The organism is Streptomyces sp. NTD91 (assembly GCF_059510455.1).
In genome coordinates this window covers 1-56,159 of record NZ_JCAJZW010000031.1, presented here as the reverse complement: position 1 = coordinate 56,159, position 56,159 = coordinate 1, and the positions used below count along the sequence as shown (strand labels likewise).

The 56,159-nt window shown below is 72.9% G+C and carries 52 protein-coding genes; 25 read left to right on the top strand and 27 right to left on the bottom strand.

Annotated features, from left to right (window positions below):
• Window positions 1-235: 235 nt before the first annotated feature.
• Window positions 236-490 (bottom strand): helix-turn-helix domain-containing protein, encoded by a 255-nt coding sequence (locus AC5WRT_RS27185; RefSeq protein WP_496100686.1) that lies wholly within the window; start codon window positions 488-490, stop codon window positions 236-238.
• A gap of 315 nt (window positions 491-805) precedes the next feature.
• Between AC5WRT_RS27185 and AC5WRT_RS27180 the strand changes: the two genes are divergently transcribed.
• From AC5WRT_RS27180 to AC5WRT_RS27170, 3 genes are all read left to right on the top strand, one after another.
• Window positions 806-1,771, top strand: a complete 966-nt coding sequence (locus tag AC5WRT_RS27180) for a ferritin family protein (RefSeq protein WP_496093659.1) — start codon at window positions 806-808, stop codon at window positions 1,769-1,771.
• A 206-nt stretch (window positions 1,772-1,977) separates the two neighbouring features.
• The gene (locus tag AC5WRT_RS27175; RefSeq protein ID WP_496093660.1) at window positions 1,978-2,751 is read left to right on the top strand and encodes a response regulator; all 774 of its coding nucleotides are present in this window, start codon (window positions 1,978-1,980) and stop codon (window positions 2,749-2,751) included.
• Window positions 2,752-3,064: 313 nt separating this feature from the next.
• Window positions 3,065-5,398 carry a heavy metal translocating P-type ATPase gene (locus AC5WRT_RS27170; protein ID WP_496093661.1) on the top strand — a complete coding sequence of 778 codons (2,334 nt, stop codon included), beginning with the start codon at window positions 3,065-3,067 and terminating at the stop codon, window positions 5,396-5,398.
• A gap of 351 nt (window positions 5,399-5,749) precedes the next feature.
• Here the strand turns inward: AC5WRT_RS27170 and AC5WRT_RS27165 are convergent, their stop codons facing one another.
• Window positions 5,750-6,625, bottom strand: a complete 876-nt coding sequence (locus AC5WRT_RS27165; RefSeq protein WP_496093785.1) for a universal stress protein — start codon at window positions 6,623-6,625, stop codon at window positions 5,750-5,752.
• A 181-nt stretch (window positions 6,626-6,806) separates the two neighbouring features.
• On the opposite strand from AC5WRT_RS27165, the gene AC5WRT_RS27160 reads away from it, so the two are divergent.
• Window positions 6,807-7,511, top strand: coding sequence for a CBS domain-containing protein (locus tag AC5WRT_RS27160; protein WP_496093662.1), 705 nt, complete (start codon window positions 6,807-6,809; stop codon window positions 7,509-7,511).
• Here AC5WRT_RS27160 and AC5WRT_RS27155 read toward each other — a convergent pair.
• Window positions 7,492-8,406, bottom strand: coding sequence for a pyridoxamine 5'-phosphate oxidase family protein (locus AC5WRT_RS27155; protein WP_496100685.1), 915 nt, complete (start codon window positions 8,404-8,406; stop codon window positions 7,492-7,494). The two genes, AC5WRT_RS27160 and AC5WRT_RS27155, sit on opposite strands and share 20 nt — an antisense overlap.
• 94 nt (window positions 8,407-8,500) lie before the next feature.
• Here AC5WRT_RS27155 and AC5WRT_RS27150 point away from each other — a divergent pair, with 94 nt between their 5' ends.
• Both AC5WRT_RS27150 and AC5WRT_RS27145 read left to right on the top strand, forming a co-directional pair.
• Window positions 8,501-9,175, top strand: a complete 675-nt coding sequence (locus tag AC5WRT_RS27150) for a CBS domain-containing protein (RefSeq protein ID WP_496093664.1) — start codon at window positions 8,501-8,503, stop codon at window positions 9,173-9,175.
• A gap of 167 nt (window positions 9,176-9,342) precedes the next feature.
• The gene (locus AC5WRT_RS27145) at window positions 9,343-10,371 is read left to right on the top strand and encodes an alcohol dehydrogenase catalytic domain-containing protein (protein WP_496093665.1); all 1,029 of its coding nucleotides are present in this window, start codon (window positions 9,343-9,345) and stop codon (window positions 10,369-10,371) included.
• Window positions 10,372-10,389: 18 nt separating this feature from the next.
• On the opposite strand, the gene AC5WRT_RS27140 is transcribed toward AC5WRT_RS27145, so the two are convergent.
• The 5 genes from AC5WRT_RS27140 to acsA all read right to left on the bottom strand — a co-directional run bounded on the left by AC5WRT_RS27140 (window position 10,390) and on the right by acsA (window position 16,123).
• The gene (locus AC5WRT_RS27140; protein WP_496093666.1) at window positions 10,390-10,650 is read right to left on the bottom strand and encodes an acyl carrier protein; all 261 of its coding nucleotides are present in this window, start codon (window positions 10,648-10,650) and stop codon (window positions 10,390-10,392) included.
• A gap of 5 nt (window positions 10,651-10,655) precedes the next feature.
• Window positions 10,656-12,191: a dihydrolipoamide acetyltransferase family protein gene (locus tag AC5WRT_RS27135; protein ID WP_496093667.1), complete on the bottom strand. Its 1,536-nt coding sequence runs from the start codon at window positions 12,189-12,191 to the stop codon at window positions 10,656-10,658.
• Window position 12,192: 1 nt separating this feature from the next.
• Window positions 12,193-13,272: an alpha-ketoacid dehydrogenase subunit beta gene (locus tag AC5WRT_RS27130; protein WP_496093668.1), complete on the bottom strand. Its 1,080-nt coding sequence runs from the start codon at window positions 13,270-13,272 to the stop codon at window positions 12,193-12,195.
• Window positions 13,269-14,207, bottom strand: coding sequence for a pyruvate dehydrogenase (acetyl-transferring) E1 component subunit alpha (gene pdhA / locus AC5WRT_RS27125; RefSeq protein ID WP_496093786.1), 939 nt, complete (start codon window positions 14,205-14,207; stop codon window positions 13,269-13,271). The genes AC5WRT_RS27130 and pdhA overlap by 4 nt, the downstream gene beginning before the upstream one ends.
• A gap of 83 nt (window positions 14,208-14,290) precedes the next feature.
• Window positions 14,291-16,123, bottom strand: a complete 1,833-nt coding sequence (gene acsA, locus AC5WRT_RS27120) for an acetate--CoA ligase (RefSeq protein WP_496100684.1) — start codon at window positions 16,121-16,123, stop codon at window positions 14,291-14,293.
• 353 nt (window positions 16,124-16,476) lie between these two features.
• Between acsA and AC5WRT_RS27115 the strand changes: the two genes are divergently transcribed.
• The 7 genes from AC5WRT_RS27115 (at window position 16,477) to AC5WRT_RS27085 (ending at window position 23,191) form a co-directional block, all read left to right on the top strand.
• A complete protein-coding gene (locus AC5WRT_RS27115) occupies window positions 16,477-17,661 on the top strand; it encodes a 4Fe-4S dicluster domain-containing protein (protein WP_496093670.1) in 1,185 nt (394 codons plus the stop codon).
• The gene (locus tag AC5WRT_RS27110) at window positions 17,658-18,476 is read left to right on the top strand and encodes an FAD/NAD(P)-binding protein (protein ID WP_496100683.1); all 819 of its coding nucleotides are present in this window, start codon (window positions 17,658-17,660) and stop codon (window positions 18,474-18,476) included. Before AC5WRT_RS27115 ends, AC5WRT_RS27110 begins: the two co-directional genes overlap by 4 nt.
• A gap of 169 nt (window positions 18,477-18,645) precedes the next feature.
• Entirely contained in the window at window positions 18,646-19,491 is an 846-nt protein-coding gene (locus AC5WRT_RS27105) for an NADH-quinone oxidoreductase subunit B family protein (RefSeq protein WP_496100694.1), read from the top strand.
• 39 nt (window positions 19,492-19,530) lie between these two features.
• Window positions 19,531-20,877 (top strand): Ni/Fe hydrogenase subunit alpha, encoded by a 1,347-nt coding sequence (locus tag AC5WRT_RS27100; RefSeq protein ID WP_496093673.1) that lies wholly within the window; start codon window positions 19,531-19,533, stop codon window positions 20,875-20,877.
• Entirely contained in the window at window positions 20,874-21,353 is a 480-nt protein-coding gene (locus tag AC5WRT_RS27095) for a hydrogenase maturation protease (RefSeq protein ID WP_496093674.1), read from the top strand. Before AC5WRT_RS27100 ends, AC5WRT_RS27095 begins: the two co-directional genes overlap by 4 nt.
• 118 nt (window positions 21,354-21,471) lie before the next feature.
• Entirely contained in the window at window positions 21,472-22,347 is an 876-nt protein-coding gene (locus AC5WRT_RS27090) for a universal stress protein (protein ID WP_496100682.1), read from the top strand.
• A gap of 400 nt (window positions 22,348-22,747) precedes the next feature.
• Window positions 22,748-23,191, top strand: a complete 444-nt coding sequence (locus AC5WRT_RS27085) for a universal stress protein (protein ID WP_496093676.1) — start codon at window positions 22,748-22,750, stop codon at window positions 23,189-23,191.
• A 183-nt stretch (window positions 23,192-23,374) separates the two neighbouring features.
• On the opposite strand, the gene AC5WRT_RS27080 is transcribed toward AC5WRT_RS27085, so the two are convergent.
• The 13 genes from AC5WRT_RS27080 to AC5WRT_RS27020 form a co-directional block, all read right to left on the bottom strand.
• The gene (locus AC5WRT_RS27080; protein ID WP_496093677.1) at window positions 23,375-23,821 is read right to left on the bottom strand and encodes a CBS domain-containing protein; all 447 of its coding nucleotides are present in this window, start codon (window positions 23,819-23,821) and stop codon (window positions 23,375-23,377) included.
• Between the two features lie 51 nt (window positions 23,822-23,872).
• On the bottom strand, window positions 23,873-24,862 hold the full coding sequence (locus tag AC5WRT_RS27075) for an Acg family FMN-binding oxidoreductase (RefSeq protein WP_496093678.1): 990 nt from the start codon (window positions 24,860-24,862) through the stop codon (window positions 23,873-23,875).
• Between the two features lie 16 nt (window positions 24,863-24,878).
• Window positions 24,879-25,769, bottom strand: coding sequence for a universal stress protein (locus tag AC5WRT_RS27070; protein WP_496093679.1), 891 nt, complete (start codon window positions 25,767-25,769; stop codon window positions 24,879-24,881).
• Between the two features lie 222 nt (window positions 25,770-25,991).
• Window positions 25,992-27,368: a nicotinate phosphoribosyltransferase gene (locus tag AC5WRT_RS27065; protein ID WP_496100681.1), complete on the bottom strand. Its 1,377-nt coding sequence runs from the start codon at window positions 27,366-27,368 to the stop codon at window positions 25,992-25,994.
• A 167-nt stretch (window positions 27,369-27,535) separates the two neighbouring features.
• Window positions 27,536-28,156, bottom strand: coding sequence for a V-type ATP synthase subunit D (locus AC5WRT_RS27060; protein WP_496093681.1), 621 nt, complete (start codon window positions 28,154-28,156; stop codon window positions 27,536-27,538).
• Window positions 28,153-29,544, bottom strand: a complete 1,392-nt coding sequence (locus tag AC5WRT_RS27055) for a V-type ATP synthase subunit B (RefSeq protein WP_496100680.1) — start codon at window positions 29,542-29,544, stop codon at window positions 28,153-28,155. The genes AC5WRT_RS27060 and AC5WRT_RS27055 overlap by 4 nt, the downstream gene beginning before the upstream one ends.
• Window positions 29,541-31,250 (bottom strand): V-type ATP synthase subunit A, encoded by a 1,710-nt coding sequence (locus AC5WRT_RS27050; protein WP_496093683.1) that lies wholly within the window; start codon window positions 31,248-31,250, stop codon window positions 29,541-29,543. Before AC5WRT_RS27050 ends, AC5WRT_RS27055 begins: the two co-directional genes overlap by 4 nt.
• A gap of 107 nt (window positions 31,251-31,357) precedes the next feature.
• Window positions 31,358-31,867 carry a hypothetical protein gene (locus tag AC5WRT_RS27045; RefSeq protein WP_496100679.1) on the bottom strand — a complete coding sequence of 170 codons (510 nt, stop codon included), beginning with the start codon at window positions 31,865-31,867 and terminating at the stop codon, window positions 31,358-31,360.
• Entirely contained in the window at window positions 31,864-32,091 is a 228-nt protein-coding gene (locus tag AC5WRT_RS27040; RefSeq protein WP_496100678.1) for a hypothetical protein, read from the bottom strand. Before AC5WRT_RS27040 ends, AC5WRT_RS27045 begins: the two co-directional genes overlap by 4 nt.
• A gap of 2 nt (window positions 32,092-32,093) precedes the next feature.
• Complete coding sequence (locus tag AC5WRT_RS27035; RefSeq protein ID WP_496093686.1) at window positions 32,094-32,507, bottom strand: ATP synthase subunit C; 414 nt, start codon at window positions 32,505-32,507, stop codon at window positions 32,094-32,096.
• Between the two features lie 10 nt (window positions 32,508-32,517).
• Entirely contained in the window at window positions 32,518-33,933 is a 1,416-nt protein-coding gene (locus AC5WRT_RS27030) for a V-type ATPase 116kDa subunit family protein (protein ID WP_496100677.1), read from the bottom strand.
• Window positions 33,920-34,834: a hypothetical protein gene (locus AC5WRT_RS27025; protein WP_496093688.1), complete on the bottom strand. Its 915-nt coding sequence runs from the start codon at window positions 34,832-34,834 to the stop codon at window positions 33,920-33,922. The genes AC5WRT_RS27030 and AC5WRT_RS27025 overlap by 14 nt, the downstream gene beginning before the upstream one ends.
• On the bottom strand, window positions 34,831-35,268 hold the full coding sequence (locus AC5WRT_RS27020) for a hypothetical protein (protein ID WP_496093689.1): 438 nt from the start codon (window positions 35,266-35,268) through the stop codon (window positions 34,831-34,833). The genes AC5WRT_RS27025 and AC5WRT_RS27020 overlap by 4 nt, the downstream gene beginning before the upstream one ends.
• Window positions 35,269-35,434: 166 nt before the next feature.
• Here AC5WRT_RS27020 and AC5WRT_RS27015 point away from each other — a divergent pair, with 166 nt between their 5' ends.
• The 3 genes from AC5WRT_RS27015 to AC5WRT_RS27005 all read left to right on the top strand — a co-directional run bounded on the left by AC5WRT_RS27015 (window position 35,435) and on the right by AC5WRT_RS27005 (window position 38,349).
• On the top strand, window positions 35,435-36,301 hold the full coding sequence (locus AC5WRT_RS27015) for a CBS domain-containing protein (RefSeq protein WP_496093690.1): 867 nt from the start codon (window positions 35,435-35,437) through the stop codon (window positions 36,299-36,301).
• 204 nt (window positions 36,302-36,505) lie between these two features.
• Window positions 36,506-37,411, top strand: a complete 906-nt coding sequence (locus AC5WRT_RS27010; protein ID WP_496093691.1) for a universal stress protein — start codon at window positions 36,506-36,508, stop codon at window positions 37,409-37,411.
• 23 nt (window positions 37,412-37,434) lie between these two features.
• Complete coding sequence (locus AC5WRT_RS27005) at window positions 37,435-38,349, top strand: universal stress protein (RefSeq protein WP_496100676.1); 915 nt, start codon at window positions 37,435-37,437, stop codon at window positions 38,347-38,349.
• 337 nt (window positions 38,350-38,686) lie between these two features.
• Here the strand turns inward: AC5WRT_RS27005 and AC5WRT_RS27000 are convergent, their stop codons facing one another.
• Window positions 38,687-39,259, bottom strand: a complete 573-nt coding sequence (locus tag AC5WRT_RS27000) for an Rv1733c family protein (protein WP_496093693.1) — start codon at window positions 39,257-39,259, stop codon at window positions 38,687-38,689.
• Between the two features lie 349 nt (window positions 39,260-39,608).
• Between AC5WRT_RS27000 and AC5WRT_RS26995 the strand changes: the two genes are divergently transcribed.
• Window positions 39,609-41,333: a sensor histidine kinase gene (locus tag AC5WRT_RS26995; protein ID WP_496100675.1), complete on the top strand. Its 1,725-nt coding sequence runs from the start codon at window positions 39,609-39,611 to the stop codon at window positions 41,331-41,333.
• A gap of 372 nt (window positions 41,334-41,705) precedes the next feature.
• The gene (locus AC5WRT_RS26990) at window positions 41,706-42,407 is read left to right on the top strand and encodes a CBS domain-containing protein (RefSeq protein WP_496093695.1); all 702 of its coding nucleotides are present in this window, start codon (window positions 41,706-41,708) and stop codon (window positions 42,405-42,407) included.
• Between the two features lie 466 nt (window positions 42,408-42,873).
• Here AC5WRT_RS26990 and AC5WRT_RS26985 read toward each other — a convergent pair whose 3' ends face one another.
• The 3 genes from AC5WRT_RS26985 to AC5WRT_RS26975 all read right to left on the bottom strand — a co-directional run bounded on the left by AC5WRT_RS26985 (window position 42,874) and on the right by AC5WRT_RS26975 (window position 45,464).
• On the bottom strand, window positions 42,874-43,332 hold the full coding sequence (locus tag AC5WRT_RS26985; protein WP_496093696.1) for a cyclic nucleotide-binding domain-containing protein: 459 nt from the start codon (window positions 43,330-43,332) through the stop codon (window positions 42,874-42,876).
• A 666-nt stretch (window positions 43,333-43,998) separates the two neighbouring features.
• Window positions 43,999-44,661 (bottom strand): CoA transferase subunit B, encoded by a 663-nt coding sequence (locus AC5WRT_RS26980; RefSeq protein WP_496093697.1) that lies wholly within the window; start codon window positions 44,659-44,661, stop codon window positions 43,999-44,001.
• Between the two features lie 2 nt (window positions 44,662-44,663).
• Window positions 44,664-45,464, bottom strand: coding sequence for a CoA transferase subunit A (locus tag AC5WRT_RS26975; RefSeq protein ID WP_496100674.1), 801 nt, complete (start codon window positions 45,462-45,464; stop codon window positions 44,664-44,666).
• Between the two features lie 294 nt (window positions 45,465-45,758).
• Between AC5WRT_RS26975 and AC5WRT_RS26970 the strand changes: the two genes are divergently transcribed.
• From AC5WRT_RS26970 to AC5WRT_RS26945, 6 genes are read left to right on the top strand one after another with little or no spacing between them, the layout of a single operon-like run.
• Window positions 45,759-46,994: a substrate-binding domain-containing protein gene (locus tag AC5WRT_RS26970; protein WP_496093699.1), complete on the top strand. Its 1,236-nt coding sequence runs from the start codon at window positions 45,759-45,761 to the stop codon at window positions 46,992-46,994.
• Between the two features lie 4 nt (window positions 46,995-46,998).
• Window positions 46,999-47,811 (top strand): ABC transporter ATP-binding protein, encoded by an 813-nt coding sequence (locus AC5WRT_RS26965; protein WP_496093700.1) that lies wholly within the window; start codon window positions 46,999-47,001, stop codon window positions 47,809-47,811.
• Window positions 47,808-48,608 (top strand): ABC transporter ATP-binding protein, encoded by an 801-nt coding sequence (locus AC5WRT_RS26960; protein WP_496093701.1) that lies wholly within the window; start codon window positions 47,808-47,810, stop codon window positions 48,606-48,608. Before AC5WRT_RS26965 ends, AC5WRT_RS26960 begins: the two co-directional genes overlap by 4 nt.
• Window positions 48,608-49,495: a branched-chain amino acid ABC transporter permease gene (locus AC5WRT_RS26955; RefSeq protein WP_496100673.1), complete on the top strand. Its 888-nt coding sequence runs from the start codon at window positions 48,608-48,610 to the stop codon at window positions 49,493-49,495. The genes AC5WRT_RS26960 and AC5WRT_RS26955 overlap by 1 nt, the downstream gene beginning before the upstream one ends.
• The gene (locus AC5WRT_RS26950; RefSeq protein ID WP_496093703.1) at window positions 49,492-50,625 is read left to right on the top strand and encodes a branched-chain amino acid ABC transporter permease; all 1,134 of its coding nucleotides are present in this window, start codon (window positions 49,492-49,494) and stop codon (window positions 50,623-50,625) included. Before AC5WRT_RS26955 ends, AC5WRT_RS26950 begins: the two co-directional genes overlap by 4 nt.
• A 41-nt stretch (window positions 50,626-50,666) precedes the next feature.
• Entirely contained in the window at window positions 50,667-51,593 is a 927-nt protein-coding gene (locus AC5WRT_RS26945) for an alpha/beta hydrolase (protein ID WP_496093704.1), read from the top strand.
• Between the two features lie 63 nt (window positions 51,594-51,656).
• Here the strand turns inward: AC5WRT_RS26945 and AC5WRT_RS26940 are convergent, their stop codons facing one another.
• Complete coding sequence (locus AC5WRT_RS26940) at window positions 51,657-53,609, bottom strand: helix-turn-helix domain-containing protein (RefSeq protein WP_496093705.1); 1,953 nt, start codon at window positions 53,607-53,609, stop codon at window positions 51,657-51,659.
• Between the two features lie 148 nt (window positions 53,610-53,757).
• On the bottom strand, window positions 53,758-55,140 hold the full coding sequence (locus AC5WRT_RS26935; protein WP_496100672.1) for an MFS transporter: 1,383 nt from the start codon (window positions 55,138-55,140) through the stop codon (window positions 53,758-53,760).
• A 351-nt stretch (window positions 55,141-55,491) separates the two neighbouring features.
• Between AC5WRT_RS26935 and AC5WRT_RS26930 the strand changes: the two genes are divergently transcribed.
• On the top strand, window positions 55,492-56,159 hold a 668-nt coding region (locus AC5WRT_RS26930; protein WP_496100671.1), incomplete at its 3' end, for a thiamine pyrophosphate-binding protein.

Genomic DNA, 56,159 nt, shown 5'->3' with positions numbered 1-56,159 from the left:
GCAGCGACGAGCGGCTCGATCCGGCGAGCGCCAGGCGTCCACGAGCGGCAGGGCCGTCGTGTCTCTCACCACGAGGAGAGCAAGGTGTGAGGTCGGCCGGGCTCGGGCGGGCACCGCTCACCGGCAGAGCGGCGACCAGGTGCTCCGCGCCCAGCGGTGCCATCGAGTCAGGTCGCGGCGTACTCCGGACGGACGCACCGGAGTGTGGTCGGGCCGACGGCGGAGACCTCCCGGATCAGGTGTTCGGGTCGGTGGTGCGGAAGCGGGCCCGGTACACCGTGGGGGACACATCCAGCATGTTCTGGAACAGGCGCCGCATGGCCTCCGAGGATCCGAAGCCGGCTTGTTGCGCGATCTGCTCCACCGAGGCGGTGCCCGAGGACAGCAGGGCCTTGACGGCTTCCAGACGAACGGCATCGACGTACTGCCCGGGGGGCATGCCTGTTTCCTGGCGGAACAGGCGTGTCAGGTGCCCGTCCCCACGGCTCACCGGCCGAATGCCGCTGCCACCGCGGACGCCGCCACAGGGCTGTCGACGCCGCCGCACCCGCCGAGTGCCGCCTCGTGGGCCGGGGTTTCGACGGTGCGCCCGACGGCCGTCCCAGGAACCCTTCGGTGCTGCCGTGCCACGCGCGGCCACGGGCCTGCCTCAGGCGCTGCCGTACCGGTCCCGAAGCAGTCACGCACCCGTCATCACGCTCCGTCATCACCCGGAAGGCTCAGCAGACAGGGCGTGGAGGCACCCGAACGGGTCGTATGAGGAAGGGGCGTTGTCACCCAAGAGGCCCCCTGGAGGAGGAAAGTCGTGTTCCGCCACTCAATACGTACGTTCCTAGCCGGTCTGTGCGTGCTGGCCGCGGCATCGCAGGCGGCCACCGCTCTGGCCGTCGCCGCCCCGGTGGGCCCCCACCCGCAGGCTCCTGCCGGCCGGACGCTTCGAGCGCAGACGATCTCGGACCTCACCACCGCCATGAAGGGCGAGGCGTTCGCTTTCGCCTCCTACAGCCTCTTCGGCACCCAAGCCGACCAGCAGGGCCACGCTGCCGTCGGACGGCTCTTCAGGACCACGGCGCAGACCGAACTGAACGAGCACCTGCACGAGGCGGCCACCCTGGCCGGCGTCGTCGGCACGAACGCGGCCAACCTGCGGCAGGCCATCAACGGGGAGACGTACGAGCACCAGGTCATGTACCGCGGCTTCGCGACCCAGGCCCGGCAGGACGGGGACACGAAGGCAGCCGAACTGTTCACGGAGATCGCCGCGGACGAAGGCCGCCACCGTGATGCCTTCCGTACGGCGCTCGCCGTCGTGACGTCCGGCCACGGCACCGTCCCGGCTCCGCCCACCGCCAAGACGGTGTCGGTACCCGCCGGGCTGCCCCAGGTGCGCGCCGCCCGTACGAAGACCAACCTCGACACCGCGATGCACGGCGAGGCTTTCGCCTACGCCAAGTACATGCTGTTCGCAGCACAGGCGAAGCAGACCGGGAACGCCGCGCTGGCCCGCCTGTGGGAGGGAACGGCCGCGGTGGAGCTGCACGAGCACTTCGCTGGCGAGGCCGTTCTGGCCGGACGGGTCGGCACCACGAAGGTGAACCTGAACAAGGCCATCACCGGTGAGCGTTCCGAGGCGACCAGCATCTACCCGGGCTTCGCCAAGCAGGCGACCGCCGTCGGTGACACCGCCGCCGCCGGCTACTTCCGCAACACCGCTGCGGACGAGGCGCGGCACGCCGCCGCCTTCCAGGCGGCACTGAACCAGCTGCGCTGAGCCCCTGCCCTCGCCGCACCCCGTATCGGCCCGGTGGCCCTGAGCCACCCGGCCGATACGGGCCTTGTGGGAGTTGCGTGACCGGCCTGAGCGCCGGTGGGCGGTGCTCCGGGCAGCGCGCCCCGGGGACGAACGGCCCCGCCATCGAATCCGGTGCGACGACAGGCTCGTTGTCGCGTACGCGCAGCTGTTCGCGCGGCCGGCAGGTGGCAGGCACGAACGCCGAGGCGGCGGACGCGGGCGAACGGACGCGGGCGCTGGTCGTGGAGGACGAGCGGGGCATCGCGGAGCCCCTGGTGCGCGGGTTCGGGCAGGCGGGACACGAGGGCGAGAGGGTACGGACCGAGCGGGCGGCGCTGTCGGTGCCGGGCCGGGATGTCGTACGGCTCGATCCGGGGGTGCCCGACATCGACGGTGCCGAGAGCGCGGACCGGGTGTCGGGCTTGGGCGAGGGCGCCGACGACTACTGGGCGAGCCGTCCGGGCCGGCCGAACCGCTCGCGCGAATCCGGGCGGTGCTCCGTCGCCCCGTCGCCCGGACCAGCCGGAGATCACGCGACACGGGCCGCCGGCGCTCGACCCGCGCACCCGGCCGGCGTCCTCGAGTGCCCGGCCGCCGGCCCGGGCCGCCCGGGGTCGCGTCCCGCGAATTGGTGTAGCGATGTGGAGTTCACGACTCCGCAGGTCACGCACGCCTGCAGGGCCGACGCCCAGGCAGAGGCCGCTCCGGTGGCCTGGAACAGCATCGACACCGACCGAGGAACCCCGACGGTGATCGCCCTGGAGGCGGTCGCCGGAGCGAGGCGGTCCGGATTCCTGACACCACTTGGCGGGACACCATCCCGCCCGGTGAGCGGAGGGCAGGTGCTCCGCGGCCGGTACGCCCCGCACCGCGGCCCAGGGCGAGGGGCCGGACAGGCTGGTGAGCGGGCGCTGACCGGGCACGGACCGCAGCCACCGGAGCGCGAGGCCGGCTGCTGACGGCGTGCCCCCGAAGACCCTGGCGGCGACCCGCACCCGAACCGTGCGCATCGACTCGTCGACCTCGACGCACGGGGCCACCCCGTCCTCGGGGACCGTGGCCGGTCATCGGCGTGCACAGGCCCACGAGCCCTGGCCGTCCGCCCTGTCCCGGCCCCCACACCGATCGGGGAGACCATGACGAGCCCGCGCCCGAACCGGACGTCCGGCCCCAAACAGGGCCGGACGTCCCCTGCCACCGGCACCGGGCCACGCGATGTGATGGAGAGGGACCGAACCAAGGGGCGCAGCACCGGACGGACCGAGGTGTCTCATGAACCACCGCTCCACGCACCCACCAGCGCTGCGTCGCACGGCTGCGGCGGTCGTCCCATCCCGGCTGGAACCCGTCCTCCTGACCGTCACAGCGGCGGCCCTGACCTCGGGCGGCATCGCCTGGCTCGTCGGTGCCGGCACTCTCGCCGATCTCCTGTGGGGGCTGGGCACCCTGTCGGCGGTCGTCCCTGCCGTCGGATGGGTGTACGTGGCTCTGCGGCACGGTCAGGCAGGTGTGGACGTCATCGCCGTCCTCGCGCTCGGCGGCACCCTGGCAGTCCACGAGTACCTGGCCGGTGCCCTGATCGCCCTGATGCTGGCCACAGGCCGCACCCTGGAGGCCGCGGCCCAGCGTCGTGCCTCCCACGACCTGCGCGCGCTGCTGGAACGCGCGCCACGTTCCGCGCGCCGCCGTACCGAGGGTGGGGTGGCCACGGTGCCCCTGGCCGAGATCACCGTGGGCGACCTGCTCGTCGTCGGTCCAGGGGAGGTGGTTCCCGTCGACGGCCGCGTGGAGAGCGTCGCCGCCGTTCTCGACGAGTCGGTGCTCACCGGTGAGCCGCTCCAGGTCCGACGCGGCCGGGACGAGACGGTGCGCAGCGGCGTGGTCAACGCAGGGGGCGCCTTCGAGCTGCGTGCGACCGCCGACGAGCAGGACAGCACCTACGCCGGCATCGTGCGGCTGGCCCAGCAGGCCGGCGCCGAGTCCGCTCCCGTCGTACGGCTGGCCGACCGGTACGCCGCATGGTTCCTCCCGCTGTCCCTGGGGGTGGCGGGGCTGGCATGGCTCATGAGCGGCTCCGCCGTACGCGCGGTCGCCGTCCTCGTGGTCGCCACGCCCTGCCCGCTGCTGCTGGCCGCGCCCGTGGCCATCGTCTCCGGCCTGTCCCGCGCCTCCCGCCTCGGCGTCGTCATCCGGGACGGCGGTGCACTGGAGAATCTCGGCCGCGCTCGCACGCTCCTGATGGACAAGACCGGCACGCTCACCCGGGGACGCCCCCGTGTCCTCGACGTGACCGCCGCCCCCGGCTCCACCCCCACAGAGGTCCTGCGCCTGGCGGCGTCGCTCGACCAGTACTCGCCGCACGTACTCGCCCGGGCCATCGTCGACACCGCCCGCGACCGCGGCCTCGCGCTCTCCACGCCCGTCGACGTCACCGAGGAACCCGGCCGGGGCGCCACCGGCACCGTGGACGCACACCGGGTCTCCATCGGCCGCATCAGCTCCGCGGACGAACGGCCGACCTGGGCCGGCGCGGTCGAGAACCGAGCCCTCCTCGACGGCGCGGCCGTGGCCTGGCTCACCGTCGACGGCCACCTGGCCGGCGCCGTCCTGCTGCGAGACCCCCTGCGCCACGACGCCCCGCGCACCCTGCGGCACCTGCGCGCGGCAGGCATCGACCGGCTGCTGATGCTCACCGGAGACCGCTCCGCGCCCGCCCACGAGGTGGCCGCCGTCCTGGGCCTCGACGGGGTACGTGCCGAACTCAGCCCGGCCGACAAGGTCGCCGCCGTACGAAACGAATGCGAGCGCGCGGTCACCGTGATGGTCGGCGACGGAGTCAACGACGCTCCCGCCCTCGCCGCCGCCGACATCGGCGTCGCCATGGGCGCCCGCGGCTCCACCGCCTCCTCCGAGGCCGCCGACGTCGTGCTGACCACCGACCGCGTCGACCGCCTCGCCGACGCCGTCACCATCGCCCAACGCGCCCGGCGCATCGCCGTGCAGAGCGCGCTCGGCGGCATGCTGATGTCGCTGGGCGCCATGGCGGCAGCCGCTGTGGGCCTGCTCCCGCCCGCCGCAGGCGCCCTGCTGCAGGAGGGCATCGACGTCGCGGTCATCCTCAACGCCCTGCGGGCGCTCGGCGTCGACCAGGCCGCGCGACCGGCCCTCACTCCCGCCGCCGAGGCCCTCGTCCACCGCTTCGCCGCCGAACACGACGACCTCCAGGACGTCCTCGACGCCGTACGCGACGCCGCCGACCGCCTCTCCGACACTCCGGGCCCTCAGGCCCTTGCGGCTGTCGAGGAGACGCACCGGCTGCTCGCCGAGCGTCTGCTGCCCCACGAGTACGCCGAGGAGCACGAGCTCTATCCCGCCCTCGCACCGACTCTCGGCGGTCCCGAGGCGACCGCGACCATGAGCCGCGCCCACACCGAGATCGAGCGCCTCTCCCGACGCATCGCCACCCACCTGCAACTGGCCCGAGCCGACGGTGGTCTGGCCCCCGAGCAGCTCGACGACCTGCGTTCCTGCCTCTACGGCCTCCACACCGTGCTGCGCCTGCACTTCACTCAGGAGGAAGAGAACTACTTCTCCCTCGCTCCTTGAACCACGGCACGAGGAGGACGGGCCACAGCGAGGGCCGTCCGGGGGACCGCCGTCGGCGCGGCTCCCCTTCGGGCCGCGGGCGTCAGTCCCCGCGGGGGCAAGAGGTGCCGAGCGGTCCAGCAGCAGGGCCGAAGAGCCCTTGGCGCCCGCGCCCCGGCGGGGGCCACCATGAGCACAAAGGCGCTGTGCCGGGGACCCCGAGCGCACCGGCCACCCCCGGCCACGGGCCACCCCCCGGCCACGCCGCTGACCCGCGGAGGACGCCCGGAAGTCCCGTCCCACCGGGTGCGCCGCACCGCCGGGCGGGCAGGACGGTTCACACAGTCGTTCGGCGGCGGGCGGCCGGCCGGTTCACACCGGATGGGGAACGACGGCGACCGGGCACTTCGCGTGGTGCAGCAGCGCGTGGGCGACCCCGCCGAGCTGCAGGCCGAAGTGGCCGTGCCGGCGCCGAGCGCCCACGACGACCAGGTCGGCTCCTGCCGACGCCTCCAGCAGGATCCGGTGGGCGGGACCTTCGACGGGTCGGCGATGGATGCCGACCCCGGGGTGTTCCCGTACGGCCTCGCGCAGGGCGTCGTCGAGGCCGGCCAGGGCCCGTTCCTCACGGAGGCGGGCGGCGTCGTCGGCGATCAGCATGTGGTCCACGGGTTCCTGGGCAGGGGTGCGCCAGGCCCGTACGGCCGTCAGGGGACAGCCGCGCACCTCGGCCTCGAGGGCGGCGAACCGTACGGCGCCCGCGCCACGGCTCACGTCACCGACCCCCACCACGACGCGGCCGAAGGCTCCCCGGCGGTTGGCTTCCGCGCCACGGACGACGACGACGGGGCACACGGCGCGGGCCGCCACCGCGAGGCTGACGGACCCCAGCAGCGCCTCGGCGATCGAGCCGCGCCCCCGTGAGCCCGTGACCAGTGCGAACGCCTCCGGTCCCAGCCGCAGCAAGGCGGACACGGCATCTTCGGGCAGTGCTCTGCCCGAAACCTTGACCTCGGGATCGCGGCGCCGGGCGCGTTCCACACAGGAAGCGACGATGTGGTCGGCCATGACCTCCGTGGCCGGTCGGTCGGTGCTGAAGGAGGGCTGGACCGCCTCGTAGACCTCCCACCGGGAGGCGTGGACGACGTGCAGGGGCGATCCGTGCCGTGCCGCCTCGTCCGCCGCCCAGTCGACCGCCGCCAGACTGGAGTCCGATCCGTCGACGCCCACGACCAGGGGGAGGTCCATCGCCGTCACCGCCTTCTGCATCCGGATGCCGAGGGTCCTTTGAATACCGTCGCACTGCCTGCTCGACGCCGCGACACGCCGCCGGTCCGGACAACACGGAGTTGCGGGAGGCCGCGTCGCGGTGATGCTTGAGGCAACGGCCGAGCCGGGGTCTCCCGCCCGCCTTTCGAGGACCGAGGACATGCCTGCCGCTGCTGCGCACATCGTGAGCGACGTGATGACCGCGCCCGCGGTCGCTGTCGGGCGCGAGGCGCGGTTCAAGGAGATGGTGCGGGTGATGGACGAGTGGCACGTGGACGGCCTGCCGGTCGTGGGTGCCGAAGGGCGAGTCGTCGGCATGGTGTCCGAGGCCGACCTGCTGCCCAAGGAGGAGTTCAGGGACCGCGAGCCGACCCGGTTCGAGCGGATCCGGCGCCGGTCCGACCTGGCCAAGGGGGAGGCCATGACCGCCGAGGAGGTGATGAGCGCGCCCCCCGTCACGGTCCGACCGGACGACACCCTCGCTCGGGCGGCTCGCCTCATGGCCGTGCACCACGTCAAACGGCTCCCTGTCGTGGACGACGAGGACGAGTTGCGTGGCGTCGTCAGCCGCGGGGATCTCCTGAAGGTCTTCCTGCGGGCCGACGAGGACATCGAGGAGGAGGTACGCCGCACCGTGGTGTCCTACCTGTTCCCCCTGCACGCCCATGCCATCCACGTGTCGGTGCGGGAGGGGATCGTCACGCTCCTCGGGCCCGTCCACGACACCTCCCTGATCTGGGTTGCCGAGCGCCTCGTCAACGGGTTGGAGGGCGTGGTGGGCGTCGAGTCACGGCTCACGGGCGGGGATCCCGGCCCGGGCCCGCCTCCGCGTGAGCCGGGACCACCTACTGATCGGCCGGGGTGATGCGGCGGCCCGTCAGGCTGGTGGGCCGGATCGACACCCACACCTGGCGATCGCCGCCCGCCCAGGGCGCGGTGTGCGCCTGCTGGGTGAGCCTCCGTACGGCCCCGGGGTCCGTCACCGCACGGGCCGGGCCGACGGCGAGCACGCTCCAGCCCTGGCTCAGGGCGTCGTCCACGTGGTCGACCTCGAAGGCGACCTCCCGCTCCACGGCCGCCGCGGCCACGGAGTCGGGGGCGGTCCTGAAGACGACGGCGCCGTCGACGACCTCGTAATTGACGGGGACGACCACCGGGCGACCGTCGGACGCCGACACCGCGATACGCCCCACGCCGTGCGTGGAGAGCAGGGCGCGGCACTCCTCCTGGTCGAGGTCCCGCAGGCGGGGGTGGAGCAATGCCTGGCCCTGGTCGGACGGGAGATCGATGCCCCCGCCGCGCAGCGCGGCGACCGTGGTGCCCAGCGCGTCGGCCAGTCTGATGAGCGTCGCCAAGGTCGGGTCGGCGGGCCTTGTCTCGAGGTATGCCAGGTAGTCGGGCGACATGCCGGCGCGGCCGGCTGTCTCCTCCCGGCTGAGCCCGCGCCTTCGGCGCTCAACGGCCACGCGTCGGCCGACGTCTCCGGGGTCCTGTGCCCCGGTCGAGAGGGCCGCGCCGCCCACCGCCTCGCCGGCGCCCGGCTGCGAGGCGGCCGCCGGCCCCGGCTGTTCCTGTTCCAGATGGCGGACATGAGCGTCGGGCCCGGGGAACACGAGCGTCACCTCGTCCGTGTCCGACCAGCGCACGTCATAGGGCGGAGTCCCGTCCTCGTGGCGGAGCCCTACGATTTCGCCGTCGCGCCGGACGACGCCTGTCCCCGGGCTTTCGACGACGAGCCGGTCGCCGAGGTGAGCTCGCATGATCGCCGCCCTCTCCTCAGAATGGTGCTGTATCCAACCTGCCACGCGGGCTGCACCGCCGCACGGGGCGGGCTGCCCGTACCCGGGAGGCACCATGCACCACCGAACGGTCGAGGAACTCATGACCCGGGACGTCGTCCGGGCACGGCCCGGCACGCCGTTCAAGGAGCTTGTCAGGCTGCTGGAGGAGAACGACGTCACCGCCGTACCCGTGGTGGACGAGCTCGACCGTCCGATGGGTGTGGTGTCCGAGGCCGATCTGCTGCGCAAGAGCGCCGACCAGACCGACCCCTCGGGGAGGACCGCCATTCCCCATCTGGAGGCCTGGGAGCGGGCCAAGGCCGAGGGGGCTCGGGCCGAGGAGCTGATGTCCGCTCCCGCGGTGTGCGCGCGGCCCGAGTGGACCGTGGTCGAGGCCGCCCGCCTGATGGAGACCCAGCATGTCAAACGGCTGCCTGTGGTCGACGAGGCCGATCGGCTCCTGGGCATCGTCAGCCGTGGTGATCTGCTGCGGGTTTTCCTGCGCGGTGACGAGGCCATCCGCGAGGAGATCACCGGCGACGTTCTTCGGCGCACCTTGGGAATCGATCCCCGGGACGTGACGGCGGAGGTCCGCGACGGCCGGGTGACGCTCGCCGGCACCGTGAAGTACAGGAGCCTGATCCCCGTCGTCGAGCAGTTGTGCCGTGGCGTCGACGGTGTGGTGTCGGTGTCCGGGAATCTCACCTGCCGGACGGACGACGCCAGGGACGCACCCACGGGTACCTGACCCGGGCGGATCTCCGCGCTTCCCATCCGTGCCGTCGTGCGCCGGGGTCTCGGCGCGGCACCCTCAGATCCGGCCTTCAGCCGCCCGCACCCGGAGCCGGGCGACCGTGTTGCTCCGGGGCACCGGTGGGGCCACTGTGGGAGTGGGGGAGCGAGGGAGCGAATACGGTGCGAGCGCTCGTCTACCACGGCCCGGAACACACATCCTGGGACACCGTCCCCGACCCCGTGATCGAGGAGGCGACCGACGCCATCGTGCGGATCGAGGCCACCACCGTCTGCGGCAGTGATCTGCACATCCGGCGGGGCGAGTTCCCCGAGGTGAAGCCGGGGACGATTCTCGGCCACGAGGCCGTCGGCGAGGTCGTCGAGGTCGGTGGAGAGGTCCATCACCTGCGGTCCGGCGACGAGGTGATCGTGTCGTCCGTCTCGGCCTGCGGTGACTGCGGGGAGTGCCGTGAGGGCAGATACGGACAGTGCCACGGGGGCGGCGGCTGGATCCTGGGCAGCCTGATCAACGGCACCCAGGCCGAGTTCGTACGCGTACCGTTCGCGGACCACTCCACCACCCGGCGCCCGTCCGCGCTCCCGCTCGACGACGCGGTGCTGCTCGCCGAACTCCTCCCGACCGCCTACGAGGTGGCGGTCCGCAACGGACATGTCAGCCCGGGCGACACCGTCGTCGTGGTGGGCGCCGGCCCCGTCGGCCTGGCCACGGTGGTCGTCGCACGGCTCTACTCGCCCCGCAGGATCATCGTCGTGGACCTGGCCGGGGCTCGGCTGGAGGCCGCTGCCCGGCTGGGCGCGGATGCCGCCACATCGCCCGGGAAGATGATCGCCGACCTGTCCGACGGGCCGGGTGCCGACGTGGTCATCGAGGCGTCGGGTGATCCGGACGGCTTCGTGCTGTGCACGCGAGCCGTCCGCGCGGGGGGGCACATCGCCAACGTCGGCACGCACGGCAAGCCGACGACGCTGCATCTGGAGTCCCTCTGGCGCAAGAACGTGACGATCAGCACGGGCCAGGTGGACACGTCCTCCACGCCATGGCTGCTGGAACTGATGAGGTTCGGACGGCTGTCCGTCTCTCCCCTGGTCACCCACACGCTCGGTCTCGATCGCATGGAAGACGCCTACGAGGTCTTCGCGCGCGGCACCAGCACGGGCGCGCTCAAAGTCGTGCTCCACCGTGAGTGAACCACCGAGGGGCGGTCATCACCGGCGGGCGGTCCGCTCGACCAGGAACCGCGCCGTGTCCGAGAGCGTGGTCAGTTCGGGGTAGTCCTCCTCGTCGATGCGGGCTCCGGTGCGCTCGGAGAGCAGTTCGACGAAGCTGAGGAAGTCCAGCGAATCGAGTTCGAGCACGTCGCGGAACTTGTCGTCCGGCCGGACCAGTGCGAAGTCGGCGTCGGGGACGATCCGCGTGACCGACTCCTTGATCACTGTCATGGCCTCGGCATTGTCCAGGGGCTTCATCCGACTCACAACTCCTCGGGTTTCTGCAGCAGTCTGTCGACCGCCGAGAGGTAGCGCGCGCCCACGGCGCCGTCCGTGGCGCGGTGGTCGGCGGCCAGCGTCGCGGTCACCACCGGACGTACGCCGAGCATGCCGCCCGCGGCCCAGGGCCGCTCGACGACCGCACCGAAGCCGACCAGGGCCACCTGGGGCGGGTGGATGACCCCGAACACGCTCTCCACACCCTGGTCACCCAGGCTGGTTACGGTCAGTGTGGCGCCCGCCATCTCGCTCCCGCGCAGCCTCCCTCGGCGGGCGCGCCGGACCAGGTCCTTGAGGCCGGCCATGAGAGCGTCGGGCCGTAGTGTGTCGGCGCGGTGGATCACCGGCGCGAGCAGTCCGCCCCGCCGGAGCGACACCGCGACACCCAGGTTGACCTCGGAGGCGGGAACGAATGCGTCGTTGCGCCAGTAGCCGTTGAGGGCCGGCACCTCGCGCGCCGCCATGGCGGCGGCCTTCAGGAGCAGGGCCGCGGGCACGAGGCGGCCGGCGGGGGGACGACCGCGGTTGACCCGGCGCAGCCAGTCCTCGGCCGCTCCGAGGTCGATGGCCGTGGACAGGTAGTAGTGCGGGATCTCCCGCTTGGAGCGGCTCATGAGGTCGGCGACGGCACGACGCATGGCGTCCGTGCGTTCCTCCTGGCGGCTGCCGATGGGTACCGCGGTCTGCGGGCCCTGCTCGTGGTCCCGTGGGCGCCGGTCCAGCGGCTCTGGCCCGGGGCCCCCAGGACGTCCGCGCACGGCCGTGCGGACGTCCGCGGCACGCACGGCTCCGCCGTCGCCGGTGCCCCGCACGGCCGTCAGATCGACACCCAGCTCGTCGGCGAGGCGCCGTGCGTAGGGAGTGGCCCGCACCCTGGGCCCGGGCGGCGGCTGCGCGTGCTCCACGTCGGCACGCGTGATCCGTCCGCCCGGCCCCGTGCCGTGCAGTGCCGTCAGGTCGACACCTCGAAGCACGGCCAGATGCCGTACGAGAGGACCGGCTCCGACGAGCGGCGTGGCCTCGCCGAACGGCTCCGGCTGCGCTGCCGTGTGCCGTGCGGCCGGGTGCTTCGGGGTTCCGGTGTCCACCGGCTCCCGGGCGGGTTCGGGCTTTCGGGCCGCCTTTCCCCGAGATTTCGGGCGCTCGTGCCGTACCGACGGTTCACGGTCGGCCTTCGCGCGTGCGGGTGTCGCCCGTGGGAGAGGCCTGCCGACCGGGGCGGCGGCCACGGACGGGACCGCCGCTTGCCCTGCCGTCGCGGGCTCCTCCTGACCGCCTGCCCGCACGCCGGGTTCGATCACCGCGAGCGGTGTCCCCACCGGGACACGGGTCCCCGGTGCGACGAGCAACCGTCCCACGGTCCCGGACTCGAAGCACTCGACCTCGACGGCCGCCTTGTCCGTGTCCACGACCGCCACGACGTCGCCCCTGCGCACCCGGTCCCCGGGGCTGACAAGCCACTCCTGCAGCACTCCCTCGTCCATGTCCGCGCCGAGGGAGGGCATGGTGAACGCGGTCATCTCAGCCGGACCTCCCGGTGACTGACTCTTGTGCCGCGTCGTCCGCCGTGCTCGGCACCGGCTCGCCGACGGCACGGTGCGCGGCTGCGACGATTCCGCCGACCTGGGGCAGGGCGGCTGCCTCCAGTCCGCGTGCGTACGGTACGGGCACCTCGGCGCTGCACACCCGCTCGACGGGGGCGTCGAGGTCGTAGAAGTGCTGCTCGGTGAGGCGCGCGGAGATCTCCGCGGCGAGGCTGCCGGTGCGCCAGGCCTCGTCGACCACGACGGCACGGTGGGTGCGCGCCACCGAGTCGCCGATGACCGTGTCGTCCAGCGGGCGCAGGGTGCGCAGGTCGACGACCTCCGCGCTGACGCCGGTGCCGGCCAGTTCGTCGGCGGCGGCCAGGGCCTTGGGCAGGGACCCGCCGTACGTGATCAGGGAGACGTCCGTGCCGGGGCGGCGCACGGCGGCGTGGTCGATGTCGACCGGTCCCGCGTCCGCGGGCAGGTCGCCCGAGACGTTGTACAGGCTGCCGTGCTCGAAGATCAGCACCGGGTCGGGATCGGCGAGCGCGGGGGCGAGCATGTACCGGGCGTCGGTGAGGGTCGCCGGGGCCAGGACCCGCAGGCCGGGGATGTGCGCGTACCAGCCCTCCAGGCTGTGGGAGTGCTGGGCCGCGAGCTGCCGTCCCGCCCCCGTGGTCATCCTGATCACGATCGGTACGGGAAGCTGGCCGCCCGACATGTGCAGCAGGGTCGCCGCGTTGTTCAGGATCTGGTCCAGGGCCAGCAGGCTGAAGTTGACCGTCATGATCTCGACGATCGGCCGCATGCCCGCCAGGGCCGCACCGATGCCGGCGCCGACGAACGCCGACTCGGACAGCGGGGCGTCGCGGACCCGCTCGGGCCCGAACTCCTCCAGGAGGCCGAGGCTGACGCCGAAGCACCCGCCGTACCGGCCCACGTCCTCACCCATCAGGAAAACGCGCTCGTCGGTGCGCAGCGCCTCGCGCAGCGCCTCGCGCAGCGCCTCCCGGTAGGTCGTCTTCCGGCCGGAGGGGACGGCGGCTTCGGTGGTGGAGGTGCGGGGCGCGGTCATGGCGGGCTCGCCTCCACCGGGCTGGTCACGTACTTCAGCAGATCCTCGACGGGTTCCGCCGGAGCCTGTTCGGCCGCCTCCACGGCCGCGTCGATCTCGGCGGCCAGACGGTCCTCCAGGGCGGTGCGGGACCTGTCGGTCAGTTCCTTCGCGTCCCGCAGCCGCCGGGCGAGTCCCTCCACCGGGTCGCGTTCCTTCCAGTGCTCGATCTCGGCCTTGTCGCGGTAACGGTCGGAGTCGTACATGGAGTGGGCGCGGAAGCGGTAGGTGCGCATCTCCAGGAAGTGCGGACCGGTTCCTGCGCGCACCCCTTCTGCCGCTCGCCGGGCCGCGTCCTCGACGGCGAGGACGTCCATGCCGTCGACGGCCCAGGAGACCATGCCGTACCCGGCGGCGCGCAGTGCGAGGTCGGTGTGGGCCTGGTGCCGGGCCAGGGCCGTGCCCATCGCGTACAGGTTGTTCTCGCAGACCAGCAGCAGGGGCAGTTGCCAGAGCGCGGCGAGGTTGGCCGTTTCGTGGAACTCGCCCTCGGCGAAGGCCCCATCACCGAAGAAGCAGCAGGTGACGCGGTTTCGGCCGGTCATGCGGTCGGCGAGGGCGAGGCCGGCTGCGAGCGGGAGCCCGCCGGCCACGATCGCGTTGCCGCCGTAGAAGCGCCGGCCGGCGTCGAAGAGGTGCATCGAGCCGCCACGGCCCCGGCTGCACCCGGTGACCCTGCCGAACATCTCGGCCATGATCGCCTCGGCCGGAATCCCGCGGGCGAGAGCGTGCCCGTGCTCGCGGTACGTGGACACGACCGCGTCGTCGTCCGTGAGCGCCTCGTTGACGCCGACGGCCACGGCCTCCTCGCCGATGTAGAGGTGCATGAAACCCCGGATGCGCGCCGCGCTGTACAACTCCACGCAGCGTTCCTCGAACCGGCGGACCCGCAGCATCGACTCCAGCAGGGCCAGCCGGTGCGCGGCCCCGTGGTTCGGCCGGCCGGCGGGCCGCTGCGTGTGCGGGGTTCGGGTGGGGGTCATGCGGGCTGCCCCGTCCTGACCGTTGAGGATGCCTCCAGGGTGGAGTCCTCGAGAGTGGAGATGTCGCCCTCGGGCAGGCCGAGTTCACGCGCCCGCAGCAGGCGGCGCATGACCTTGCCGCTGCGGGTGTGCGGCAGATGCTGGTCGAAGGCGATCTCGCGGGGCGCGACGGCCGGACCCAGCCGGCGCCGGGCGAAGGCGAGCAGTTCCTGCCGCATCGTGGTGGTGGCCTCGAAGCCCGGCCGCAGGGAGACGAACGCCTTGACGATGTTCCCGGCCACGGGATCGGGCCGGCCGATGACCCCGGACTCGGCGACCGCCGGATGCTCCATCAGGGCGCTCTCGACCTCGAACGGCCCGATGAGATGTCCCGCCGACTTGATGACGTCGTCGGCACGCCCGACGAACCAGTAGTAACCGTCCGCATCGCGCCGTACCAGGTCGCCGGTGAGGTACCAGCCGTCCGCGAAGGCCGCCGCACTGCGCGGTTCGTCGTGCAGATAGCCGCGGAACATGGACGGCCAGCCGGGCCGCAGCGCCAGCTCACCCTCCACGCCGGGCTCCCTCAGCACGGTGACGCGTCCGCCGACGAACTCGGCCCGGCCGTCCTCGCCGCGCCGCAGCACCGCCGCCTCCACCCCGGGCAGCGGGCGGCCCATGGAGCCGGGACGGATGTCGCAGGCGGCGAAGTTGGCGATCATGATGGCGCCGGTCTCGGTCTGCCACCAGTTGTCGTGCACGGGCAGGCCGAGCACGTCGCGTCCCCACACCACGGCCTCCGGGTTGAGCGGCTCGCCGACGGACGCGATGAACCGCAGCGCGCTCAGGTCGAAGGAGCGGGGCAGGTCGTACGGCCCGTGCCTCGGCGTGGTGACCATCAGCATGCGCAGGGCCGTCGGTGCCGTGTACCAGACGCTGACCCGCTGCTGGGCGAGGATCCGGTACCAGCGGCGGGCGTCGTAGTCGCCCTCGTCCACCACGACCGTCACGCCGTGCATGAGGGGCGCGATGATGCCGTAGGACATCCCGGTCACCCATCCCGGATCCGCGGTGCACCAGAACACGTCGTCCCGGTGGAGGTCGAGGGCGTACAACGCGGTCATGTAGTGCGCAACGGCCGCGTCGTGCACGTGCACGGCACCCTTGGGGATGCCTGTCGTGCCGCTCGTGAAGTGCAGCAGTGCCATGTCGTGCGGCGAGGTCGGCGGGATCGTGAAGGTGTCGGCCGCGTCGGCCATCAGGGCGGCGAGGGACAGGGTGCCGGGCAGGTCGTCCGCTCCGTCGCCGACGATCAGTACGTGGCGCAGCGCGGCGAGGCTGCCGCGTCGCCCGGCGACCTTCCTGCGGTACAGGTCCGCCGTGGTGACCAGCACCTGTGCGTCGCTCAGTGTGATCCGCTGGAAGACCGGATCCGGTCCGAAGGCGGAGAACAGCGGGCACAGGACACTGGTGTTCTTCAATGTGCCGAGGACCACGGTGTACAGCTCGGGGCAGCGCCCCAGCAGCGTCACCACCCGGTCGCCGTGACCGATGCCGAGCCCGCGGAGCACGTTGGCGAAACGCGCCGTCGACCGGGCCAGCTCCCCGTAGGTCACGGAGGTGACACGGTCGTCCCGGCCGACACAGCGCAGCGCCACCGCTGCCGCACTGCCGGATGACGCGTGCCGGTCCACGGCCTCGTGCGCGATGTTCAGTCCCCGTCCGCCGGGCAGTCCCTGCAGCCTCCTGCGCGCCGCCCGCCACGAGAAGCTCGCGCACTCCTTGTCGTAGTCGCGCAGATGGGGGGTGGTGCGGGGCGGGATGTCCTTCCGGATGGTCTCCCATGGCATACCGGCCCCTCCTTCCTTCGGGCCTGCTCCGACCATCCGCCCGGACCACCCGCACCCGCACTGGGTCGAACGGCCCCTGTGCGTGGCCGGACGGCACATGTCCTGCGCCCCGGGCGTCTCGCCGCCGAGCGCGGCCGGCTTCGGCGTGCGACGGATGCCGACGTGGGCGAGCTCCGACAGCCGTCCGTAGACGGCAGGCTCCGGCGCACCGGAGGTCGGGCAGGGCCGATGGGCCCCGCAGCCGTGCCCGCATGGCTCTGTCGGCGCTGCGCCGCACCGGGGATGCTGCGATCGTGGGTCTGAGGGGACGGTGGGGTGCCGTGTGCCGTCCGCTGTGCTGAAGGAGGTCGGTCATGAGCGCCGACGCCGATGTGAACGCCTCCCGGCCCCCCGCGCCCGACGGCCTCGTCATGGGCAAGGACGGCATGGCCACGCTTGTGGAAGTCCTGGTCCGGCGCGGGTTCACCGTGATCGGGCCCACCGCTCGGGACGGGGCCATCGTGCTTGCGGAACTGCGGTCGGCCGACGAGTTGCCGTACGGATGGGGGGTGGAGCTGGAAGCCGGGCGGTACCGGCTGCGGCAGCGGTCGGACGGCGCCGCCTTCGCGAACGCGGCGGGACCCCAGTCGTGGAAATCCTTCCTGCATCCGCCGCGGGTGAAGGAGTGGAGCGCCGACAGGGTGGAGGGGGAGCTGGTTCTCACGGCAGAACCGGTCGCACCGCCTCGATACGCATTTCTGGGCGTACGCCCGTGCGACCTTCGGGCCGTCGCTGTCCAGGACCGGGTACTGACCGGTGGCGCGTACCGCGATCCGGGCTACGAGGGGCGTCGCTCCGGCGCCCTGCTGATCGTGGTCGAGTGCACGGAGCCGGGAGCCACCTGCTTCTGCGTCTCCATGGGCACCGGACCCGCTGCCGGTCCCGGCTACGACCTGGTGATGACGGAAGTGGTCGATGGGGACGGGCACCGCTTCTGGATCCGCGGCGGCAGTCAGGAAGGCGCGGAGATCCTGGCCGAACTGCCCACCCGTCCGGCCGATCCGGAAACCCAACAGGCGGCTCGCGCAGGTGTCACGGCCGCGGCGAGCCGCATGGGACGGACCATGCCCGAGGCGGATCTGCGGGAGCTGATGGCCGGGACGCTGGACGCACCCCGCTGGGACGACGTCGCCGGGCGGTGTCTGACCTGCGGCAACTGCACCATGGTGTGTCCGACCTGCTTCTGCACCACCACCGAGGACGTCACCGATCTGACCGGCGACCACGCCGAGCGCTGGCGGCTGTGGGACTCCTGCTTCGACCTGGACTTCTCCCAGCTGCACGGCGGCCCGGTCCGCGCCTCCGTGCGCAGCCGCTACCGGCAGTGGATGACCCACAAACTCGGCACCTGGTACGACCAGTTCGGCTCGTCCGGCTGCGTGGGATGCGGACGCTGCATCGTGTGGTGCCCGGTCGGCATCGACATCACCGAGGAGGCGGCGGCCCTGTACGACTGGACACGGTCCGGGGAGCCCGCATCGGCGCCGGAGCCGCCATGAGCACCGTGACGCCCCCGCTGCCGTACCGGGTCGCCGACACCCGGGCCGAGACCGCCGACACCCGGTCGATCGAGCTGGTGCCGGCCGGAGAGGAACTCCCGCCCTTCTCGCCGGGGCAGTTCGCGATGATCTATGCGTTCGGCGTCGGTGAGGTGCCCATCTCGGCCAGCGCCCTGCGCGGTCGTCACGGGGGTCTCGTGCACACCGTACGTGCGGTGGGCGCGGTCTCGACCGCCCTGTACCGGCTGCGCCCGGGCGACACCGTCGGGCTCAGCGGGCCGTACGGCACCGGCTGGGACCTCGAAGCGGCAGCCGGTCACGATGTCCTGGTGGTCGCCGGCGGCATCGGGCTGGCTCCGCTGCGGCCGGTCGTCCACGAGGTCCTCGGCGGGCCCGCCGTGTACGGTCGCCTCGTGGTCCTGGTGGGCGCGCGTACTCCTGCCGATCTGGTCTTCCGGGACGAGATCGCCACATGGCGCGGCCCGGCCCGGGTGGAGGTGATCGTCGACCGGCCCGGCCCGGCCTGGCGGGGCGCGGTGGGTGTGGTCACCACACTCCTCGACCGTCTCGACCTGCGTCCCGAACGGACCTGCGCGCTGGTGTGCGGGCCCGAGGTGATGATGCGACACACCGCACGCGACCTCGTGGCCCGTGGACTCGACCCGCACCGCGTCCAGGTGTCCTTGGAACGGAACACGCAGTGCGCCACCGGCCACTGCGGCCACTGCCAGCTCGGCCCGCTCCTGCTGTGCCGCGACGGCCCGGTCGTCGGCTATGACCGTGTGGCACAGCTGCTCCTCGTAAGGGAGTTGTGACATGTCCACCGACCCCGGACCGGCCACCGAGCCTGGACCAGCTATCGGCCCGGGACCGGCCACCGAGCCTGGACCGGCCATCGAGCCCGGACCGGCCATCGGCCCGGGACCGGCCATCGAGCCCGGACCGGCCATCGGCCCGGGACCGGCCATCGAGCCTGGACCGGCTATCGGCCCGGGACCGGCCATCGAGCCCGGACCGGCCACCGAGCCGCGGCCGACGCTCGCCGTGTGGAAGTTCGCCTCCTGCGACGGCTGTCAGCTGACGCTGCTCGACTGCGAGGACGAACTCCTCGGTCTCACCGAGCACGTACGGATCGACCACTTCCTGGAGATGACCCCGGCCGAAGGCGCCGGTCATGAGCGCGCCCGGCTGGAGGGCAGGGGCCCGTACGACCTGTCCCTGGTCGAAGGGTCGATCACCACCGCCGCGGACGCCGAGCGGATCCAGCAGGTCCGCCGTATCTCCCGCTGCCTGGTGACCATCGGGGCCTGCGCCACCGCGGGCGGCATCCAGGCACTGCGCAACTTCGCCGACGTCGACGACTTCCTCGCCGCGGTCTACGCCCGGCCGGAGTACATCGCCACGCTGGAGACCTCGACGCCCATTTCGGCCCATGTCCCGGTCGACTTCGAACTGCGCGGCTGCCCCATCGACCGCCGCCAGCTCCTCGAAGTCATCAGCGCCCACCTGGCCGGACGCAAACCCCGTATCCCGAGCCACAGCGTCTGTTTCGAGTGCAAGCGGCGCGGCACCACGTGCATCACGGTGGCCCACGGCACCCCCTGCCTGGGTCCCGTCACGCACGCCGGATGCGGTGCCATCTGCCCCGCCTACGGGCGCGGGTGCTACGGCTGCTTCGGACCGTCGAGCAAGCCCGCCCTGCGCTCCATGATCGCGCAACTGCGTCGCGACGGGATGAGCGAGCAGGACATCCAGCGTGTCTTCCGCACCTTCAACGCCGCGTCGCCGGAGTATGCCCCCGTACCCGACCTCGCGGCCGAGGAGCAGTAGCGGCCTCCGGCCTGCCAGGACCCGTCCGGAAAGGCTCGCATGAACCATCGCGGAACCCGCGTCCTGCGACTGGACGCGCTGGCCAGGGTGGAAGGTGAGGCCTCCCTCCACCTGCGCGTCGACGGGGACACGGTCGCCGAGACGCGTCTGCGCATCTATGAACCTCCGCGCTTCTTCGAAGCCTTCCTGGCCGGCCGGGGCCACACCGAACCCCCCGACATCACCGCCCGCATCTGTGGCATCTGCCCGGTCGCGTACCAGATGAGCGCCTGCCAGGCGATCGAGAACGCCTGCGGCGTCACGGTGGACGGCCCCCTCGCGGACCTGCGCCGCCTGCTGTACTGCGGCGAGTGGATCGAGAGCCACACCCTGCACATCCACCTGCTGCACGCTCCCGACTTCCTCGGGCGTGCGGACGTAGTGGAACTCGCCCGCGACCAGCGAGCCGCCGTCGAGCGCGGCCTGCGCATCAAGCAGACCGGCAACGCGATCCTCGACCAGCTCGGCGGCCGTCCGATCCACCCGATCAACGTCCGCATCGGCGGCTTCTACCGGACGCCGGCAGCGGACGAACTGCGTCCGCTGGCGGAGCGGCTCCGACGGGCCCGGGAGGATGCGCTGGAGACGGTCCGCTGGGTGGCGGCGTTCGAGTTCCCCGACGCCGTCTGCGACCACGACCTGTTCGCCCTGCGCGACCCCGGCCGCTATGCCATCGACGCCGGAACACCGGCTGTCATGGCCGCTCACGGACAAGCCTCACCGCTGCGCGAGTTCCCTGTGGCCCACCTCGAACAGCACGTCCGGGAAGGACAGGTACCCCACTCCACCGCCCTGGCGGCCACTCTCGACGGACGCCGGTACCTGACCGGCCCCCTGGCCCGCTACGCCCTCAGCGGCCGGTGGCTGCACCCCACGGCCGCCGAGGCGGCGCGGGCCGCCGGGCTGGGCGACCCGCTGACCGGCGCGGTCTGCGACAACCCCTTCCGGAGCATCGTCGTACGGGCCGTCGAGGTGGTGCACGCCGTCGAGGAGGCCCTGCGGATCATCGACGGATACGAACGGCCACCCCGGCCGGCCGTCGAGGTACCGCCTTGCCGGAGCGTCGGCGCCGGTGCCACCGAAGCGCCCCGTGGGCTGCTGTACCACCGTTACGCCCTCACCGAGGACGGCACTCTCACCGAGGCCCGCATCGTCCCCCCGACGGCCCAGAACCAGACGGCCATCGAGGAGGACGTGCGCAGGGCGGTCCAGGCACGCCTGGACCGGGCCGGGCCTGCCGCGGACGAGGAGGAACTCACCCGCCTGTGCGAACAGGCCATCCGCAATCACGATCCCTGCATCTCCTGCGCCGCCCACTTCCTCGACGTGACGGTGGAGCGCACATGAGCGGCCGGGTCGTGGTGATCGGTGTGGGCAATCCGCTGCGCGGTGACGACGGGATCGGCCCGGCGGCCGTGGAGGCCCTGCGGGGCCGTGTCCCCGACGGCACCGTGCTGACGGTCAGCGACGGTGAACCCGCGCGCATGCTCGACCTGTGGTGCGGCGCGGACACGGTCGTCGTGGTGGAGGCCCTGCGGGCACGGTCGCCGCGGCCGGGGGAACTGCACACGCTCACGGCGGCGGACGCGGCCTCCCGCACAGCGGGTACGGCGAGTACGCATGCCCTCGGCCTCGGGGCGTGCCTCGCCCTTGCGGAGGTCCTCGGTCGGCTGCCGCCGAGGCTCGTGGTGCACGGCGTGGAGGTGGCCGACGTGGAACTGGGCGCGCCGCTGAGCGAGCCGGTGCGGTCGGCGCTCCCCGAGTTGCTCGACCGGGTCGCCGCATCCGTTCGCCAGGCGCAGGGACGGGGCCACGAGCAGTAGGGGGCCGATGGTCCTGCGGCGCGGGCCGAAGCGCCCTCGCTGCCGCGGCCGCTGGAGTGCGACGGTGAGGTCGCCCCTGTGCTGCACGGCAGGCGGCCCGGGAAAGGCGGTGTGGACGATGACTCTCCCTCTGGTGGTGGGCGTCGACGGATCGGCCTCGTGCCTGTCGGCGATCGACTGGGCCGTGGACGAAGCCGCCCGGCACGGTCTTCCGCTCAGGCTGGTGCATGCCTCCCTCTGGGAGCGCTATGAGGCCGGGCTCCCTCCGGTGAGCCAGCGGCGGTCCTCCGAGAAGGTACTGGCCGAGCACATCGTGGCCTCGGCGGCCGACCGCGCCGAACGCCGCAACCCGGACGTGAGGATCGGAACCGACATCGTTCCGCACGATCCGGTGGACGCGCTCGTGCGCGCGGGTGACGCGGCCTTCGCGCTGGTGACGGGCTCGCGTGGCCGAGGTGAGCTGAAGGGACTGCTTCTCGGGTCGGTCGGCCTGGCCGTGTGCGCCCGGGCGCCCTGCCCGGTGGTCGTGGTCCGGGGCGACCGGGCGGGCCTGGCGGGCACGCACGAGCGGATCCTGCTGGGCCTCGGGGAAGCCGGCATGAGCAGCGAGGCCGTGCGGTTCGCCTTCCGGGAGGCCGAGATGCGTGGTTGTGTCCTGGACGTGGTGCGTGCCTGGCGCAGACCTGCCTATGACAGGAGCGGGAACCGGATACCGGCCGAGGGGCCGAAGGACATGTACCAGGAGCGCGCCGCCTCGGTCGTCGACGCTCTGCTCAAGACCGTGACCAGAGACTATCCGCACGTCCGGACGCGCCCGGCGACGCCCGAGGGAGCGGCCGGCAAGGTCCTCGTGCACCGGTCGGCCGCCGCGGACCTCGTGATCGTCGGCGCACGCCGCCGTACGAGTCACCTCGGATTCCAGCTCGGCGGCGTGAGCCATGCACTCGTGCACCGCGCCGCGTGTCCGGTCGCGGTCGTGCCCGAGAGACGGTGAGGGCCTGCCGGCGCGGCGCGGTCCGGGCCACGCGCGCATCCGCCCTGATCCGGCTGTTCTCGCCTCGCCGTCAGGCGCCGTCAGGCAGCAGCATCCGAACGCCGTCCGCGCTGTGGGCACGCACGCGGACCGAGTCGACCGCGGCGGCCGCGCTCGGGCGCCGGGCCTTCCCGGCCGACGGCGACGGGACCGGATTCCGTCGCGATCCGGCGGCGTGGCCCCCGTCGGCGGGGCAGTGGGGCCGGGTGACGGGCCACGGGCGCCGAGGATCGCGTCGCCCTTTCGTCCGTTCATGCCGCCGGATGCGCATCTCTGGCGGTGCGGTCACCTGTCCCGCAGCGTGGAGAGCAGGGGTGGACCGGGCCGGTTGGGCACAGCCACCGAAGGAGAGGTGGGACGCATGGCAGAGGACGCCTCCGAGCGCCGGGTGGTGGTCGGTGTCGACGGGTCGCAGTCCTCCTACGAGGCCCTGCGGTGGGCCGTGCGCTACGCCGGCCTCGTCGGCGGCACGGTGGACGCCATCGCGGTGTGGGAGCTGCCGGGCCTGTACGGCTGGTCGGCGCCCGCCGTGGACCTGGACGTCGACGAGGACGAGACCCGTCGCAAGATGGGCCAGGAACTGACCGACGTACTCGGCGCGGACGCCGTCGGCTCGGTGCGGACCCATGTGGTGCGCGGCAACCCCGCCGACGTTCTGCTGCGCGCCTCCGAACGAGCCGGGGTCCTCGTCGTCGGCAGCCGGGGCAGGGGCGGCTTCGCGCGCGCCCTGCTCGGCTCCGTCAGCCAGCACGTGTCGCAGCATGCGAGCTGCCCGGTCGTGATCGTGCGCTGCCCGGGGAAGTGAGCCGAGGCCCGGACTTCCCAAGGGCCCGGCTCATCGGAAGGCCGGGTGGATCTCCCGCTCGCCCGCCTGGGGCGAGGACGCCGCCGGGCCCGCCCGCCCGGCCGAGGACACCGCCGGGTGCCGGACGTCCCCGTCGGTGGACCGCCCTCGGGAAGCGTGGCGCCGCCTGACACGACCCGGCGCTCATGCTCCGGTGTCCGAGGGCGGCCCCGGCGGCTCGCGCAGGACGCTCCAGGAGAGCGGCCCCAGCAGGTCGGCGAGCCGCCGGAAGACGTCGAGGAACAGGTCGTCGACCGTCAGCACGCCCACCACCCGGCCCGCGTCCAGGACCGGAAGACGACGGACCCCGGTGCGGCGGAACGTCCGGTAGGCCACATGGATGTCGTCGACGGCCTGGACCGTGACGACATCCGGCGACATGACCGCTTCCACCCGGGCCCCCGCGCCCAGGGCGCCGCCGATGCCGCGTACGGCGAGGTCGCGGTCGGTGACGATGCCGCGCAGTGCCCCGTCCTCCACCACGAGGACGGACCCGACGGCGTTCTCGGCCATCCGCCGGGTCACGTCGATCAGAGGGACGTGGGGCGCCACGCACACCGGGGGAGCCGTCATCACCTCGGAGACCTTCATACGGGCTCTCCTCGTCGTCCGATGCCGTTCGCGCTGCCGGAAGGCCGCGCGTCAGACCACGTCGAGCAGATCGTCCACCGGGCGTCGCGGGCTCGCGGGGCCCTCGGGGCCGTAGCCGAGCCGGATCACCATCTGGACGTGCGCCATGGCCGAGACGGGGTCGCGGACGGCCCACCGGGTCTCCGCCCACTCGAGCGGCTGGGACGTGACCGAGGCGACCAGCCCGTCCGCAGTGGCCCGGAGCAGGACCCGCTCCAGTGCCTGACCGGCACGCAGCCAGTCCCCGGGCTCGTCGCGGGAGGTGCCCAGCAGGGCGATGGCCGGGTCCTTCTCGAAGGGCGCCCAGCCGCGCCCGGGCATCGGACGCCCGACGGCGAAGTCACGCACGGGGGCCGAAGTACCACGTTGCCGGGGCCCGAACGCCTCGCCGGAGATGCCGTCGGCCGCCCCGGCGGCCCCGGACGGCTCCGTACGCGCCCACTGCGCCGTCTCCGCGCGCAGTCCCGCGTCGCCTGCCTCCCTGCCCTCGGCGTCCCGCACCAGTTCCAGGATCGACTGGACGTGCCAGGCCCCCGGGAACACCAGTTGTGCGCCCTCGGCGCGGGCGGCCTCGCCCAACTCCTCCCGCACGGAGACGGGGACTGCTTCGTCACGGAAGGGAACGCGGCTGGAGTGACGGCGACGGATCGCAGGGCCCAGCAGGGCGAGCGCGTCGTCGGGTGGTCCGGTGCCGCACAGCTGTACTTCGGCGAGGAGCTCCGGACAGGCAGGGTCGGGCAGCAATCGGACGGCCGGCGCCAGCCCCGCCGCCGCGGCGGCCGCTCGGAGGTTGAGCAGCGCGGCGCCGCACCCCAGGTGAAGGCCACGATTCTCGGGGTCCGTCCGCGGCAGGGAGCGCTCCATGTCCGCGTAAAGTCGCAGCACGCCGGCGTCGCGCAGATGGCGGAAAGCCCAGGGCTGCGCGTTGTGCAGCGAGGGCGCCGCGCCGGCGTCCGCGACCAGCGATCTGACGGTGTCCAGGTCCACAGGTCCTGCAGTCACGATGGCTCCCTGGTGTTCATCCTGCGGCGTGTTCGTGTGTCGGCACGGCGATCACAGGGCAGGCGGCATGGTGCAGCACACCTTGGCTGACCGAGCCGAGCAGCATGCCGGTGAAGCCGCCACGCCCCCGCGTGCCCACCACCAGACCCAGAGCATGCGCCGAGGCCTCGGCGAGCACCTGGACGGGATGCCCGACGAGCACTTCGTGGCGCAGGTCCACCTCGGGGTACCGGGCGTGGCGGCCCGCCACGATCTCCGAGAGCAGCCGACGGCACTCCTGCTGCGGCTCGTACTCGTCGAAGAGCCTGAAGGGCCCCGGCTCCCAGACGAGCAGGGCTCGCAGCTCGGCGCCGCGCAGGGCCGCCTCCTCGAACGCCACATCGACCGCGGCACCCGAGTCTTCACTGCCGTCGACACCGACGACGTAGTAGGCGGGTTCCCGGGTCATGTGTTCCGGTTCGGGGACGACCACCAGGGGACAGTGCGTGTGGGCCATGACCGGCAGGGCGACCGACGCGGAGCCGAACAGCTCCTGTGCGCGGCTCAGATGCCGGGATCCCAGCACGACGGCGGTGGCGTCGCGACTCTGCTCGCGCAGCACCCACACCGGGTCGCCCTCCGCGAGCAGCGCGTCCACCTCGACCTGCGGCTGCCGGGCCGCGACGAAGTCCGTCGCCTCCTCCAGCACCCGCTTCCCGGCTGTGTGCAGAGCCTCGTTCCATTCCTCCCACGACGGCGGGACGTCCTGCCCGCGGTAGCCCCTGGTGGGCATGCCCTCCACGTGGACGGCGCGCAACGGCAGCCGACGGCGGGCAGCCTCGTCGGCCGCCCAGGCCAGTGCCGTCCGATGGACGGGATCGGGATCGACGCCCACCACGACCGGTCGAGGGTCACCGGGCCGGGACATGATCGCCTCCGGTCTTCGAGGCGCCGGTCGCCTCGGGCCCTGTGCGGGATACGACCCGGTCGCCCTTCCGCGACGGTGCGGGAGCGGACATCACCCTCGCCTCCTCCCAGCGGTGGCGCCGGGGAGCGCCGCCTGTTCCATGGAAGGCTCCGGCACCGCCGGCCTGCCAGGGGCCGTTGGTCCCTACGGCGGGCCTGCCGACCCTTCGCCGCGCCGGACCGGTCATCGAGGGTGGGCAGAGCGCGCCGGGGGAGACCCCACCGGGCGGTGCCGCGGGCGCATCCGGGCTTCTAGGTCGGCGCGAACGGAGGCGGTCAGCCGTTCAAGAGCCTCGGACCGGAGCGGCAGGACGGGTTCCGGGTTCTCGATCCGGCGTGCCGATGCGGGCAGAACGGCGATGTCCTCGCGGAATCGCCTGCGGGCGTCCTGCCAGCGGTCCGGCGCCCCGGTACGACGCCCGCCCCGCATGACCGTGCGCAGCAGCGGCTGTGCCGATTCCGGAGGTTCCTCCTCCGCCAGGGCGATCAGGTCCGGCCGCCCGGGCCGGCGGAAGACCTGCTTGCGGCCCGGGGCGGTGATCTTCGCCGAGGACAGCTTCATCACGGCACGGCCGTCGTACTCGACGAGCTTGTACGCGGCGTCCAGGTACGGAGCGTCCGCAGCCACGCCCACCCGCGTGCCCACCGCGTACACGTCGATCGGGGCACCGGCCCCCACCAGCCGGTCCACGCCGTACTCGTCCAGCCCGCCACTGGCGACGATCCGCACATCGGTCAGTCCGGCGGCGTCGAGCAGCGCGCGCGCCCGCCGTGAGAGGGCGTCGAGGTCACCGCTGTCCAGGCGGATCGCGCAGCCGGGCCCGCGCCGCAGATCGGCCAGGACCCGGGCGGCGACACGCACGCCCTCCTGCGTGTCGTAGGTGTCGACGAGGAAGGTGACGGGCCCGGGGTGGGTGCGCGCGAAGGCCCGGAACGCCTCCTCCTCGCCCGGAAAGGCCTCGATGTACGAATGGGCCATGGTGCCCGAGGCGGGGATGCCCAGGGACGTGGCGGCGGCGACGTTGCTGGTGCCGGCGAAGCCCACCATGGCGCCCAGCCGGGCGGCCTGCAGCCCCGCCCACGGGCCGTGCGTGCGGCGCAGTGAGAAGTCCACCACCGATCTGCCGGCGGCGGCCAGGACACAGCGGGCCGCCTTGGACGCCACCACGGTCTGGTGGCAGAGCTGGTTCAGCAGGTAGGTCTCGACGAGTTGCGCCTGCGGGAGCGGGGCGGTCACCTCCAGCAAGGGCTCTCCTGCGAAGACCGCATGACCCTCGGGGACCGCGCGCACCTCGCCCTCGAAGGAGAGTCCGAGGAGCGGTTCGAGGTCCCGGACAGGGCGGTGCACGGCTTTGGCGAACTCTTCGACGTCCTCCCGTTCCACGCGGTAGTGGGCCAGGAAGTCCAGGGCGGGCTCCAGACCCGCGGCGACCAGGAAGCCCCTGCCGGGCGGGAGGTCGCGGACGAAGAGGCTGAAGCTGGCCGGGGCCCACATGTCCTCCTGGAGGTAGGACATGGCCATGGTCACTTCGTAGAGGTCGATGGTGGTGACGTCGGACATGGTGATCGCCGCCGGGTGTCGTGTTCCCTTCGCTCCAGTCTCATCGCGAGCTCGCGGGACGAAAGGGACCTCAGGGCCCCCTGCAGGGGCTGTTCGGCCCCAGCGCGCAGGGACCGGGCGCGGTGACACCGGCGCACCGCCCGCCGTCGGCGTGCTGCGCGCCGGTGTCACGGGGCCGTTCGGGTGGCGGCCCAGCGCCGTCGTACCGCTTCCTCGTGTTCGGTTTCCTCCAACGCCAGCTCGACGGCGGCCAGTTCGTTCTGCAGACGGGGAATCCAGTGCCGCCGCAGGGCGCGGACGCGCTGCCGTGTACGGCCGGCTTCTGCGGCCAACAGTTCGGCGGCCGTCCGCTGAGCGGCGAGTTCGGCCGCGGCGCGGACAGCGGCGAGACAGGCCGTCTCGCCGTGTGCGAGTGCGGTGTTGGGCGGTGTCGGCTCCGCCGGGGACCGGACGGGTCCCGTCCAGTCCACCGCTGCCGGGTGGCGTACGCCCATGAGCGTGGCCCAGCGGACGTCGACCCGTGCCCGGTCCGCGGGCGCAGCGTCGGCCAGCGCGCGTTCGCCGCCGAGCAGCACCCCGCGCAGCAGCCAGGTCTGCGCGTCGGCGAGCGTCTCCCGCCACACCCGTTCCGCCTCCTCGGCCGCCCGTCGTGCCGTGTGCTCCCGGTCCAGCAGCAGTCGGAGTTTGCGTTCCAGCAGGTCCGCCCCGCGCAGCGCCGTGGCGAGACTGCGCCGCAGCCGCAGGCGCCCGGCCCGTCCCGCCGGAACGCGACGTCCCCGCGGACTCATCGTGGCTCCTCCTGCGGCGGACGGCGGGCGTCGAGCAGGTCGGCCGGCAGCATGCCGAGCTGGCTGCGCGGCAGGGTGAGCAGCACCTCCCAGGCCCGCTCCAGGGAGTCGTCCAACGACCGGTCCTCGTCGGTGCCCTGCGCGAGGAACCGGCACCGGAAGGCCTCCTGCAGCTCCAGACACCGCAGATCGGCAGGGCCGAGCGCCGACCGGCCGATCAGGTCGGCGAGTTCCGCCAGCTGCCGGGACCGGGCCAGTGCGGCGATCAGCTGTGCGGCGACGGCCGGATGGTCCGCACGAGTACGTCCCTCTCCGGTTCCCTTGCGCATCAGACGCGAGAGGGAGGCCAGCGGATCCACCGGCGGATACGTGCCGACGGCATGGACGTCGGCGGACAGCACGATCTGGCCTTCCGTGATGTAGCCGGTGAGGTCGGGGACGGGATGGGTGATGTCGCCCGCCGGCATGGTGAGCACCGGCAGGATGGTCACCGAACCCGGTCGGCCCCTGATCCGGCCGCAGCGCTCGTAGAGGGAGGCGAGGTCGCTGTAGAGATAGCCGGGGTAGGCCCGCCGGGCCGGTATCTCGCCGCGCGCGGCGGACACCTCGCGCAGCGCCTCCGAGTAGGCGGTCATGTCGGTCATCACCACCAGGACGTGGCGGCCCTCCGTGAACGCCAGGTGTTCGGCGACGGTCAGGGCGAGCCGCGGGGTGAGCAGCCGTTCGATCACCGGATCGTCGGCGGTGTTGACGAACAGGACCAGTTCCCGTGCCGCGGAACGCGCGGCGAGCCCGTCACGGACGAACGTCGTGTCGGCGTGGGTGAGCCCCATGCCGGCGAAGACGACGGCGAACGGCTCACCGGCACACGTCGCCTGGGCCGCGATCTGCACCGCCAGTTCCAGGTGCGGCAGCCCGGCGGCCGAGAACACCGGGAGCTTCTGGCCGCGTACCAGCGTGGTCAGCACGTCCACGGCGCCCACACCGGTGAGCACGGGTTCATCGGGCGGTTCCCGGCGTACGGGGTTGATCGGCGCGCCGCCGACCGCCGCGTACGACGCGCCGAGCACCGGCGGACCGCCGTCGGCCGGTTCGCCCCGCCCGTTGCAGACCCGGCCCAGCCACCCGGCGCCCACCGGGATCCGCAGCGGCGTCCCCGAGAAGGCGACCCGGGTGCCGGTGCGGTTCATGCCGGCCGTGTCCTGAAGCACCTGCACCACCGCGAGGTCGCGGTCCACCTCCAGGACCAGCCCGTGCCGTCGTTCACCGGAGTCGAGGACGATCGTGGCGAACTCGTCCCAGCCCACCCCGCTCACGCCTTCGACGACCACGAGCGGACCGCGCAGTTCTCGTACGCCCGTGTACTCGATGCCCGGCAGACCGCTCATGCCGTCTCCTCCAGCCGGGCCAGCACGGTGTCGCGGGCAGCCGTCACCGGAGCGGTCTGAGCGGGGCCCGCCGTCTCACGCGCTCGCAACAGCGGGGTGAAGTCGACCGCCTCGACGTCATCCGCGGGGGTACCGGAGTCCACCAGCTCCACACAGCGGTCGAGCACGGTCAGCACGGCCTCCACCAGGGCCGTGGTCTTCTCGGGCGTGCTGTAGGCATCCGCCGGGGACAGCGCGTTCTGCTGGATCACGGCCTCGCGCAGCAGCCGTCCGGCGAGCACGCTGATCCGCTCCCGGGGCGGCAGGGCAGTGATGCCGACCAGTTCGACGAGGTCGGCCAGGCGGTCCGCCTCCGCCAGCTGCCGTGCCACGCGGCCCCGCCGCTCGGCCCAGGCGGGGTCCCCGGCCCGCGCGTGTGCGGTGGCGAGCATGGCGGCGTCCCGGGAGAAGGACTCCGACCAGGACACGGCCGGATAGTGCCGGGCGTAGGCGAGATCGCGGTCCAGGCTCCACAGGCACCGCACGAACCGCTCGGTGTGCGCGGTGACGGGCTCGGTGAGGTCGCCACCCGGCGGGGACACGGCACCGATCACCGTGACCGACCCGGTTCCGCCGCCCAGGGTGCGTACGGCCGCCGCCCGCTCGTAGAACGCGGCCAGTTGGGACGCGAGTCCCGCCGGGTAGCCCTCCTCGGCCGGGAGTTCGCCCATGCGGGAGGCCAACTCCCGCAGAGCCTCGGCCCACCGGGAGGTCGAGTCCGCGATCAGGACGACATCGAGGCCCATGTCGCGGAAGTACTCCGCGACCGTCGCGCCGGTGTGCACACTCGCCTCGCGGGCCATCATCGGCATGTTGGAGGTGTTTGCGATCGTCACCGTCCGCTCCGCCAGACGGCCCCCGGTGCGCGGATCGGTCAGCTCCGCCAGCTCCTCGATGACGTCCGCCATCTCGTTGCCGCGCTCGCCGCAGCCGACATACACGATCACGTCCGCGTCGCACCACTTGGCGATCTGCTGGAGCAGCATGGTCTTGCCGGTTCCGAAGCCGCCGGGGACAGCGACCGTGCTGCCGTGTGCCACAGGGAAGAGCAGGTCGACGGCCCGCTGCCCGGTGTTCAGAGGCGCGTCCGCCGGCAGTCGCCGCGCCACCGGTCGCGGCCTGCGCACCGGCCACGACTGAGCCGCGCGCACCTCCTGCCCGTCCACCACGGCGAGCACGGCCCGAGACGAGTACCTGCCCGCCGGCGCTATCCACGTGACCTCGCCCGACAGGGCCGGGGGCACCAGAAGGCGCAACGGGACACGCGCGCCGATCTCCCCGAGGACGTCACCAGGGCCGACCGGCGTCCCCTGGGGCGCCCGGGGCGTGAACGACCGAGCAGGCGCGTCCGGTTCACCGGTCACCGGCCCGCCTGGCGTGAGAAGGCCCCCGGCCGTGACGAGGTCTCCGGCGGCGGCCAGAGGCCGCAGCAGACCGTCGAACACACCACCGAGAAGATCCGGGGCCAACCGCACCGACAGCGGTCGTCCCTGGGGCTCGGCGGGGTGCCCGGGTGCCAGCCCGCCGGTGTACTCGTAGGCCTGGACATCGGCGGTGTCACCGTGAATGGCGACGACCTCGCCCGGAAGCCGGGCGGTGCCCAGGACGACGAGGTCGTGCATGGCGACCGTGGGAGGGCACGTGATCTCCACGAGGGGGCCGGCCACGCGGAGAACACGGGGGCGCTCCGCCGAGCCGGTTTCCGGAGCATCGCTCGCCGCCTGTGGCCCCGGGCCCGTGCCAGTGGGGTCCGGAGACGAGCCGTCGGGAGCGGTCACACCGGCCCCCACAGCGTTTCCGCCTGGACCCCCAACCGGTCCAGGGCGCGGTCCGCGAGGGTGTCCGCCGACCAGTCCAGCCGGCGCCCAGGCAGCTCGGCCGTCACCCCGCCCCCCGCGGCGGCCGTGACCCGCGCCTTCGGCCCCAGCGCCACGCGCGCCCCCTCCACCAGGCGCGAGGGTGGAGCCGTGGCGTCCGTCAGCGCCCGCCGCACGCCTGCGCGGACCTCCGCCCTGAGCGCTTCGTAGGCTTCGGCGCGGGCCGTCAGTTCCACGGCCCAGGCGTCCTGCGCCGCCCGCACCCGTTCCCGGTCCGCAGCGGCGGCACCATCGGCCTCGCCGAGTTCCCGGGCTCGCGCGAGCACCGCCCCGGCCTCGGCGCGAGCCGCGCACAGGGTCTCGGCCGCGTCGGCTCGCGCACGATCCCGCGTGGCGTCGGCCCAGGCCCGGGCCGTGCGCAGCAACTCCGCGCGGACGGGGGCCAACGCGTCCACGGGCGCGGTCATGAAGGCATCACCACCGTCAGCGGCCGGGCCGGGCTCGGCGCCGTCGCCGCGCTGCCCAGCACCTCGGCGGCATCGGCCGTGAGAATGACCAGGCCGACCGTGTCCGGCAGACCCAGCCAGACCCGGCGGATGGTGTCCGGATCCTCGGCGACGAGGACGTCGACCCCGGCCAGGGCCAGCCCGCACACGTCGACGCGGGCGCCGATGGCGGCCACGCTACCCATCGTCACGCCTTTCCGATCAGCAGGATCGCGACCACCAGCCCGTACACGGCGATGCCCTCCGCCAGGCCGACGATCACCATCGCCCGGCCGAACATCTCCGGACGTTCGCTCAGCGCGGCCAGCGCCGCGGCACCCGTGTAGGCGACGGCTATCGCGGCTCCGATCGACGCGCCGGCCACCGCGATGGCCGCGCCGATCAGAGCGGACCCGTTGACTCCGCCGGACGTGGTCGCCTGGGCCGAGGCCCGTGCGGGGTCCGCCAGTGCCGTGGCGAGGACGACCAGGGCGCCGCCCAGCAGAGCGAGGTTCGTGGCCAGGAGCCAGCGGAAGGCGTGCCGGGTCCGGCGTCTTCGCAGCAGCCGGACGGCGCCGAGCACCGCGACCAGAACCGGCAGGACGATCAGCCAGGTGAGCATGGGACCACCTTCACAGCGGGGTCGGCAGGTTCCGCGGGGGAACGTGCCAGGGACGGAACGGGCGGCCCTCGGCCCCGAAGAGGCGGGAGAAGAGCTCGTAGTACTCGAGCCGCAACGCCTGCACACCGGCCACCAGGGCCTCCAGCCCGAAGGAGAGCGCCGTGCCCACGACGAACAGCAGGGCCGCGCCCGCGACACCGGCGGCACCCCGCCCAGCCAGCGCCGCCGTACCGCGCCACACCAGGCCGGCGAGTGCGGCGTGGGTGAGGCCGAACGCCGCGAGCCGGGCGAACGAAAGGGTGTTGGTGCCGGTTCGCACGACGACGTCGAACATCCGCACCGCCGTCTCGGCGAGTCCCGCACCGCCGCCCGGCGTGGCCCGGAACAGGCCGAACGCCACCAGCGCCAGCCCCGCGACGGCCAGTGCGGCCCCGGTGACCGGCGCGGCCGGCAGGCGCAGGAGCAGGCCCGCGGCCGCCAGCGCAAGCCCCAGATAGAACAGCAGCCCGGCACAGCCGGAGGCCGAGTACAGCCCTGCGCCCCAGCCACCCTCACGCACGCGGTTCACCGCTCCGGCGGCATGGGCAGCGGCCAGCAGACAGGCACCGAAGACCACCGCGGCGGCCAGCAGACGGGCGGGATCGTCAAGCGGGTTCAGCCACAGCACCGGCAGCAGCCCGGTCGGTCCGAAGAACTCACCGTAGGCGGCCCCCGCGAGCATGGCGGCGACACCCGCGCCCGCCAGGAAGGCCCACAGCCGACTGAACCGCGCCACAGAGCGGGGACGTCGGAGGCGCAGCGCGAGCGCGCCGAGCACCAGCAGCGCTCCGTGCCCCACGTCACCGAACATGATCCCGAACATCGCCACATAGGCGAGGCCCGCCGGCCAGGAGGGATCGAGGTCCGCGTAGGCCGGTGTGCCATAGGTCGTCACGAGAGCGGTGAAGGAGGCGGTCCGGCCCGACCGCAGCAGTGTCGGGGGATCGGACCCGGGCGGGGAGGGCAGGGGCAGCAGCCCGCCGCCGGCCGCGGCCAGTCGCCGCGCCACATGGGGTACCTCGGCTGCCGGGCACCACCCGGCAAGCGCGGCCACCTCCCCACGCCGTACGGCGCCTTGCGCACGCTCCTCCAACTGGGCCTCGCCCGCCAACAGGGCGACCATCTCCCGCTGTTCGAGCAGGTCCAGATCGGGTGCCGCGGCGGCCAGCACGGCGCAGGCCGCGTTTTCCGGCTCGGCCGCCGTTCCACGTCCCCGCACCCTCTGCAGCCGCACCGCCGCCGCTCCGGGAGCGGCCTCCTCCACCCGGTCCAGCTCCACGCAGCCCTGCTCGGCGATCCGCACCAACGCGTCGCGCAGCCCCGCCTGCGGTACGACCACCGCCACGCGCCGCATGCGGACCGGTGTCATCGCCTCAGACCAGGGCATCGAACACCTCCCCGGGCCGTCCGCCGCGCGCCGCCGACTCCAGCGCCGCCCGCACCCGCCAGGCGTCCACCGACAGCAGCGCGACCGCACCGACGACCGCCCCCGGCCCGTACCGGCCCTCGCGCAGCATCGCCACGCCGTCGGCCTGCAGCGTCCGCCACCAGCGGGACTCGGCCCGCCACAGTTCCCCGGGCTCCTCGACGCCCGCCAGGACCCAACGGGCCGCAGCGGGCAGGCACTCCCCGAACTCCTGGTACGAGGCGGCGGCCGGCGCCCGCGCCCCGAGCAGCCGTGCCGCGTCACGTCGCGCGGGCTCCGGCAGCGAGCGTCGATGCACGAAACGTTCACGCGCTGTCAGCAGGACCGCGCGTCCTTGGGCCCAGCGGCGCGCGGACGGCACGGCGACGGCCGTGCGCCGAGCGGCGGCCATCCGCATGCCCGTGACGACGGCCCACGGGGTGTCGTCGCCCGGGTCACCCCAGGGCGAGGCGGTGAGCGCAGCGCGCAACTCGCCGAGCGTCCCGGCACGCGCCAGGCTCCGCCAGGCCGTCTCCAGCGCCCCGAGCCGGTACGGCTCCGGTGCCTGAGCGGGGCGCAGCAGGGCGACGACGTTGGCGATCTCGAATCCGGCGGCGAGCGGAACCAGCAGGCGGGCACCACCGGGCGGCAGCCAGCCGGCCAGCACCCGCACGTGCCACAGGAGGGTCGCGGCCACCGCCCGCTGTGCTTCGGGCAGACCCGCCGCCGCGCCCGCACGGCGGGCGTACGGCGTCGCGGCCAGGCGCTGCCGGGCGTCGTCGAGCGTCGGGCCCCGTGCGATCTCCCGTGCCCCCTCGACGCCCGGACACGTACTCACGAGGGCGCGCGCCCGCACCGCTGCGGCGACCCAACCGGCGCTCATGACTCTTCCCGCACCCTGCCCGTCAGTCGCAGTGCGTCTGCCACCGCGAGATCCACCAGAGGCGGTATGCGCTCCGCGGCCCGCTCGCGGATCGCCGAGGCCGTGCGGTCTCCTGCGGCACGTATCGCGTCCGCCTCCTGCCGGACCCCTCGCAGGAGGGGTTCCGCGGTTCGCCGACGCACCTGCGGCGCCTCATCCCGTGCGGCCGCCAGGAGACGTTGCGCTTCGCGTGCGGCGTCCTGCCGCATCGCTTCGGCCTCTTCCTCCGCGGCGGCCCGGATCCGCGCCGCCTGCTCCTGGACGTCCGTCACCAGCTCCAGTGCGGGCGCCAGTTCCGCCGCGCGCTCCGCCGCTCGATCTGCGGGCACGCCGATCGCGGACGCACCCGGCGTCCCGGCCGGACGGAACCGCTCCAGGAAGTCCCGCAGGCTCATCGGCGGCCTCCTGCCGGTCGGCTGCTTCTTCAGTTTCAGCGTTCTTGGCCGGCCTCGCACGGGATAGGGCCGTCACGCCGTTCGAACAGGGCCGTTCGGCTCTTGGCACGGGCCGGTGGAGCGAAAGACTGAAACACCAGCAACCCGAGGGAGTCCGGAGGCCGTCGTGAACACGCACGAGAACTTCTCCGCGGACGCACAGGCCCGGCGGGATGCGCCGTCCCGCCCCTGGAGCCCCGGCGAGGAGTTGCGGCAGGACATGCTGCTGCGCTATCTGGGCGCGGTGGCCGCCGCCGCGGCCGAGCATGCCGGTGTCGAGCAGCGGACCGCGTCGGCCCCGGCGGGCAGAGCCACTGCTCCACCGGCCCCCCCGTGGCCGGCCCGGCCCGAAACGGCGCCGCCCGTGGTACGGGAGGTGATGGACGTGCCCGCTGCCTCGGTGCGCGACGACCTTCCGTATCGCGACATCGCCCGTCTGCTGACGGGGGAGCGGGTGGGGGCGCTCCCGGTCGTGGATGCCGAGGACCACGTGGTCGGCGTCGTCTCGGAGTCGGATCTGCTGGCGAAAGTCGCCTTCGAGGCATTCGGTCACCGTCCCGGCCGGATCGGCCGGCTGCGCGATCGCCGCATGTACGGCAAGACACGGGGAGAGACGGCCGCCGATCTGATGACCAGCCCCGCGATCACCGTGCTGCCCGGTGCGACCGTTGCCGAGGCCGGCTGGCTTGCTGCCCTGTCCCGGCTGAAGCGGATGCCGGTGACCGATCGTGAGGGCCGTCTGGTGGGTGTGGTGCGGCGTGACGCGCTGCTTCAGGCGCTCATCAGGGACGACGCCGGCATCCGGACGGAGGTCGAGGCCCGGATCGGGGCTTGTTGCCCGCCCGGTGCCCGGGACGCCGTGGAGGTCGCCGTGCACGACGGCATCGTGGAGCTGAGCGGACAGATTCCGTCGGCCACGGTGGCCCGGCTGGTGGCGGAGGTCGAGCAGATCCCCGATGTGGTCGCGGTGAAGAACCTGATCACCGGCGCCTGAGAAGTACGGACGTGCCGGCTCCGGCATTCTGTGCACTTCTCGTCGCCGAGAGGACCTCGACCAGGTCGCCCGGCTGGGGCAGGCCGGGGAGGTGCCGCACGGCAAAGGGTCGGTCGGTCCCGGATGGGGCCGTCCGGCCCTGAGCGCGCAGGCCCCGCAGGCGCCAGTCTGGTGGCGGAACCCCTGACCCGGGAGGCGGAGACCATGCTCCGAACCATCACGGTAGGTGTCGACGACTCGCCCGAGAGCCGGGCCGCGGCCGAGTGGGCGGCCCGGGAAGCGCTGCTGCGTGGCCTCCCCCTGAAGATCATGCACGTGCAGGAGCCGACGCCCAGGTACGTGGCCCGGACGCCGCTGCTGAACCTCGACGACTACCGGCGCTGGGCCGAGCAGTTCACCCACGAGTGCGCGGACGGCATCCGGCTGCGCCACCCGGGCATCGAGGTGATCACCGAGCAGCTCACGGGTACGGTGGCCGACATCCTGTGCGAGGCGGCGGGTTTCGCCGACCTGCTGGTGCTGGGCTCGCGGGGCCTCGGCGGCCTCGGCGGCTTCATGGTCGGCTCCGTGAGCCTGGCCGTCGTTGCCCGAGCCGAGCGTCCGGTGGTGCTGGTGCGGCCGGGGGAGCAGGCCGCGGACGAGCACCGCATGGATCCGGCGGGGGTACCGTCCGCCGCGGCACCCTTCCGGCCGGTCGTGCTCGGCCTCGACCTCGATCACCCGGACGACACGCTGCTGGAGTTCGCGTTCGACGCCGCCGCACGTCGTAAGGCCGCCCTGCGCGCGGTCCACGCCTGGCCGGAGCCGCCGACCTCCTTCTACCGATTCGCCGGCGACGCCGAACTCTACGACTCGCTCGAGCGCGCTCAGACCGTTCTCCTGGGCAAGGTACTGCGTCCCTGGCGGCACAAGTTCCCGGACGTGGAGGTCCTCGAGGTGAGCCGGTGCGGAAGCGCACCACAGATCCTCCTCGACGCCTCCCGTGACGCCTCCCTGGTGGTCGTCGGCCGACGCATCCGCACCGGCTCCTTCGGCGCCCACATCGGCCACGTCACGCACTCCGCCCTGCACCACGTCGCCGTCCCCGTCGCGGTCGTCGCGCACAGCTGACAGGACATCCGAGGAGAAGAGCCATGAGTGCATCGGACGCACATGTCTTCGGCGAGCCCCTGGACCACCCGGTGGTCGTCGGCGTCGACGGCTCCGAGCCGAGCTTGCGGGCCGTCGACTGGGCTGCCGACGAGGCCGCCCTGCACGAGGCGTCGCTGCGGCTGGTGTACGCCTCGCTCTGGGAGCGTTACGAGGGCACTTCCGTGGCCTCCGACCTCGGCAAGCCGTCCGAGGAAGTGCTGGCCGAGGACATCATCGGAGCCGCGGAGCGGCGCGCTCGCCTTCGGCAGCCGGGCGTGAAGGTCACCACCGAGATACTGCCCGAGGAACCGGAGTACGGCCTGATACGGGAGAGCCGCAGCGCTCTCGCCATGGTGCTGGGCTGCCGAGGCCGCAGCGGCGTCACCGAGGCACTCCTCGGCTCGGTCAGCGTCGCCGTGGCGGGGCACGCGCACTGCCCGGTGATCGTGCTGCGCGGAAGCCACGACAACCAGGTGTGCCCCGGGGCACGCGGCCGCATCGCCCTGGGGGTGGGTGACGAGCCGGCGGACTCCGCCTCCGTACGGTTCGCGGTCGGGGAGGCCCTGCTGCGCGGGGTCCCGTTGGAGGCCGTCCGGGCCTGGCGCCGACCCCTGCACGAGCCTCGTGTGCACCCCCTCCTCGTCGGTGAGCCCGCCCACCTGCGGGAGCAGCAGGCCGCGGAACTGGTGGAGGAGGCGCTGCGGGACGTCCCGAACGCCCTGCAGGTGCAGCGGCGTACGGTCGAGGCCTACGCCCGTGACGCCCTGCTCGCCGTCTCCCGTGAGGCGGACCTGCTCGTGGTCGGGGCCCGGCGCCGCCAGGGCCACTTCGGACTTCAGCTGGGTCGCGTCGCCCACGGCGTGCTCCACCACGCGGCCTGCCCCGTGGCCGTCGTACCCGAGCCCGCACCGACCTGACGGTCAGCGCCTCGACGGCCGAGCTCCATGGAGCCGAGCTCGTCGATGCGGAGCAGGTCGGCGCGGCCGTGCGCGGCCGGAGCGGGGCTGGAGGCCAGGGCGGACGGCACCGCCGGATCCCGGGGAGTGCCCCGGGCGGGCGGCGGGGAGTTCACGGCGGGCGGGCGCGCTGTCTTCAGGACGGTGACGGCGGGGGTGACGGCGGGGACGCACCTGCGCGGGCACCCGCACGCCGACGATCGGACCGAGCAACTGCGGTTCGTCGGTGCACCTCGCACCGAGGGTCGTTCTGCCCGGTCACCGGGGACGAGGGCGTGGTGTCGGTGCCACGGGCCGGTCAGCCCGTCCTCGGGCCCCACTGCCGTCCGACCAGATCCCACTCCTGATCCCAGTGCGCCATGCGGCGCCGGTCGAGCCGCGCCCGTGCCACGGCGCCCGCACCGAGGACCGGGGCTGCCACGGCGAGAGCGGCCGCGACGCCGAAGAGGGCGGCCTCGACATGGCCCTCGTTGCGGCCCGTCGGCGGCGAGAGCATGAGCCGGCCCCGGTCGTCCTGCCAGACCGTCACCACGGCTCCGGCCTTCATACCCTCGTCGACGAGTGTGCGCGCGCTCCGGGAGGTCCCGTCCGGAGCCGTCCAGCGCACCGGCGCCTGAACACGGCCGTTCGTGGACCAGTCGCCAGTGATGTCGTGCGGGGCGTCCGCGATCAGGACCGCTCGAACGGGATGGCGGTGGGCGCGCTGTACCGCGAACGCGTGCTCGGCGCTGCGAACCGTCACCAGCCCGGCCGTCGCACCACCGATCACCACGAGCACCCACACGGCCAGGACGATCCAGGCCTCGACGACGTCCTCGTGCCGGCGCAGCGGATTGCTCCGCCACCGCCACAACCGCTCGGTGTTGCTCATGACGGACACCTCCACCTCGTCCTGCCTCCTTCGAGGGTGACGCCGGCAGATCCCCGCCCACAGGGGCCAAGGGGCCCCGCCGGCAGGCCGCCTGGGCCCTGCGCCGTCGTCGTACGGGGCGCATCGTCGCCCTGACGGACGCCGGACGGCCCAGTCCCTGCACGGTCCCCGATGGCGTGCGCGGTGTGGACGGTGGATGCGGACGTCACGGGCGGCCCATGAGCGCAGGGGTTCGCTTCGCCCGGCCATCGGTCCGCTCGCCTCCGTGACGGCGGTCGCGATGCCATTCCCGGCCGAGAACGGCTACCGTGACATGTGACCCCGAAGGTCAGCACGCGCTGGAGGGGACATGGTGGGACACAGCCCAGAAGAGCCCCGTGTACGACTGCCGCAGCTCAGGCTCGACGAACTGCTCGACGAGCTGCAGGCCCGGATCAACGCGGCCCGCGGCACGCAGGAACGTGTGCACAGCCTGCTGGAGGCGGTACTCTCCGTCGGTCGTGAACTGGATCTCGAACAAGCACTGCATTCCATCGCGGAAGCGGCCGCCGCCCTGGTCGACGCCGAATACGCCGCTCTCGGTGTCATCGGCCCCGACGGCAGGTCCCTGTCGGCCTTCTACACCGTCGGCGTGACCGAGGAGCAGATCGCCGAGATCGGCCATTACCCGGAGGGCCACGGCATCCTCGGCGAAGTGATCCGGCACCCGGAGCCGCTCCGGATGGAGAAGATCTCCCAGCACCCGGCCTCGTACGGTTTTCCGGCCCATCATCCGCCGATGAACAGCTTCCTGGGCGTGCCGATCCGGATCCGCGACCAGGTCTTCGGCAACCTGTACCTGACCGAGAAACGGGGCGGGGTGCAGTTCGACGAGGAGGACGAGGCCGTGTTGTCGACGCTGGCCGTGGCGGCCGGCGTGGCCATCGACAACGCGCGACTCTACGAGGAGTCCCGGCTGCGCGAGCGCTGGCTGCTGGCGAACGCCGAGATCAGCCACAGCCTGATGTCCGCCAGCGCACCGGCCGAGGCTCTCAGACTGATCGCCGAACGGGCCCGCGAGATCACGGGGTCCGCCCTGGCAGCGGTGGCGAGGCCGATGGAGGGCACCGGGTCCCTCAGCGTGGAGATCGCCGTCGGCATGGACGCGGACGCGCACCGCGGATTGGTGCTGCCCCTGTCCGGGACGCTGATGGGCCGCGCCTTCTCGGGTGCCGCCCCGGTGGCCAGCGAGGACGTGGACCACGACGAGCGGGTCTCTCCCGAGCCGCCGCGCTTCCAGGGACTGGGCCCTGCCGTGGCCGTCCCCATCGGCACCGGCGCAGGCGGCGTCCGGGGCGTGGTCCTGGTGGCTCGCGAGACCGGTCGGCCGGTGTTCTCGGCCACCGAGACGGAGACGCTGAGAGGCTTCGCCGCGCAGGCCGCGATCGCGATGGAACTGGCCGAGCGCCGCAAGGACGCCGAGCAGATCGCCGTCCTCCGGGACCGGGAGCGAATCGCCCGGGACCTGCACGACCTGGCCATCCAGAGGCTCTTCGCCACGGGCATGACGCTGCAGAGCGCAGGCCGGTTCATCGAGCACCCGCAGGCCGCGGAGCGGGTCTTGCGGGCCGTGGACGACCTGGACGAGACCATCAAGATCATCAGGTCGGCCATCTTCGGACTGCGGGTCCGCACGGGCGGGGCCGACGACGGACTGCGGGCCCGGACGGTACGCATGGTGGGCGAGGAGACCCCGGTGCTGGGTTTCGCGCCCAGCGTACGCATGGAGGGCCTGGTCGACACCGACGTGCCGTGCGAGATCGCCGACCACGTGGTGGCCGTTCTGTCCGAGGCCCTCACCAACATCGCCCGGCACGCCCGCGCCGACCGGGCCCGGGTCGTCCTGACGACCGACGGCCACGAGGTCTCCTTGACCGTCTCCGACAACGGCGTGGGCATTCCACCCGACGGTCGGCGCAGCGGGCTGCGCAACATGGCCGAGCGGGCGGAGCAGCTGGGAGGGCGTCTCGACGTGTCCAGCCACGACGGGAGCGGTACCACCCTGCGCTGGCGGGTGCCCCTGGGGCCTGTCTGACCATTCCCGTCTGCGGCACGACGCCGTGCGCGCTCCCCCACTGCCTCAAGGGTGTGGGAGGTGCCCCCACGCGCCGCACCGGCCCCCGGACCCGAGTACGTCCGGTCCGGGGGCCGGCACGCCGTGAGCACGGACCTGACGCCGCGCGGCCGCCCTTCGGGCAACGACGCGAAGGGTCGGACAGGCCCTCGTCGTCGCATAGGCGGTGGAACACGGCCCTGGCGGTGCCAGGTCGAGGCTGACCCTGTTCAGGGCCGCGACGGGCCGGACGGACCAAGGGCCCTTGGGACGGACCGTTCGGCCCATGCCCCGCACGCCTCGTCGGCGCAGCCTGTACTTGTCGTGGAACGGCATCCAGACCTGGAGGACGCCATGAACGGCACTCCCACCGTCGTGAAGGACGTGATGACCCGCAAGGTCGTGGCCCTGCGCACAGGGGCGGCGTTCAAGGACATCGTGCGAACTATGCAGGAGTGGCGGGTCAGCGCCCTCCCCGTCCTGGACGACGGTGGACGTGTGGTCGGCGTGGTCTCCGAGGCCGACCTGCTGTCGAAGGAGGAGTACGCCGAGGGCGACCTGGTCCGGCACGGGCAGGGTCGGCGGCTCGCCGACGTCTGCAAGGCGGACGCGGTGACCGCCGGGGAGCTGATGACCACTCCCGCGGTCACCGTGGCGCCCGGCGCGACTCTCGCCCACGCCGCGCGCGTCATGGCTCGCACCCGGGTCAAGCGGTTGCCGGTCGTCGACCGCCACGGGGCCCTGGAGGGCATCGTCAGCCGGTACGACCTGCTGAAGGTCTTCCTGCGCGATGACGCGGACATCGCCGAGGACGTCCGTCGCGAGGTCGTCGTACGGCTCTTCGGCGCGTACGCCGAGGGCGTCCGGGTCGACGTGCACGACGGAGTGGTCACGCTCTCCGGCCGGATCCATGAAACGGCTCTGACTCCGCTCGCCACCCATCTCACGCGCACCGTGGCCGGTGTGGTGGACGTGCACTGCGCGCTGACCGGCCCGCGCCGCCACCCGGATCTCGACCCGGACCTGCCGGATCCGCGGTGGTCGGCCTCCGCCTGACGACAGCGGGTGCCGCGCGCGGGACCCCGCCCTCCGGGCGGACGACGCCACTTTCGAAACACGCCCTAGGTGCTTGCCCTCCTCGGCGAAGTCCCGCTCGGGTGTGGTGACACAGGCTCGGGTGTGGTGACACGGGCGACGGGCTCGGTCTTCGTCGCCCGGTGCGCTCGGACGCGGGCGGCGTCCGCCGTGCTCACACGAAGCGGTCGAGCCTCCGCCCGGCAGCGGCGGCAACGTCGACGGGCGTGGGCGCCGCCGGGGGTGCGCAGGTGTCGGGGCTTCCTGGGTCTGAGGCGGTTTCGTCCGGATCAGCCGCTGGATCAGCCGCTCGTCGTGGGCCGCCGGCCCGGTCGCGGCGTCCGGTTCGGACATATGGCGGCTCGATCCGCGCCCGAGATGCAGCGCCACCTCCGAGCTGCACCGCTCGACAGTGTTGCGTTGCTCGGCCCCTCACCGTGTCGCGCGGTCACTCCAGGCCCCCGCTGCCGTACGGGGCGTACAGGTCGAGCAGCCGGATGCGCGAGGCGTGCAGCCGCTGCGCGACCACTCGTCCCACCCACACCGCGACGGCCCGGCCGAACTCGGCATCCTTGGCGCACATCGCCCGCACCTCCTCCGCGTCGAACTCCCAGGCCCGTACCGGGCTCATCGCCTCGGCACCGAGGTGCCAGACACAGGGCGGGAAGTGCCAGGACCAGCCGACCAGTTCGCCGTGGCCGAGGGTCTCGATGACGGCGGGACGGCGGCCGGGCACGTGCAGGTCGAGGGCGACGGTGCCGGTGCGCACGATCCAGAAACGGTCGGCGCGCCGCCCCTCCTCGAACAGGCGGCTGCCGGCGTCGAAGGAGACCTCCCGGGCGAGGCGCATCAGCCGTTCGCGGTGCACGGGCTCGAGAGCGGTGGTCACGGTGGTGGCGGAGGTCATCGACCCGCTCCCTTCATGGGCTGCTGATCCCAGCGTGCGCGCCTTCGTGCTCCCGCGCCACGGGTCGTCCGGCCCCGGCAGGGGCTCTTCGTGACGCGTCCGACCAGGCTGTCCTCGTACCAGGGAACGTCTGGCGCAGGGCCTCAGCAGCACACGCGGCCGGTGGTGCGGCCAGGGCACGACTGGGCGGGAAGGACCACCCGCTTCTCGCGGATCCGGATTGCGCGGTGCGCGGCTGCCGGCCGCTTCCCCGCGTCTCCAACGGGTCCTTCCCGCCACCACCAGCACACCACCGGGACCGTCGGCGCACCAGGGCCGTTCGGCCCTGATGCGGCGCCGAACCGAGGACGCCCCGGTCGTCCCGGCCGCATCGGACGACACGCACGAGCGGGTCGTCACGCGGCATCACGCGAACGCGTGCGGCCTGCGCATGCTGGGTGTGAGGGGAAGAACGTCGAGGGACACATCGCCGGGAGGGACCGGGCCGAACAGGCGGGGTCACCATCTTCCGCAGCGTCGCTGGGGCCGGGCACTCCACGATCCCTCATGGGGAGACCCGGCAGAGACTCGGCCGATGGGCCGTGGTCGTGCCCGGTCACAAGCGCTCGCCGGATCGCCGGGCCCGGCACGGACGGGTGGCTGCACCGTCGCTCGGGGAGCGACATGTCAGGACGTGGGGACGGGCACCTCCACGGCCTTGTCGACAAGGAGTTCGGCGCCGGTCGCGGCCAGGACGTCCTGCACGGTGACGCCCGGAGCGGTTTCCACCAGTCGCAGACCCTCCGCGGCTACGTCGATGACGGCCAGGTCGGTGATGACCCGGTCGACGACACGGCGACCCGTGGCGGGAAGACTCAGCTCCTCCACGATCTTCGGGCTGCCGTCCTTGGCGACATGCTCCATCACGACCACCAGCCGACGGGCGCCGTGGACCAGGTCCATCGCGCCGCCCATGCCCTTGACCACCTTGCCGGGAATCATCCAGTTCGCCAGGTCGCCGTGGGCCGACACCTGCATGGCGCCGAGTACGGAGACGTCGATCCGGCCGGCCCGGACCATGCCGAAGGAAAGGGCCGAGTCGAAGTACGACGTCCCAGGGATGGTGGTCACCGTCTCCTTGCCCGCGTTGATCAGGTCGGGGTGCTCGTCACCGTCGTACGGATAGGGGCCGACTCCCAGAATGCCGTTCTCGGAGTGCAGCACCACGTGCACTTCGTCCGGCAGGTGGTTGGGTATCAGGGTCGGCAGTCCGATGCCCAGGTTGACGTACTGGCCGTCGCGCAACTCCCTGGCGGCGCGGGCGGCGAGCTGGTCGCGGTCGAGCGGCACGGTCACTTCTCCTCGGAGTCGGTCGGCGAGACGGCCGCTTCGGCGCCGGCAGGCGCCGGGCGGACGGTGCGGCGCTCGATGCGCTTGGTCAGCGAGCCGTCGGCGGGGACCACCCGGTCCACGTACACGCCCGGCAGATGGACGGCGTCAGGCGGCAGTTCGCCGGCCTCGACGATCTGTTCGGCCTCCACCACGGTCACACGCCCAGCCATCGCGCACAGCGGGTTGAAGTTGCGCGCCGCCGCGTGGAAGAGGCAGTTGCCGTGCCGGTCGGCTACCGCGGCCCGCACCAGGGCGAAGTCGGCCGTGATGGCTTCCTCCAGCAGGTAGCGACGGCCTCCGAACTCCCGTGTCTCCTTGGGCGGGGAGGCCACCGCCACACCGCCGTCGGCAGTGTGGCGCCAGGGCAGGCCGCCCTCCTCGACCTGGGTGCCCATTCCCGCCGGGGTGTAGAACGCGGGAATGCCGGTGCCGCCGGCCCGCAGCCGCTCGGCGAGCGTGCCCTGCGGTGTCAGTTCCACCTCGAGTTCGCCGGCCAGGTACTGGCGCGCGAACTCCTTGTTCTCGCCCACGTAGGAAGAGGTCATCCGGGTGATCCGGCCCGCCCGCAGCAGCAGTCCGAGCCCCCAGTCGTCCACACCGCAGTTGTTGGACACGACCCGCAGGCCGGACGCGCTCGTCCCGGCCAGTGCGGCGATCAGCGTCGAGGGGATGCCGCACAGGCCGAACCCGCCGACCGCGAGTGTCGCACCGTCAGGGATGTCCGCCACTGCCTGCGCGGCCGCGGCCATCACTTTGTCCATGCCGTTTCCTTCTCCAGGGGGTCCGTCCGTGCGCCGGTCCGGCCTGCCCACAACGCGACCAAGGCCGGCTCTTTCTCACCCTTGCCTGTACCGGCAATCGCAGACCATGTGTGCTCATGCCATGACTCGGGCTCAAAGAGCAGTGATTGACAACATGCCGTCCGTCGTACGGCGCTCCTAGGGTTCCGGCCACCACGCACTGCGCTCCCGTCGTCGCGTACCCGGTCACCGTCACGGACAAGGCCGGTGGAACCGGGCGGCGGGCGCACGACACACCGTCAGGAGCCGATCGTCATGCGTCCCAGCCTCACGGACACGTTCAGAAGCAGATCCGTACGCGCACTCACCCTGATCGCGGTCGGCGCCCTGGTCGCGGGCTGCTCCTCGGCCGGCACAGCCGGGACCGCCTCCGCCGGCTCGGGTGGCAAGGCCGCCCCGGTGAAAGTCGGGCTGGTCTACTCCCGCAGCGGGCTCCTCGCCGCCTACGGCAAGCAGTACGAGGAAGGGTTCAAGGCGGGCCTCGCCTACGCGACGCACGGGACGGACAAGGCCGGCGGCCACCCGATCCAGGTGACCGAACAGGACGACGCGGGGGACCCGGCGAAGGCTGTCGCCGCGGCCAAGACCCTTGTGGGCAAGGGCTACAAGATCCTCGCCGGTACCACCGACTCCGGTGTTGCCCTGCAGATGGCGCCGCTGGCCGCGCAGAACAAGGTGCTGTACGTCAGCGGTCCGGCCGCCACCGACGCGGTCACCGGCGTGAACGCCTACACCTTCCGCTCGGGCCGGCAGTCCTACCAGGACATCCTCACCGCCGGCACCCTGCTCGGCGACGCCAAGGGCAAGAAGGTCACCGTGCTCGCCCAGAACTCCGCGTTCGGACAGGCCAACGTGGCCGCGGTGAAGGCCGTCCTCGGCAAGAAGGGCGCGCACGTCGGCTCCGTACTCGCCCCGCCCAGCGCCACCGACCTCACACCGTTCGCCCGCCAGACCCGGGCCGGCAAGCCGGACCTCGTGTTCGTCGCCTGGGCGGGCACCACCGCCCCTGCCCTGTGGACCGCGCTGAACCAGCAGGGCGTACTGGACGCGAGCAAGGTCGTCACCGGACTCGCGGGCACCGCCTCGTACCCGATCTTCGGTACGGCAGGCTCCAAGGTCGCCTTCCTCGCCCACTACTTCCCGGGCGCCGGGGGCGGCAACCCCGTGGAGAAGGCCATGCTCGACGGCATCACCAAGGCCGGCGGCACCCCCGACCTGTTCAGCCCCGACGGCTTCACCGCCGCCCAGATGATCGTGCACGCGATCGAGTCCGGCAGTGCGACCGACACGGACGCCATGGTCAAGGCGCTTCAGGGCTGGACCTTCGACGGGCCGAAGGGCAAGGAGCAGATCCGCGCGACGGACCACGCCCTGCTGCAGCCGATGTTCACGGCCCGGCTCAAGGGCAGCGGCAAGGCCGCCCGCCCGGAGCTGATCGACAGCATCCCGATGGCAGAGGCCGCACCACCGGCCACCAAGACGACGGGCTGAGCAGATGTCCTCCTCGAACACGACGTCACCGAGCGCCGCGGGGGCTCCGGGCGCCGGGGAGGCCCGTACCTCCCCGGCGCCGGTGCTCAGGCTGCGTGACATCGGCTGGACGGTGGGCGGCGCGACCATCGTCGACTCCGTGTCCTTCGACGTCCGCGAAGGCGAGTTCCTGGCCTTCATCGGCCCCAACGGCGCGGGAAAGACCTCCCTGTTCAATCTGGTCAGCGGGCTCAGCCCGGTCTCCCGGGGCACCATCGAACTGGACGGCCGCGACGTCACCGCGGAGGCCGCCTACGCCCGGGCCCGGCGCGGCCTCGGGCGTACCTTCCAGACCTCCAGCCTGTGGCCGGGCATGACGGTCGCCGACCACGTGGGACTGGCGGCCCAGGCCGCCGGCGGAGGTTCCTACCGGGTCTGGCGGCGCGCCGACACCTACCCGGAGCAGGTCGACCGGGTGCTGGCGCGCACGCAGCTCGCGCACCGTGCCGACACTTGCGCCGATGCCCTCTCGCACGGCGAGAAACGCAAGCTCGAACTCGCGGTCCTGCTCGTCGGCGAGCCGCGGCTGATGCTGCTGGACGAGCCGATGGCAGGCGTGAGCGCCGAGGAGGTGCCCGCGCTGACCGAGCTCATCCGGTCGCTGCACAAGGAGGAGGGGCGCACCGTGCTCATGGTCGAGCACCACATGGACGTTCTGCTGGACCTGGCCGACCGGCTGGCCGTGATGCACCACGGCACGCTGCTGGCGCTGGACACTCCGGAAGCGGTGATGGCCGACGCCACCGTGCAACAGGCCTACCTGGGGGAGGAGCTGTGACCCCCGGGCCCGCGCCCCTGCTCACCGTGCGCGATCTGCGTGTCGTGATCGCAGGCAAGCACATTCTGCACGGCGTCGACCTGGAGGTGGCCGCCTCCGGCACCACCGCGCTGCTGGGCCGCAACGGCGCCGGCAAGACGACCACCGTACGCGGCATCCTCGGGCTGGTCCCGCGCACCGGCAGCGTGCTGCTGGCGGGCGAGGAGACGGTCCGCCTGGCCACCCACGCCCTGGTGCGCAGAGGCATCGGCTACGCTCCCGAGGACCGCGGCGTGTTCGCCGCCCTCTCCGTGGCCGAGAACCTCCGCCTCGCGGAGCGGCCCGGCGCCGGTGAACCGACCTACGACCTGGTGTACGAGCTGTTCCCGGAACTGCTGCGACGCGCCCGGCAGGCCGCGGGCACCCTGTCCGGTGGCCAGCAGCAGATGGTCGCCGTCGCCCGGACCCTGCTCAACGGCAACCGGCTGATCATCGCCGACGAGCCCACCAAGGGCCTGGCGCCCAAGGTGGTCAGCGAGGTCGCCCAGGTGCTGGAGCGGGCCGCCGAGGCGGTGCCGGTGCTGCTCGTGGAGCAGAACCTCGCCGTGGTGCGCCGTCTCGCCCGCCACTGCGTCGTCCTCGCCGACGGCCGTACCGCGCACCGGGGCCCGGCCGCCGACCTGCTCGCGAACGCCGAGGCGGCCCGTCGGCTGCTGGGGGTCGGCGGCGTCGCCCACGGCACCGCAAAGGGGCCGGCCGGCCCGTCCATCCGCACCGCGGCGCGCCCCGCCGCCCGTACCACGGAGGCAGACGTCTGATGTCCACCGTCGTGCTGCTCACCTGCACCGGGCTCGGCCTGGGCGCCCTGTACTTCCTGATCGCCTCCGGCCTGTCCCTGATCTTCGGCCTGATGGACGTGCTCAACTTCGCCCACGGAGCCCTGCTCTCCGTCGGCGCCTACGGCACCTGGTGGGCCGCCTCGGGCCATCTGCCCGGGGCCGGCTCCGGCGGCGCCGGCTTCGCCCTCGCCGTCGTCTTCGGCACCGCGGTGGGCACCGTCGCCGCCGTACTCCTCGAACTCGCCGTGATCCGCCCGCTCTACAGCCGCCCCCGTGAGCAGATCCTCGCCACGGTCGGTGTGGGCCTGGCCGTCCCGGCCCTGCTGTCCGCGATCTGGGGATCCGACGCGCGGCCCTTCCCCGGGCCGAGGGCACTGTCCGGCACCTTCGCCCTGCTGGGCGCCGAAGTGCCGCTCAACCGCCTGGTGCTGATCGGCGCCGCGCTCGTGGTGCTGACCGCGCTCAAGCTGTTCCTCGGCCGCACCCGGCACGGACTTGTCGTCCGCGCCGGGGTGGAGGACCGGGCGATGGTCACCGCGCTCGGCATCGACGTGCGCAAGGCCTTCACCCTGGTCTTCGCCATCGGGGGCGCGGCTGCGGCCCTCGGCGGCGCCCTCGGTGGTCTCTACTTCGGCTCCGTGGACCCCGAACAGGGCACCTCGCTGCTCATCTTCGCCTTCGTGGTCGTCGTGACGGGCGGCATGGGCTCGCTCACCGGCGCCGCCCTTGCCTCGATCGCCGTGGGCCTCGTCCAGCAGTTCGCCAACTACTACACCACCGCCGGGCTCGGCGACCTCGCCGTCGTCGTCCTGCTCGCCGCCCTGCTGCTCGTCCGGCCGCGGGGGCTCACCGGGAGGCTCGCATGACCACCGCCACCCAGCCGCGCGGCCGGGCCCGCACGGCGGACCACCCCGTCGCGACCCGCTCCGAACGGCTGCGGCGCGCCACCCGCTGGTGGCCCGCCCCGCTGCTCGTCGTGCTCTTCACCCTGCCCTACAGCGCGCTGCCGCTGCCGGGTCTTCTGGACGGCCCCATCGGCAGCCCCGGAAACCTCCAACTGCTGGCTCTGTGTCTGGTGTTCGGTGCCCTTGCCACCGGCTACGACCTGCTGCTCGGCCGCACCGGACTGCTGTCCTTCGGGCACGCTCTCTACTTCGCCGCGGGCATGTACGTCACCAACACCGTCATGCTGGAGACCGGCCTGCCGCTCGCGGTGTCCGCACTGCTCGGCCTGCTCGCGGGCGTGGCGCTGTCCGCCCTGCTGGGCGCGGTCGGCCTGCGGGTCAGCGGCATCGGGTTCTCCATGGTGACCCTGGCCTTCGCACAGGCCGGGTCGATCCTCGTGCAGCGCGACCCCGGCGGCGTCACCGGCGGTGAGGAGGGCAGAGCCGCGCCCGCGGACCGGCTGCCCGCCTCTCTGGTCGGCATCGAGCACACCGCCAACCTGTACTGGATCGCCCTGGCCTATCTCGTCCTGGTCCTGGTCGTCGTGCAGTGGACGGTCCGCTCGCCCATCGGCCGGGTCTGGGAGGGCATCAAGGAGAACGAACGCCGCGTGGAAGTGCTGGGGCTGCGCCCGTACGGCTTCAAACTGGCCGCCTTCGTCCTGGCCGGCACCCTGGCCGCGCTGGGCGGCATCGTGTACCTGCTGCTGACCGGCGGTGCCACCCCGCAGACGACCACCTCCGACTTCACCCTTTCCCTGCTGGTGATGGTGGTGCTGGGCGGGTCGGGCACCCGGTGGGGCCCCCTGGTCGGCGGCGTCGTCTACACCTGGGCCGACCACCGGCTCGGCGACCTGGCCGGCTCGGGCGCGGTCGCCGGCCTGCCCTCCCTGCTGCGTGTGCCGCTCTCGCAGCCGCTGTTCCTGCTCGGCGCCCTGTTCGTCGCAGTGATATACCTGCTGCCCGGCGGCGTGGCGCGGCTGCCGGCCCGGCTGCGTGCCGCCCGTACGTCCCGCGCCGCAGGCGACCGCGAGGAGGTCATTCAGCCGTGAGCCGCACGCCGCGAAACGATACGACACCGGCCCGTCAGGACGTGGGTGTCCCTCCGTACGAGGAGCTTCATGTACCGGTCCCGGGCGGCACGTTGGCCGTGCTGCGCTGGCCGGCCGACGACCCGGGTGCGCCGGTGGTACTGGCGCTGCACGGCATCACCGCCAACGGCCTGAGCTGGGCGCGTGTCGCCCACCACCTGGCCGGCCGGGTCACCCTGGTGGCCCCCGACCTGCGGGGCCGGGGCCGCAGCGGGTGCGTGCCGGGCCCCTACGGCATCGCCGTCCACGCCGACGACATGGCCGCCGTGGTGGACACCCTGGGGGTGGACCGGGTGGTGCTGACCGGTCACTCGATGGGGGCCTTCACCGCGGCCCTGACCGCGGTGCGCCACCCGCACCTGCCGTCGGCCCTGGTGCTGGTGGACGGCGGTGTGGGCTTCCCCGTTCCAACCGGCCTTGACCCCGACGAGCTGATCACCTCGGTGATCGGCCCGGCCATGCGGCGGCTGTCGATGACGTTCCCGGACCGGGCGGCCTACCGGGCGTTCTGGCAGCGGCATCCGGCCTTCGCGGACTCCTGGTCGGCGTGGGTGGACGCCTACATCCAGCGCGATCTGGTGGGGGAGGAGCCCGAACTGCGCTCCTCCTGCAGTCTCGAGGCGGTGCGCACCGACGGCGTGGACCAACTCGGTGCGGAGGTGTCGGGCGCGGTGCACCGGCTGCCCCGTCCGGCCGTACTGCTGTGGGCGGAACGCGGTCTGATGGACGAGCCGCAGGGCCTGTACGACGAGCAGCGACTCGCGGCGGCCGGCCTCGACCCCCAACTGGTGCGCACCCGGCTCGTACCCGGCACCAACCACTACACGATCCTCATCGGCGACGAGGGGGCCCGGGTCGTGGCACAGCACCTGCTGGCGGCGGCCGGCGCGGCAGACCCCGGAGGACCGGGCGGTACGCGGTCACGGTGACCACGCCGGTTTCCGCTCCGCACCGGACGTGCCGGGGCAACCGTGCGGATGTCCGGCCGGCCCTCACGCGCCCGACAGCAGGTGCAGACGCAGGGCGAGCTGGAGTTCCAGGGCCTGTTCGGGGGTGTTCCATTCAGGGCCGAGCAGCGCCTGGATGCGGTCCAGCCGCTGCACCACGGTGTTCACATGGACGTGCAGCTCCTCCTTCGCCCGGGTCAGGCTTCCGCCACAGCCGAAGTAGGCGCTCAGGGTGCGGACCAGTTGGGTGCCGCGCTGGGCGTCGTACTCCAGCAGCGGCCCCAGAGCGGCGGTGACGAAGCCGTCCACGTCGTGGTGGTCGCCCAGCAGCACGCCCAGGAAGCCGAGTTCGGCGACGCTCGCCCCGTGCCCGTCGCGGCCGAGCACCCGCAGGGCGCGCAGACACCGCAGGGCCTCGGCGTGCGCTTCGGCGACGGACTGCGGTCCGGCGGCCGGTCCGGCGCCGGCCACCGTGACCGGCACGCCGACCAGTTGGCCGAGTTGCCCGGCGGCGACGCCGGCCGCCTCGCCCGGCGCGGTGCCGTCGCACGGCACCAGCAGCACGACGGCGCTGTCGTGTTCCGCGCTGACGCCGCCGCATCCGAACAGATACTGCACGGCGGCGTCGGCGAGCCGCCGCCGGGCCGCCTCGCCGGTCCGGGCGAGGAGCAGGATGTGGGGCCGGTCCAGGTCGATGCCGAGGCGGCGGCCGCGAGCCACCAGGCCGACCGGGTCGCGGCCGGGCGAGGTGAGCAGGTCGGTGATCAGGTCGCCGCGGACCCGGTTCTCGGTCTCCGCGACCGAACGCCTCAGCAGGAGCAGCAGGGAGGTGACGACGCTGCTCCGCTCGAACAGGCGTCGGTCGGGGCCGTCCAGATCGGGCCGCCCGTACAGGACCAGACAGCCCAGCAGTTCCTGGCCGGCCAGCACCGCGCAGACCCAGCGGCCGTCGCGGAACACCGCGTGAGCGGCCGCACGTGAGCTGTGCGCAGCCTCGACCAGCGCCGCCGCCTCCTCGGCGCCGGCGGTGTCCGCCGCGCTCCTGGCGAAGGCGTCGCCGTGCTCGCCGACCCCGGTGAGCGGCCATCCTGAGCTGTCATGGACCGCGACGTCACCCTTCAGCAGACCGGCCACGGCGGTGGCCACGTCCGAGATGTCACCGCCGCGCAGTACCAGGTCGGTGAGCCGGTCATGGGACTCCTCGGCACGCTGCATGGCGGCGGAGTGCTCCCGGATGACGGCGTTGGCCTCGGCCAGCTCGGCCAGCGCGATCTGTGCGTCGGCCATGGCCTTGGCGGTGTCGATGGCGATGGCGGCGTGGTCGGCCAGCGAACACAGCAGGGCGACCTCGTCCGGGGCGAAGGCGCGGGGTGCGCGGTCCGCGGCGAAGAGTGCCCCGATGACCTGTCCGCCGCTTCCCGACCCCAGCAGCAGGGGCACACCGAGAATCGCGACCAGGCCCTCGTCGAGAACTCCGGCATCGATGCTGCCGGTGTGCAGGAAGCGGTCGTCGGTGCGGTAGTCCGGGGAGGCGTAGGGGCGAGCGGTCTGCGCGACCAGACCGCCCAGACCCTCGCCCAGCTGCAGACGCAGGTTCTGGAACAGCTCCGACACCGAGCCGTCGGTGACCCGCATGTAGGTGTCCCCGGCTTCCTCGTCGGGCAGCGTGAGGTAGGCCGTGTCGGTCCCCAGGAGCATTCTGGCCCGCCGGACGATGGAGCGGAGCACGGCGTCGAGGTCGCGCAGGGCCGCCAGGTCGCCGGCGGTGTCGAAGAGCGCGGTCAGCTCCGCCTCCCGGCGCCTGTGCTGTCTGAGCGCGCCTTGTACGCGCAGCGCCGCTTCGGTGGCCCGCTCGACCTCCGTGAGGTCCTGGGCGGTGGCGCCGCTGCGGCGGGCGTCGACGGCGACGGCGCCGAGGTCCTCGGCGGGGGCGCCCCCGGCGAGGAGTTCGAGCATCCGGCGCAAGTGGTGGGTGACGGAGGTGGGCTTGTGCGGCATGGGCGGGCAACCGTAGCGAAGTCGGCGGGCGGTGGAATCGGTGCACGGCCGATGAGGGTCAGGGACATCCCCCCGACGGGGCAGGTCCGTGACCCTCGTCGACGGTGAGCGGGGTGGGACGCCGGCCCTCCCGCCGGCCGTGCGGGTGTCAGGCGGACGCGGTCGGCTGCTGGTCCGGGACCGGCCGTGCCGCGGAGTCGTCCGGCTCGATCGCGGTCAGGTCCCGGCCACGCGTTTCACGGGCGGCGACGACGGCGATCACGGTGATCACGGCGGCCAGGCCCACGTACACCGAGATGGGCGTGGAGTTGCCGTAGGAGCCGAGCAGCGCCGTGGCGATCAGCGGGGCCGGCGCACCGGCCGCCACCGAGGACAGCTGGGCGCCGATGGAGGCGCCGGTGTAGCGCATCCGGGTGGCGAACAGCTCGGAGAAGAATGCCGCCTGCGGTGCGTACATGGCGCTGTGGAAGATCAGCCCGACGGTGACGGCCACCACGAGGGCGGGGAAGGACCTGGTGTCCAGCAGTGCGAAGAACGCCCAGGACCACAGGCCGACACCGACCGCGCCCACCAGGTAGACCGGCTTGCGGCCGACTCGGTCGGAGAGCGCGCCGAACAGCGGGATCAGACAGAACTGCACGGCCGAGCCGATGAGCACCGCGTTCAGCGACGTCTGCTTGTCGATCTTGAGGTGGTCGACGCAGTAGGTGAGGACGAAGGCGGTGATCACGTAGTACGAGATGTTCTCGGCCATCCGCGCGCCCATCGCGACCAGGATGTCCCGCCAGTGGTGGCGCAGGACCGCGACGAACGGCAGTTGCTCGGCCCGCTGCTCCGCCTTGCGCCGCTCGGCCTTGGCGAGCGCCTCCTTGAACAGCGGGGACTCGTCGACGGACAGCCGGATCCACAGACCGATCATGACCAGCACGGCCGAGAGCAGGAACGGCACCCGCCAGCCCCAGGAGTTGAACGCGTCGTCGCTGAGCATGGTGGTCATCAGGGAGAGCACTCCGACGGCGACCAGGTTGCCGGCCGGTGCGCCGCCCTGCGGCCAGGACGCCCAGAATCCGCGCCTGTTCGCGTCACCGTGCTCCGAGACCAGCAGGACGGCGCCGCCCCACTCGCCGCCGAGGGCGAAGCCCTGGACCAGGCGCAGGGTGGTCAGCAGCAGGGGAGCAGCGACACCGATCGTGTCGTAGCCGGGGACGCAGCCGATCAGGGCGGTGGAGATGCCCATCATCAGCAGGCTGATCACCAGGAGCTTCTTGCGGCCGACGCGGTCGCCGAAGTGGCCGAAGACCACGGCACCGATCGGGCGGGCGGCGAAGCCGATGGCATAGGTGAGGAAGGACAGCAGGGTGCCGGTCAGCGGATCCGACTCGGGGAAGAACACACGGCCGAAGACCAGGGCGGCTGCGGATCCGTAGAGGAAGTAGTCGTACCACTCGATCGTGGTGCCGATGAGGCTGGCTGCGACGATTCTGTGGAGGCCGGCCGGGGGCGGGGGAGCGGTTGCTGCTTCGGATGCCATGTGCGCCACTTCCTCGTGTGCGGTGGGGACGGGTACGTGTCGGCACACGGTAGGAAGAAGCAGGTGAGGGGCACATGTGATGGGACTACATAGTTCAAGGGCTGGCTATGCGCGTGGCCACCATGTCGACTGGCCCCACGGCGCGTGCAGGGCGGGAAAGCGGTCGAAAGGACTGCCGTCCGGGACGACGGGTTGGGGGGTTAGGGGTGATTCGACCAGGATGGTGGCTCCTCGAGTGAGGAACTCGCCCGAGGGACCCGGGGCGCGAAAGGCGCCCGCGAGTGGTTTATGTCAGGGGCGCCGAGGCAACTCCCGGGGCCGACCTACCGCAACCCCGGCTCAGGAGCCTCCATGACCCAAGTCGCCGACTACGTCCTGCAACGCCTCACCGAATGGGGCGTGAAGCGGGTGTACGGCTACCCCGGAGACGGCATCAACGGGCTGCTCGGCGCCTTCGACCGCGCCCAGGGCAGTCCGGAATTCATCCAGACGCGGCACGAGGAGATGGCCGCGTTCATGGCGTGCGCGCACGCGAAGTTCACCGGCGAGGTGGGCTGCTGCACGGCCACCTCCGGGCCCGGCGCCATCCACCTGCTCAACGGGCTGTACGACGCGAAGCTGGACCACCAGCCCGTGGTCGCCGTCGTCGGCCAGCAGAAGCGGCTCTCCCTCGGCACCCACTACCAGCAAGAAGTGGAACTGGAGCGGCTCTTCGCGGACGTCTCCGAGTTCTGCCAGATGGTCGTGCACCCGGGGCAGGCACGCCACGTCATCGACCGGGCCTTCAAGACCGCCCTGACCACGCGCGGTGTCGCGACGATCATCATTCCGAGCGATGTGCAGGAGGAGGACGCCCAGCCGTCGCCGCCGAAGATGCACGGGTCGGTGTTCTCCAGCGTCGGCTGGAGCCGGCCCCGGGTGCTCCCCGATCCCGACGAGCTGCGGAAGGCCGCAGATGTCCTCAACGAGGGCTCCAAGGTCGCGATGCTCGTGGGGCAGGGCGCGGCCAAGGCCGAGCA

Bases quoted from the DNA above. Each gene is read 5' to 3' on its own strand.
- AC5WRT_RS27130 (WP_496093668.1), bottom strand. From the start codon at position 13,272: ATGACCGCGCCCCGCACCTCCACCACCGAAGCCGCCGTCCCCTCCGGC.
- AC5WRT_RS26935 (WP_496100672.1), bottom strand. From the start codon at position 55,140: ATGGCATCCGAAGCAGCAACCGCTCCCCCGCCCCCGGCCGGCCTCCAC.
- AC5WRT_RS27110 (WP_496100683.1), top strand. From the start codon at position 17,658: ATGAGCACCGTGACGCCCCCGCTGCCGTACCGGGTCGCCGACACCCGG.
- AC5WRT_RS26990 (WP_496093695.1), top strand. From the start codon at position 41,706: ATGAACGGCACTCCCACCGTCGTGAAGGACGTGATGACCCGCAAGGTC.
- AC5WRT_RS27055 (WP_496100680.1), bottom strand. From the start codon at position 29,544: ATGAGCGGTCTGCCGGGCATCGAGTACACGGGCGTACGAGAACTGCGC.
- AC5WRT_RS27035 (WP_496093686.1), bottom strand. From the start codon at position 32,507: ATGCTCACCTGGCTGATCGTCCTGCCGGTTCTGGTCGCGGTGCTCGGC.
- AC5WRT_RS27100 (WP_496093673.1), top strand. From the start codon at position 19,531: ATGAACCATCGCGGAACCCGCGTCCTGCGACTGGACGCGCTGGCCAGG.
- AC5WRT_RS27160 (WP_496093662.1), top strand. From the start codon at position 6,807: ATGCCTGCCGCTGCTGCGCACATCGTGAGCGACGTGATGACCGCGCCC.
- AC5WRT_RS27070 (WP_496093679.1), bottom strand. From the start codon at position 25,769: ATGTCCCGGCCCGGTGACCCTCGACCGGTCGTGGTGGGCGTCGATCCC.
- AC5WRT_RS27000 (WP_496093693.1), bottom strand. From the start codon at position 39,259: ATGAGCAACACCGAGCGGTTGTGGCGGTGGCGGAGCAATCCGCTGCGC.
- pdhA (WP_496093786.1), bottom strand. From the start codon at position 14,207: ATGCTGCGGGTCCGCCGGTTCGAGGAACGCTGCGTGGAGTTGTACAGC.
- AC5WRT_RS26985 (WP_496093696.1), bottom strand. From the start codon at position 43,332: ATGACCTCCGCCACCACCGTGACCACCGCTCTCGAGCCCGTGCACCGC.
- AC5WRT_RS26995 (WP_496100675.1), top strand. From the start codon at position 39,609: ATGGTGGGACACAGCCCAGAAGAGCCCCGTGTACGACTGCCGCAGCTC.
- AC5WRT_RS27095 (WP_496093674.1), top strand. From the start codon at position 20,874: ATGAGCGGCCGGGTCGTGGTGATCGGTGTGGGCAATCCGCTGCGCGGT.
- AC5WRT_RS27150 (WP_496093664.1), top strand. From the start codon at position 8,501: ATGCACCACCGAACGGTCGAGGAACTCATGACCCGGGACGTCGTCCGG.
- AC5WRT_RS27005 (WP_496100676.1), top strand. From the start codon at position 37,435: ATGAGTGCATCGGACGCACATGTCTTCGGCGAGCCCCTGGACCACCCG.
- AC5WRT_RS27155 (WP_496100685.1), bottom strand. From the start codon at position 8,406: ATGCGAGCTCACCTCGGCGACCGGCTCGTCGTCGAAAGCCCGGGGACA.
- AC5WRT_RS27065 (WP_496100681.1), bottom strand. From the start codon at position 27,368: ATGTCCGACGTCACCACCATCGACCTCTACGAAGTGACCATGGCCATG.
- AC5WRT_RS27140 (WP_496093666.1), bottom strand. From the start codon at position 10,650: ATGAAGCCCCTGGACAATGCCGAGGCCATGACAGTGATCAAGGAGTCG.
- AC5WRT_RS27010 (WP_496093691.1), top strand. From the start codon at position 36,506: ATGCTCCGAACCATCACGGTAGGTGTCGACGACTCGCCCGAGAGCCGG.
- AC5WRT_RS27030 (WP_496100677.1), bottom strand. From the start codon at position 33,933: ATGCCCTGGTCTGAGGCGATGACACCGGTCCGCATGCGGCGCGTGGCG.
- AC5WRT_RS27090 (WP_496100682.1), top strand. From the start codon at position 21,472: ATGACTCTCCCTCTGGTGGTGGGCGTCGACGGATCGGCCTCGTGCCTG.
- AC5WRT_RS26955 (WP_496100673.1), top strand. From the start codon at position 48,608: ATGTCCACCGTCGTGCTGCTCACCTGCACCGGGCTCGGCCTGGGCGCC.
- AC5WRT_RS27040 (WP_496100678.1), bottom strand. From the start codon at position 32,091: ATGGGTAGCGTGGCCGCCATCGGCGCCCGCGTCGACGTGTGCGGGCTG.
- AC5WRT_RS27085 (WP_496093676.1), top strand. From the start codon at position 22,748: ATGGCAGAGGACGCCTCCGAGCGCCGGGTGGTGGTCGGTGTCGACGGG.
- AC5WRT_RS26940 (WP_496093705.1), bottom strand. From the start codon at position 53,609: ATGCCGCACAAGCCCACCTCCGTCACCCACCACTTGCGCCGGATGCTC.
- AC5WRT_RS27135 (WP_496093667.1), bottom strand. From the start codon at position 12,191: ATGACCGCGTTCACCATGCCCTCCCTCGGCGCGGACATGGACGAGGGA.
- AC5WRT_RS27080 (WP_496093677.1), bottom strand. From the start codon at position 23,821: ATGAAGGTCTCCGAGGTGATGACGGCTCCCCCGGTGTGCGTGGCGCCC.
- AC5WRT_RS27060 (WP_496093681.1), bottom strand. From the start codon at position 28,156: ATGAGTCCGCGGGGACGTCGCGTTCCGGCGGGACGGGCCGGGCGCCTG.
- AC5WRT_RS27025 (WP_496093688.1), bottom strand. From the start codon at position 34,834: ATGAGCGCCGGTTGGGTCGCCGCAGCGGTGCGGGCGCGCGCCCTCGTG.
- AC5WRT_RS26970 (WP_496093699.1), top strand. From the start codon at position 45,759: ATGCGTCCCAGCCTCACGGACACGTTCAGAAGCAGATCCGTACGCGCA.
- AC5WRT_RS27115 (WP_496093670.1), top strand. From the start codon at position 16,477: ATGAGCGCCGACGCCGATGTGAACGCCTCCCGGCCCCCCGCGCCCGAC.
- AC5WRT_RS27170 (WP_496093661.1), top strand. From the start codon at position 3,065: ATGAACCACCGCTCCACGCACCCACCAGCGCTGCGTCGCACGGCTGCG.
- acsA (WP_496100684.1), bottom strand. From the start codon at position 16,123: ATGCCATGGGAGACCATCCGGAAGGACATCCCGCCCCGCACCACCCCC.
- AC5WRT_RS27165 (WP_496093785.1), bottom strand. From the start codon at position 6,625: ATGGACCTCCCCCTGGTCGTGGGCGTCGACGGATCGGACTCCAGTCTG.
- AC5WRT_RS26965 (WP_496093700.1), top strand. From the start codon at position 46,999: ATGTCCTCCTCGAACACGACGTCACCGAGCGCCGCGGGGGCTCCGGGC.
- AC5WRT_RS27045 (WP_496100679.1), bottom strand. From the start codon at position 31,867: ATGACCGCGCCCGTGGACGCGTTGGCCCCCGTCCGCGCGGAGTTGCTG.
- AC5WRT_RS27020 (WP_496093689.1), bottom strand. From the start codon at position 35,268: ATGAGCCTGCGGGACTTCCTGGAGCGGTTCCGTCCGGCCGGGACGCCG.
- AC5WRT_RS26975 (WP_496100674.1), bottom strand. From the start codon at position 45,464: ATGGACAAAGTGATGGCCGCGGCCGCGCAGGCAGTGGCGGACATCCCT.
- AC5WRT_RS26950 (WP_496093703.1), top strand. From the start codon at position 49,492: ATGACCACCGCCACCCAGCCGCGCGGCCGGGCCCGCACGGCGGACCAC.